Raw genomic sequence first — 57671 nt, 5'->3', positions numbered from 1 at the left:
GGTGTCCCGGCTGTAATAGAGGGCCCCATAGAGGTCGGTGGAGCGGTCGTTGAAGGCCGGGAAGAGGAACCCCAGCTCGGGGGCGGACACCACCCAGTCGATGGGCAGGTGGCCGAAGCGGTTCTCGTTGGCCCGGTAGCTGAGGGCGGGCTTGGTCATCTTCACCGGGCAGACCGAGCAGAGGATGTAGGAAAAGGTCTCGCTCCCGGCGTCGGCCTGCTGTTCCCCGTCCCCGGAGCGGAAGGCCACGTCGTAGGCGTCCCGGGCCAGGAGGATGAGGTAGTTCCCCTCCATCTCCACCGTGTCGATGACCTTCTGGAACAGGGCTTGCACCGCCGCCTCGTCGGTCAGATTGGAGTCCCGCAGGGCCATCAGGAGCCGGTGCTCCTGGCTGTCCACCACCTGCTGGGTGGAAAAGACGATGTCGGCCAGGTTCTTCCCGATCCCCCCCGAGAGGGTCTTGCGGAGGGTGGACAGGATCATGGCGCTGTCATCCTCGCTCATCAGGCCCAGGGATTGGTCGAACTGGGAGACGATCTCCCTGTTTTCATTGACACAGCAGCCCCGGATGTGGGAAATGCTGTTCTTTTCCGGCTTGTACCGGCGGCGGAGCTCCGCCACTTCTTTTTCTGTCATGGTCTATCCGTCCTGTCTTGGAAAAGTGGGACGGCCCGCCAGAAAGGCGGGCCGCCGTGAGTTCTTATTATAGCACGGCCGCCGCCGGATTTCAAAGCAAACCCTCCGGCTGCACCCTTGTTTCAAAGCTGGACCATGTTTTGAGACAGCGTCCTGACAAATGGATGGGACCGGCTGGGAGTCTCTCTCCAGCCGGTCCCTTTTATTTACCCTCATATTTGGCGATATAGGCCAGGATTTCCTCCAGATTGGGCGTGGAAGCCGAGCAGCTGTGTCCCGAAATGGTAATGGATGAGGCTGCCGCCGCGTAGCGGAGCGCCTCTTCCATGGGCTTGTCTTTTAAAAGCCCATAGGCAAAGGCCCCGGAATAGGCATCCCCGGCCCCGAAGGTCTTGACCACCTTGGCCGGATAGATGCCGCCCTCCCATTTTCCCTGGGACGTGTAAATGACTGAGCCCCGCTTACCCCGCTTGATGGACACCAGCCTTACGCCCTTCTCTAAAAGCCTCCGGGCGGAGCGCTCGTCGTCTCCACTGCCCGTCAAAAAGAGCCGCTCCATCACGTCGAATTCCTCCCGGGTGCCCAGCACCATGTCGGCCCGCTCGGCAGCCAGGGTGTAGTAGAGGCTGGCCTCCTCCGGGCTGTCCCAGGTGCACTCCCGGAAATCCAGGTCGAGCGCCGTCACCGTGCCGTTCCGCCTGGCATATTCCATGGCCAGGAACACCGCCTCACGGGCCGGAGAGTGGGTCAGGGAGGTACCGGAGACAAGGAGCATCTTATGCCGGGCGATATAGGCCTCGTCCAGCTCGCCGCAGGTGATGTGGAGGTCGGCGCAGTCCTTGCGGTACATGAAGTAGCTGCACTGCTCGGGGGAGAGCAGCTCCCCCATGGTGACGCCGGAGCGCACCCCCGGCTCCGCCGTGGCGATATGGGAGGTGTCCACCCCCTTTTCCGCCAGATAGCGCACCACAAACCGGCCGAACTGGTCGTCGGAGACCTTGCCCACGTAGCCAACCTTCAGTCCCAGGTTGGCCATGGCCACGGCGGTGTTGGCCGGAGAGCCCCCCACGTATTTAGTAAAGGTGACGGCCTCCTCCATCGGTCCAAACTCGTTGGCGTAGAGGTCCACCGTGGCCCGTCCGAAGGCAGCCACATCCTCGGGCTTGCTCTGGTCAAAGTTCAAATACATGTACTCACCCCGCATTGTGTTCCAGCTCCTCCAGCAGGCCCACGGCCTCCCGGACAGAGGCGTCCCCATGGATAACGGCGTCCACCGCCCGGATGAGGGCCACCGGATTCCGATACTGGAATATAAACCGGCCGTAAGTGGCCCCCACGCCGCCGGCATCCAGCACGTCCCGGGTCATCTGGAGAAAGTCCCTGGCGCTGCGGCAGTTTTCCCCGCCGGCGATGGCCACCCGGGTGGGGGCAGCGGCCACCACCTTGGCAAAGCTCTCCGGGTCACCGGTATAATTGGTCTTGACGATGTCCACCCCCACCTCGGCCGCCACCCGGGCGGCGTAGGCCACGTTTTCCCACGCGTACTGCTGGGACTTGGGGATCCGGTTGCCCCGGGGGTAGATGTGGCTGATGAGGGGCATACCCACGGCGGCGGCCGCCTTGGCGTAGCGGGCCAGCATCTCCACCTGTCCGCGCTGGTTGTCGCCCCCCACGATACAGCCCACCGAGACGGCATCGGCCCCCATGCGCACCGCCTCCTCCACGTCGGCCAAAGGGATATCCTCGTCAAAATGGTAGACCCCGAAGCTGGTGCACTTGAGCACCAGGGGCACCTGTCCCGCGTATGGCCGGAAGCAGTGCTCCGCAATCCCCTTCTGCATGGTGACGGCGTTAGGTTTCCCCTCCACCATCAGCCGGATGGTCTCGTCGATGGTATCCAGCCCCGGCAGGACACCGCGGCCGATGGCGTGATCCACCGTCAGGCCGAAATAGCGGCCGTCTCCCTGGGGCATCAGCCTTTGGAGACGGACTTCTTTTCCAAACATGATTGTTCCCTCCAAACGGAATGAATATAACGGCCGCCGCGCCGGATCAGGTGAACAGATTGACAAAGAAGTTCACATACCCGGGGAAGGCGGTGGTAACGATGATGGCGATGAGGCCCACGAACATAAATGGAATGGCCTCCTTCACCGTCTCACCAAAGCTGGCATTGGCGATCTTGGAGCTGACAAAGATGCCCACGGCGAAGGGGGGCGTCAGAAAGCCCACGCACATGTTCACCAGCATGATGGTGCCGAAGTGGATAGCGGTGATGCCGTAGGTCTGTGCCACCGGCAGCAGCAGCGGGGTCATGATGAGAACGGTGGCGTTGATGTCCATGAACGTGCCCATAAAGAGGAAGAGCACGTTAAGCATAATCAGAAAAAGCACCTTGCTGGAGATGTTGCTGGTGATGGCATTGGAGAGGAAGTTGGAAATGCCGGTAAGGGTCATGGCCTTGCCCGCCACCGTGGAAAAGGCGTTCAGCAGACCGATGGTGGCGGTGGAGGCGCCGGCCACGGCGCAACACTGCCAGAGGGAAATCTTCACGTCGAACTTCTTGGTGGCCTTGACGATGACGAAGTAAAGGATGCCGTACACAGCGCTCAGGGCGCCCGCCTCGGTGACGGTGCAGATGCCTCCGTAGATACAGCCGTAGATAATGATGGGCATCAGAAGAGCGGGAAAGGCCTTCAGTGTGTTGCGGCCGATCTCGGAGGCGTGCTGTCCCAGAGAGGCGGAGATCTTCTCCGGCTTCTTCTCCAGCCGTCCCACACGGAAATAGTTGATGACGAAGTAGCCCACGGCAAAGATGAAGGCGGGGCCGATGGTAGCCATCCACACCTCCGAGATTTTAGCCCCCGACACCAGGGCGAACATGATGCCCGGTACACTGGGCGGGATCAGGATACCCAGGAAACAGGTGGCGGCCAGCAGGGCGGAGATATAGCCCCTGGGGTAGTTGTCCTTCTCCATCTCTGGAGCCATGATCTTGCCAATGGCGCTGATGGTGGCCATGGCCGAGCCAGTGAGGACGCCGAAGGCCATGCAGGCGCAGGTGGTGATGATGCCGGTGGCTCCCCGGACCCGGCCCACCAAGGACTTGATCCAGTTGATGAGCATCCGGGAGATGCCGCTGTACTCCATGAGACAGCCGGCAAAAATGTAGAAGGGGATGGCCAGCAGGGCGAAGGAGTCGATGCCGGAGAAGGAGTACTGGGCCACCGTCACCACGGATTTTCCGCTGAAGGCCAGCACCAGCAGAGAGGACAGTCCCAGGGCGTAGGACACCGGCATCTTGAAAAGCATGGCCACGACCATAAAGGAGATGATAAACAGCAACAGAGCCGCAAGGGGAGACATCGAATCACTCCATTTCTATACCAAGTCGCCTCAGCCGTTTTCCGCCGTCCGGGCGGGCGCGGAAAGGCAGACCACCAAGTGGTGGACACAGTGGAACACGCCGAGCACGTTCCCCACAAAGACGGGCAGGTAGATCAGCCCCATGGGGATGCGCATGGTGGGGGAGGTCTGGGTGGAAGCCCAGATCACCATCATATAGTCCCAGAATATCTTGCTGAATACCACCAGGAAGAGGGTGGTGCTGACAATGGAGACCACCTCCAGCACTTTCAGCGCCACATCCTTGCGCTTGAGCTTGGACTTTTCGATGACCTGCTGGCACACGTCGATCTCGATATGGCCCCCCTCGTTGAGGGCGTAGGCGGAGCCCACGTAGGTCAACCAGATGAAAAGATAACGGGCCAGTTCCTCCGACCAGGCAGTGGAGATGAAGAGCAGGTAGCGGCACACCACCTCGATGAAGATGGCACCTACCAGCGCCACGGTGAAGGCCGCCATGAGGAAGGTCTCGATGGACACCAGGCCGCGGTTGAGCCCGTGAAAGGCTCGGACAAAGCCGGAATCAGACGTCATAGGGCATTTCCTCCCTTGCGTAAAATGGTTGAAGAAAGGCCCCGGGACCGGAGGCGGACAGGGCGGCCTCCGGTCCCCGGGGTGCGTACGGATCTTTTACTTTCCGGACAGGGTCTTATAGTCCCCGGAGATAATGGGGTCCATAATGTCGGCGCCGTATTTGTCGTAGGACTCGTCCCAAATCTCCTGATAAATCTTCTCCAGCTGGGCCTGCATGTCGGCGGAAGGCTTGGAGACCTCCCACTGGCCGTCGTCCACGCCATTCTGGGTCATGGCGTCTGTCTCGTTGCGGAAGTACTCGGTAAACTCGTCGGAGGCAATCTGGGCGCACTCCGCAAAGATGGCCTGGTCCTCCGCGCTGAGCTTGTCCCAGAAGGACTGGCCGGAGAGGAAGCAGCCGCCGGAATAGCAGTAGTTGATCTCGGTGATGTGGGTGATAACGTCGGTGATACCCTGGTTAGTGTAGTTGAACACGGCGTTGTCCAGCCCGTCCACAGTGCCGGTCTGGAGGGCAGAGAGCACCTCGGAGCCGGAAATCATGACGGGGAGGGCGCCGCACTTCTCATAGAAGCTGACAATGGACTCCACGGAGGGGGTGCGAATCTTCAGTCCGGCCAGATCGCTCATCTCCACGATGGGCCGTTTCATGTTGCCCACCTGGCGGAAACCATTGCAATAAGAGGAAATACGGATAAGGCCGTTCTCCGCCATGACCCGGGCCAGCTGATCTGCGATCCATCCGTTATTGTAGTAGGCGTCGGCCTCCTCATAGTCGTGGACCAGACCGGGCAGCCAGGCAAAGCCCAGCGCGCCGTCCAATACGCCATCCATGGACATATCGTCGCTCATAAGCATATCCAGGGTGCCCATCTGGAGCATCTGGGCCATATCGGCGGCATTTCCCAGGGAGGCGGCGGCGATGACGTCGGCCTGGTAGCGGCCTTCAGTCTTTTCGCTGATGAGTTCGGCAAAGCGGTCCACATAGGGGGCCCGGGCGCCGGTGACGTCGGCGGTAACAGTAAAAACGATGGGCTGGACCGTCTCGCCGCCTCCGGCGGCGGACTGGGCGGGAGCGGAGGGATCGGCGGTCTGACCGCCCCCGCCGCATCCGGCCAGAAGACCGGCGCACAGGGCCATTGCCAGGACCAGGGACAGGGTCTTTTTACTCGTTTTCATAATGCTCTCTCCTTTTTTGAATTCCAATATGTGATATCCGACCTTGGATTTTGCGCGCGTTTATTGCCCCAGCAGTTTTTTGATCACGGCGATCTTAGCCGTATCCTCCAGCAGCTCGGCCAGATCAAAGCACTCTTTCATAGTCCTGCCCAGGGTGATCATCCCGTGAGCCTCCAACAGATAGGCGAAGACCGGCGTCCCCTCACTCACCGCCTGGGCCACGTACTGGGCCAGCTGCTCCGAGCCGGGCAGCGCCTCTGGGATAACGGGCACCCGCCCCAGTTTGAGCTTGGCCGAGTCGGTATACAGCGGCATACGCTCCGCTTCCATGGATTGAATGGTGGAAAAGCAGGGATGGGCATGAATAACGGCGTGGACCTCCGGGCGGTTGCGGTAGACCCCTATGTGGAACCCCGTCTCCTTGGAGGGCTTTCGCTTTGGGTCCCCCTCCAGCACACGCCCCTCCAGATCGCACAGCAAAAGATGCTCGCCCCGCACGTCCCGCAGGGAGTCGTTGCTGGCGGTGATCAGGACATTGTCCCCGCAGCGGATGCTCACGTTTCCCCCCGCGGCGGACACCAGCTTTCTGTCGTACACCAGCTTGGTATAGTAGAGCAGTTCTTCCGTCTCCCGCGGAAAGTCTCGTTCCCAGGTATTGCTCACGTTTCTTCCTCCTCTCCGCCCCAGCGGCAGAGCATCTTCTCTAAAGCCTGGTCACTGCCCACGCTCCCGCCCTTGAGGGCGAACTCCCGGCCTGCCAGATCCCCGTCGTCGATGACCCCCTCGGCGATACCCGGTTCCGGCTTTCCGCTCAGGGAGATCCGGCGGATGTCCATGGCCCGGAAGATCCGCTGGGCTGTCTCTCCGCCGATGACCACCAACCGCTGGAAGTCCAGCGCCCCGCAGACAGCGGGGGCACAGGCGCCAAAGGCCTCCATGATGGCTTCACTGGTGCCCGGCTTTCCGGACCAGCGCTCCACGCAGGGCGCCAGAAGGACGTTTCCATCTCCGTCGGCCCCGATCATCTCGTCCACAGTCCGAGCTACCGCGCCGGTGTCTCCGTCCCGCAGGGCATCCACATCCAGACGGACCACCTTCAGCCCCCGCCGGGCCGAGTAGGCGATCTGTCTCCGGGCCGTCTCATAGGCCGAGGCACAGAAGCACACCGAGCGGATGTCCCGGCGCACCGCCGGGCGTGGGTGGGGCGGGCCGTACAGGTAGGAGGCCAGAGCGTCGGCCAGTCCCAGGGACCCGGTCCAGAACACCTTGGGATAGTGGGGCTGGAGCGTCTCGATGATATGTAGGGTATCCTCCGCGGTAACTGCGTCGAAGACGATGATCCGGTTCCCCGCCTCCACCGCCCGTCCAACAGCCTCCAGCAGATCTCCCCCTTTCACCGCGTCCAGGTCCACCAGGGCCACGGACAAGGCTGTGTCCTGTCCCAGGATTTCTGGGATGTAGGACCGGGTGGGAGGAAAGATGGGATCCTTGGCGTAAAGAGACTTGGTAAGGATCTGCCCCTCGCAGTACTGGTGTCCATAAAGGGTAAAGGTCCCCAGGTCCGGGGCGTTGTCGATGAGGAAGCACAGATAACCGGGCATGGCCTCCAACATCCCCTCCAGCTCAAAGGCGTCCCGCCCCCGGAAGCCGGTGCCGATTTTCTTCATGTAGAGCCGTTCCGGCCCTCCGGCCAGCCTCCTGCATAACTCATAATGCCGTCGCTTGGCTTCCGCTCCCGTCACATTGCGGGAGGAGAGATTGACCGAGACGATGCGGCCCTCCACCGGTTGGAACGCGCCGTCCTCCCCGGTAAAGATGGTCAAGGCCTGTCCCCGGTCGGTAAAATAGCCCCCTGAATCTGCCGCCCCGGTCAAGTCATCTGTGATGGCCATCACGTCCACACCGCTCACCTCATTTGTTCAATAGAACACAATATTGCTTGTTTGTTTCTTTCTATGTTTGAATGCTATCATTATCGACCCGTTTCGTCAAGGCTTTTAGCCATAATTAGCATCATATCCAAACTTTCCCTCTTCGTTTTGTTCAATGTGCACTGTCCAATCAAACATTATGTTTATTAAAACAAAAAAGGCGCGGACAGGCATTTGCCTGTCCGCGCCTTTTTTGTTTTAACTCTACGGCCCTACACGACCCGGAGGTCGATCCCCATGTCGGTGACGATGCTCCGCCACTCCTTACTGATTCCGGAATCGGTGATGAGAATGTCAATATTGCTGGTCTCCGTAACAAAAGACGGCTTCACCACCCCAAATTTGCTGGAGTCCAGCAGCAGGATCCGGGTGGCCGAGGAGTCGATGTCCGCCCGCTTCATCTCCACCTCGTGGGAATGGATGCAGGTTACCCCCAGCGTCTGGTGGAACCCGGATGCGGCCAGGAACGCCTTATTGGCCCTGTGTCCCCGGATAAAGTCCGGGCTTTCGTTGGAGATAAACATCTCGTCTTCGGGATAGTAATAACCGCCGGAGAAGATGATGTTCACCCCCATCCGCCGCCGCAGCTCCGTGAGAATTCCAAAATTGTAGCACAGCACTGAGATATTCTCGTTTTCCGGCACATACCGGGCCAGCCGTCCCACCGTGGTGCCGCTGTCCATGATGAGCATATCCTGGGACTCAATGAGGGTAGCGGCATACTGGGCGATGCGCTCTTTCTGTTCGCTGTTTTTGATCTGCTCGAAGCGGATGTCATAGGGCTCGCCGCCGCGCCCTGTATCCTGGCGGCCCTTGCGGAGCGTGGCCGAGCCGTAACTGCGCTCCAGCTCGTTGGTCTTCTTCAGCAGTTCCAGATCCCGGCGGATGGTCATCTCCGACACGTCGAAGGTCTCGGCCAGCTCCCTGACCGACATGGTGCCGTTTTGTTTGAGCAGCTCCAGGATCCCCAGAGCCCTGTTCTGCTTGCTCCGCATGCTCCACCCCTCTTCTCCGGCAAGGCCGGCACGTTCTTTTTCTTTAGTATAGTCCGATTTCGAACAACAATCAACAAAAATTTTGTTCTCTTGAACAGTTCTGTCCAATGTGCTCCTCTGTCCCTTTCCCCTCCCTCCATGGTTTGCCCTTTTCTTCTAAAGAATAACTTCCTGCAAAACACCCCAGGGAATTCTGTCCATCGCTCTGTATTGAAGAGCTCGGCACCGCCGCCGCCTGGCCCCCTCCCTGATTCTGTCCGCCATCCCAAGCATCCGGTTTATCTCCTGCTAAAAGCAGAGGGGGAGCGGCCAAAGCCGCTCCCCCTCTGCTCTTTCCATTCCCCGCCTGCCCCTCAGGGCAGGGCCGCCGTCAGGCCGCCGAAGGTGACGGACCGGATCTGGGCCGTGTCGAAAAAGACCTGCCCGCCATCCTCGTCCTTCGCCTCGAAGGCGATGGCGCACTGGCCGTCCTCCCCGCCGTAGCCGCCGTGCCACTCGGTCTCCAGCACTGTGCCGTCCTCCAGGTTGAGGACGGGGGTCAGTCCGGCCTCGTAAACCACGTGGGCGGTGTCCATGCTGTCGTCGAAGTAGAAGGTCAGCCCCAGGGCGGACAGCCGCAGCTGGACGGGGTGGAGGGTCACGCCCTCCACCTCCAGCGTCCCCTCCAGGTCCACGCGGACAGCGGAGCCTCCATCCGCCCGGAAGGTCAGGGAGAAGGGCTCCTCCGAGAGCACCCGGTCCACGGCGTAGGTGACCTCCATCTCCAGATAGGGCAGGTCCTCCACCGTCAAGGGGCAGTCCCGCCAGTACCAGAGCACCGCGCTGCTGCCGTCGGAGAGCTTGATGCCCTGGCCCCCCGCGTACTCGTACCGCTCCCCGGTGCGCCGGTCGGTGAGGGCCTCTACGCTGACCGAGGTGCATACCCGGTCCCCCGACCGCACCCGGCCGGAGGAGGACACCGCCACCCGCAGCCCGCCGTCGTCGGTCATCAGCGCCCCCCGGAGGGCGAAGCCGGGGAATTCCTCCCCCAGCGCCCCGCCCAGGGGCACGTTCAAATTCTGGGCCTCGATGGCGGCGGCCAGGGTCTCCTGGACCTCCTTCTCCCAGTGGTTGGTCGCAAAGGGCTCCCCCGCCCAGGCCCCCGCCAGGGGGGACAGGTCGGCGGGCTTTTTCTCCCGGAGCTGGTAGAAACCGTCGGGCTCCCGGAGCTGGACGGCCACCCCGTCGGCCTCAAAGGTCATGGTCCTGCCCAGCAGGCTCTCCCGGCTGCCGGGGGAGCGGGTCTCGAAGCAGAAATACACCTTCTTGGGGTCCTGGACGGGGCTGCTGGCGCTGCCGCTGGAGCCCAGGAAGGTCTTTCCGTCCACGGTCAGCGTGGCATGAATGCTGTTGGTCCGCAGGGAGGCCTCCGGGTCGATGTCCCCCCCGTCCGCCCGGCTGAGGGCCAGCAAGAGCATGGCCCCGTTGTCGTCCACCACCACGTCCTCCAGGGTCAGGGTGTAGTCCCCCGCCGTCTGGCTCACCCCCACGGTGGTGACGGCGTTCTGGGGCAGCTCCGAGCGGAAAAAGTACCGCCAGGCCCCCGAGATGCCCGCCGCCGCAGCAGCCAGCAGCAGGACCCCAGCCAGGCAGGCCGCCAGCAGGGCGGCACGGGGCAGCGGGTGGGGTTGGGGGCGGCTCCCCGCCTCTATGGCCTCCTCCACCGCCCCGGCGATGTCGTACTCCGGGGTCTCCACCCGGGAGAGGGCGGCAAAGATGCGGGCCTCTTCCTCATTGCGTTTCATAAGTCCCCTCCTGTTCCGTCAGGGCCCTGGCCAGCTTGGCCCTGGCCCGCTCATATCGTTTGCGCAGCGTGGCGGCGGGGATGCGGTAGATCTCCTCCAGCTCGCTGTATGGCCGCTCCTCCATCACCCGGCCGAACACCAGCGCCCGCTCCCGGGCGGTCAGGGTTTGCAGGGCCCGGCGCAGCTCGGGGCCGATGTAGTCCCGGCCCCCGAAGGCGGGAGGGGGCAGCGGGCGGAGTCTCCGCGCCCGCAGCAGGTCCACGCAGGTGGTGTAGGCCAGCCGGTAGAGCCAGGCGGAGAGGCTCGTCCCCGCCCGGAACCGCTCCCGGCCCTCCCAGGCCTTCAGGAAGGCGGTCTGCACCGCGTCCTGGGCCTCTTCATAATTGCAGAGGATGTGGTGGCAGTAGCGCAGCAGGGGTTGCCCGTATTGGGCCACGGCGGCGCTGAATTCCTCCCGGGTGGCAATGCCCTGGGCTTCCATCCGCTCATCTCCTTTCCTGAAAACCGGTTTTCACATATTATAACGGACTTGCCCCCCGTTTTGTGACAGGCCCGGCGAAATTTTTACCCGGGGCCGATAGCCAGGCCATTCCGCCGGTGCTATAATGGCGGTATCTGCCATATGAGAAAGGACGTAGCGCCATGGACAACGCCAGACTGCGGCGGGTCACCGCCCGCATGAAAGAGGCGGGGCTGGACCAGATCTTGGTCACCGCCACCACCTCCCTCTTCTACCTTACCGGCCACTGGGTGGAGCCCCACGAGCGGATGATCGCCCTCCTGCTGGACGCCGGCGGCTCCGCCGTCCTCTTCGGCAACGAGATTTTCGGCCTCACCTCCCAGCCGGGTCTCCCCTTCGTCGCCCACAAGGACGGCGACGACCCGGTGGCCCAGCTGGCCCAGGCCGTGAAGCCGGGAAAGCTGGGCATCGACAAATTCTGGTACAGCAAATTTTTGATCGGTCTCATGATCCACCGCCCCGACGTGGTCCCCGTCCACGGCTCCGACCCGGTGGACGTGACCCGGATGACCAAGGACGACCAAGAGCGGGCCGCCATGCGCCACTCCTCCGCCATGAACGACCAGGTGGTTGCCGCCGCCATCGCCGCCCTCCGGCCCGGGGTACGGGAAAACGAGCTGGCCGCGTTGGTGAACCGGGAGTTCCTGGCCCGGGGAGCCGACTGTGAGGGAACCCAGCTCGTCTGCTTCGGCCCCAACGGGGCCGACCCCCACCACAGCGGGGACGCCACGGTGCTGAAGCCCGGCGACAGCGTCATCTTCGACATCTTCACCCCCATCTCCCGGTACTGGTGCGACATGACCCGGACGGTCTTTTACCAGGAGGTCAGCGACAGACAGCGGCAGGTCTACGAGCTGGTGCGCCGGGCCAACGAAGCCGCCGAGGCCGCCGCCCGCCCCGGCGTGCCCCTGTCCGAGCTGGACGGCATCGCCCGGAAGGTCATCACCGACGGGGGTTTCGGCCCCTATTTCACCCACCGGCTGGGCCACGGCTGCGGCATCGACTGCCACGAGCCCCCCGACGTGTCCGGGGCCTCCGACGCGGTGTGCGCCCCCGGCATGGTCTTTTCCGTAGAGCCGGGGATCTACCTGCCCGGGGAGTTCGGGGTGCGCATCGAGGACCTGGTGATGGTCACCGAGGACGGGTGCGAGGTGCTCAATAAGTACCCCAAGGAGCTGCAGGTCATCGGCTGATAGCCCCCCAAAAGCCTTCCCCTCGGGGGAAGGTGGCAGCCCGAAGGGCTGACGGATGAGGGGAACTTCGGACACGGGAAAGGCCCTGCCAGAGGATAGGTTCCCCTCATCGGTCTCGCTACGCTCGACAGCTTCAACGACTTCGCTTGCATTAAGTGGCCCTAAGCTACCGCTAAGGGCCACTAAACCCCAGGGGAAGCCGCCCAAAAAGCCTTCCCCTCGGGGGAAGGTGGCAGCCCGAAGGGCTGACGAATGAGGGGAACTGGGGAAAAGCAAAAGGCCCTGCGAAACGATAAGTTCCCCTCATCAGTCTCGCTGCGCTCGACAGCTTCCCCCAGGGGAAGCCAAAGCCCCGGCGGTCAATGACCGCCGGGGCTTTTATGATTAGGTCAATTTTACTATAATTTTGTCATACATTTTGCGCTACAATCGTCCTACAGACTTAAGCCACATTTTGTAATAGACTTAACACAACAAGTCGTATTGTGGGTGGTACCGTGAGGCGAAAATTTAAAATTCCTCAGGTGCCATCCACTACGGTAAAAAGCGTCCGTTTTCCCAACGATGTAATGGAACAGGTAGAGACCGCAATCAAGGGAACAGGCTGTACATTCTCCGCCTTTGTCGTGGAGGCCACACGGGTGGCCCTGGAGGATTTATGCGAAGAAAACAATACTTCCTGCTCGGGTGCGGAGTTTTCCCGGAATCTCTGACCACAAAGATTTCCGTCGCCGCCGCGGAGTGTGCCGTCTTTCTGGTGGACAGACAAATCCCGCCCATCATCACCGACCTGCCCCTCTACGGCGTCCCCGTCGAAAATTGGATCTTCCCCCCGCAGCGGAGCATCTCACGGGATTACTGGCAGCGGTTCGACCGGGACGAGGCCTACTTTGACAGCCTGCTCCGCCCCGGGGACGAGGTCCACGCCTTCGCCTACGTCCGGGACCCCTCCCACCGGGACGTCCTGATGGAACTGGATGAATTCTGCGACGTCAAGGAAGCACGGCTCCGCCTTCATCTTTTTTGATGGGGGCGGACAATTTTTTGCCCCGCCGGGCGCGGGAGCCCAGGGGCCGCTGTCCACAGCGGCCCGCCCCCGTTTCCACATTTAGCAACATCGTCAAAAAATAAACACTATATCTTGTGTTTTTCCTCTTGCGGATTTCCTACAAATGGTGTATACTTTCCCTACTTCACCACAAGATAATACCAGAGAGGGGAACCAAAATGAAGATCATCAAGAGGAGCGGCACCGAGGTCGCTTTTGACGCCGCCAAGATCGCCGCCGCCATCGCCAAGGCCAACGCCGCCACCACCGGCGCACGGGAGCTGACCCCCGGCCAGATCACCGACATGTCCGCCCGGGTGGAGCAGACCGCCGCCCAGATGGGCCGCACCCTGTCCGTGGAGGAGATCCAGGAGTTGGTGGAGACCGAGCTGATGAAGGAGGGGGCCTACGAGACGGCCAAGCGGTACATCCGCTACCGCTACACCCGCTCCCTGGCCCGGGCCGCCAACACCACCGACGAGCAGATTTTGACCCTCATCGAGTCCAACAACGAGGAGGTCATGCAGGAGAACTCCAACAAGGACCCCAAGGTCAACGCCGTCCAGCGGGACTACATGGCGGGCGAGGTCTCCAAGGACATCTCCCGCCGGGTCCTCCTGCCCCAGGATATCGTGGAGGCCCACGAGGCCGGCATCATCCACTTTCACGACATGGACTACTTCGCCCAGCACATGCACAACTGCGACCTGGTGAACCTGGAGGACATGCTGCAGAACGGCACCGTCATCTCGGGCACCATGATCGAGAAGCCCCACTCCTTCTCCACCGCCTGCAACATCGCCACCCAGATCATCGCCCAGGTGGCCTCCAACCAGTACGGCGGGCAGTCCATCTCCCTGGCCCACCTGGCCCCCTTCGTGGACGTGTCCCGCCAGAAGATCCGCCGGGACGTCACCGAGGAGTGCCGCCTTCTGAACAACGGCACTGTGGACGAGGCGGTGGTCTCCCAGATCGTGGAAAAGCGCCTGCGGGAGGAGATCCGCAAGGGCGTCCAGACCATCCAGTACCAGGTGGTCACCCTCATGACCACCAACGGCCAGGCCCCTTTCATCACCGTGCTCATGTACCTGGGCGAGGCCCGGAACGAGCAGGAGAAAAAGGATCTCGCGGTCATCATCGAAGAGACCCTCAAGCAGCGCTATGAGGGGGTCAAGAACGAGGTGGGCGTTTTCGTCACCCCCGCCTTCCCCAAGCTCATCTACGTCCTGGAGGAGGACAACATCCACGCCGATTCCCCCTACTGGTACCTCACCCAGCTCTCCGCCAAGTGCACCGCCAAGCGGCTGGTGCCCGACTATATCTCCGAGAAGATCATGCTCCGGGACAAGGTGGATAAAAACGGCGAGGGCCACTGCTACACCTGCATGGGCTGCCGCTCCTTCCTCACCCCCTACGTGGACCCGGAGACCGGCAAGCCCAAGTATTACGGCCGCTTCAACCAGGGCGTTGTGACCCTGAATCTGGTGGACGTGGCCCTCTCCTCCGGCGGGGACATGGAGCGGTTCTGGTCCGTCTTTGACGAGCGGCTGGACCTGTGCTACCGGGCCCTCATGTGCCGCCACAACCGGCTGAAGGGCACCCTCTCCGACGCCGCCCCCATCCTCTGGCAGTACGGCGCCATCGCCCGGCTGAAAAAGGGGGAGCCCATCGACAAGCTCCTCTACAACGGCTACTCCACCATCTCCCTGGGCTACGCCGGACTCTATGAGTGCGTGAAGTATATGACCGGCAAGTCCCACACCGAGGAGGGGGGCACCGACTTCGCCCTGGAGGTCATGCGTTACCTCAACAAGGCCACCGCCGCCTGGAAGGCCCAGGAGCACATGGACTTCTCCCTCTACGGCACCCCCCTGGAGTCCACCACCTACCGTTTCGCCAAGTGCCTCCAGAAGCGGTTCGGGGTGATCCCCGGGGTAACCGACAAGGCGTATATTACCAACAGCTATCACGTCCACGTCACCGAGCCCATCGACGCCTTCGATAAGCTGGCCTTTGAGGCCCAGTTCCAGACCCTCTCCCCCGGCGGGGCCATCAGCTACGTGGAGGTTCCCAACATGCAGGACAACCTCCCCGCCGTCCTCTCCGTCATCCAGTTCATCTACGACCACATCATGTACGCCGAGCTGAACACCAAGTCCGACTACTGCCAGGTCTGCGGCTTCGACGGTGAGATCCAGATCGTGGAGGACGACGGCAAGCTGGTCTGGGAGTGCCCCCACTGCCACAACCGGGACCAGGACAAGATGAACGTGGCCCGGCGCACCTGCGGCTATATCGGCACCCAGTTCTGGAACCAGGGAAGGACGCAAGAGATCAAGGAGCGGGTGCTCCATCTGTAAAAAATCATTTTTCCCGCCGCTCTGCCGTTCCGTTAACTCACGCTAAGCTCGCTTCGCTCGCCAAGCGTGAGTAAATGGAACCAGGGCCGGACCCAGGAGATCAAGGAGCGGGTCCTGCATCTGTAAAGGGCCTCCCGCCTCTGCCCACGTTCCCCTCATCCGCCCCAGTTTGCGAACTGGGGCACCTTCCCCCAGGGGAAGGTCTCCTCCTGCGGAAGGCTTTCCTGGAGGTTTAGTGGCCCTTAGCGGTAGCTTAGGGCCACTTAATGCAAGCGAAGTCGTTGAAGCTGGCTGGCCAAAGGCCAGACTGATGAGGGGACCCCCCCTACACCCTTTTTTGTGAGGTCATTGCATGAATTACGGCAACATCAAGCGCCGGGACATCGCCGACGGCATCGGCGTCCGGGTGACCCTCTTCGTCTCGGGCTGCACCCACCACTGTAAGAACTGCTTCCAGGCCGAGACCTGGGACTTCGCCTTCGGCCAACCCTTCACCGAGGACACCCAGCGCCAGCTTTTGGAGGATTTGTCCCCCAGCTTCATTGACGGGCTCACCCTCCTGGGCGGAGAGCCCTTCGAGCCGGACAACCAGCGCGCCCTGACCCCCTTCCTCCACCGGGTGCGGGAGGCCTGCCCCCACAAGACCATCTGGGCCTACTCCGGCTACACCCTGGAGGAGCTCACCGGCCAGGTCCCCTCCCGCTGCCGCTGCGAGGTCACCGACGAGATGCTCTCTCTGGTGGACGTGCTGGTGGATGGAAAATTTGTGGAGGAGCTCAAGGATATCACCCTCCGCTTCCGGGGCTCGTCCAACCAGCGGCTCATCGACCTGAACGCCACCCGGAGGGCCGGGACCATCGTCCTCTGGGAGGGATAAAACCAACGCGCGGGCGGATGAATTCCGCCCGCGCGTTGGTTTTATCTGACCGCAAATGCCTGGCTCTATTTGGCGCGGCTCTCCATGTCGGACGGCAAGGTTTGCATGAGGGCAAAGAAATGTTCCGGCTTCCCGGTGCTGAAATACTCATACCAAGCCTCCAGGGTGTCTGACCGAAAAACGCCTAAGTGTCCGATGATTTGCTTTGCCCACAGCAAAGCACCGGCGGAGCCAGCGGTAATCAGGTTGTGATCCGCCACAGAAAGTTGATCCACATAAAAGCTCCGCCCCCCATAACCGGGGGCCGCCATTTCAAGAAATCCCGGCCCGTTGCTGGTATGGGGGCGCCGGTCCAGCAACCCCGCTCCGGCAAGCGCGGCGGTGGCCCCGCAGATGGCGCACACCGTGGCGCCCGCGGAGAGAAGCTGAGCCGCTTTTTCGATGATCGCGCCATGCTTCGGATCACTCCACTCGGCCGCTCCCGGCAGCAGCAGCACGCTTGTCTCGTTCACGATCATCTCTTCGATCAGGCAGTCGGGCGTGACCGTCAGCCCGCCCATGGTGCGGACCGGCTCCTTTGAGCGGCTCACTGTTTTGAGGATCACCCGCCGGGCGTCCTTTTTGAAAAACCGGCCGGAATTCAATTCCGCGGTGACATACCCCAGCTCCCAGTCCGCTAACGTGTCCAGAATGTAAACATAGATGGTAAGCATACAGTTCCTCCATTTTTATTCTTTGATTGATTTACCTGCGGTTTCATTGTACGATATCATTGTTGACAACAGCATGGCCACAATTCAATTTGAAAGGCGGTTGTCAAATGAAAATCGACAGGCTCGTCAGCATTATTATGCTCCTTCTCAATCAGGGACGGATCGGCGCGGTGGAGCTGGCGGAACGGTTTGAGGTCTCGCCCCGCACCATCTACCGTGACATAGACGCCATCAATATGGCGGGGATCCCTGTCCGCTCCACAACCGGCGTGGGCGGCGGCTTTGAGATCATGCCGGAATATAAGCTGGACAAAAAGGTGTTTTCCGCCGCTGACCTTTCCGCTCTCCTGATGGGGCTTTCCAGCCTTTCCAACATCGTGCGGAGGGATGAGCTGGTACACGCCCTCGCCAAAATCAAGAGCTTTATCCCCGCCGACCGGGCGAAGGACATCGAATTGCGGGCGGATCAAATACGGATCGATCTAAGTCCGTGGATGGGCAGCCCGGTGATACCCTCCTATTTGGAAACGATCCAGGCGGCTTTGCGGGAAAACAGGCTGCTGACCTTTGACTATATCGCCCATCACGGAAACAAGACCGCGCAAACCGTCGAGCCCTATCAGCTGGTATGGAAAAGCAGTCATTGGTATTTTCAAGGCTACTGCCATCAAAGGAATGATTACCGCTTATTCAGGCTCTCCCGCATCTCAAACCTGCGGCTGCGGGAGGAAACCTTCGCGCCCCGTGGGTATCAAAAACCGATTTTGGACTTTGCGGAGACTTGGGAGGCGATACAAATAAAAATCAAGCTCCGAATCCATAAATCCGTGATGGACCGTGTGCTTGATTATTGCGCCTATGAGAATTTTTCGCCGGACGGGGACGAGCATTACATCGTCAGCTTCCCCTTCTTAGAGAACGACTACTACTACGACATTCTTATGGGCTTTGGGCCCCGATGCGAGTGTCTGGAGCCGGCGCCCGTCCGCGCGGAAATGAAACGCAGAATACATGATATGGCCGCCCGATACAAAAACTAGAACCAAATCACCCGCATCTGACCTGCGTTTCCCATGCGATTCCGGTTTTCCGGCGGTTTTTCTCCCAGGCGGAGACTTTTCCCTCTTTCTTTTGACATTTCCGCCGCAAACGGGTACAATAGGCGTGTATCACTTATGGAAGGAGCCAAACACGATGTTGTTTTCCGATAACGCCCGTTTTTCCTATGCCAACCCCCAGCTGATCGAGACCATCTGCCAGCTGCGCTTCCCCACCATCCTGTCCATCGGCAGCACCGAGCCCGCCCAGTTCCAGGAGACCATCCGGGCTGATTTCCCCAAGTACGTGGCCCGGCAGGAGCAGCAGCCACCCCGGGTGGTGAACAACAAGCTGGAGCAGCAGCCCCCCATCACCAACTATAACTTTATCTCTACCGACGGGCTGTGGAAGATCAACCTGACCAGCACCTTCATCGCCCTATCCACCCTCCGGTACACCCGCTGGGAGGAGTTCGCCCAGAAGCTGGACAAGACCCTGGCCCTTTTCATCCAGATCTACCAGCCCGCCTTTTTCGAGCGCATCGGCCTGCGCTACGTCAACGCCTTCTCCCGCAAGCGGCTTGGCCTGGAGGGGGAGCTGTGGGACGACCTCATCAACGCCCCCTTCATCGGCGTTCTCTCGGAGCCCGACATCGAGGAGGGCGCCGTCACCAAAAACGCCCTGGACGTGGAGATGAGCCTGGGGGAGAACCGCCGCATGAAGCTCCACGCCGGGCCCGGCCTCCTCAACGGGGGCAAGCAGGACCCCGAGCCCAAGTTCATCCTGGACGGCGATTTCTCCGTGATGGACAAGCAGATCCCCGCCGACCGCATCGCCGAGGACCTGAACGGCCTCCATGACTACGCCGTACGGCTGTTCAACTCCGCCGTCACCCAGGAGCTTCGGGACGCCATGGGCCCCACGCCCCTGGACTGACCGGACTCCTTTCCCCATCAAACAAAAAGCGCGCTGAGAAACTTCTCAGCGCGCTTTCCTTATCCCTCAAAATCGGGTATCTTTTTCTTTCGCCGGGCCGGTCCGCCCCGCTGGGCCAGCTGGCGTTTTTCGATCCGCTCCGCCGCGAAGCGGGCGGCCTTGGAGCCCGGGCGGGCCGGGCGGCTCTTGGTCCGCTCCGTGCCCGCCAGCCGGACGGTGTGGGTGGGCCGCCCGCAGATCTTGCACCCCAGCATGGACTCCACCACGTCCCCTGCCCGGTCGGCGGGGACCGCCACCACGGAGTAGTCGGGCAGGATGTGGATCTTCCCCACCTCCCTGCCCGAGAGGCCGGACCGCTCGGTGATGGCCCCCACCAGGTGCTTGGTCTCCACCCCGTTGGCCGAACCGATGTCCACCACCACTTCGGTGTAGGCCGTGGGGCCCCCCTTGACCCCCGTCCGGTCCGCCTCCCGGCGGCTCTGCCGGTTTACCTGGCTGTGGATGTCCGCGGGGAGGTCCCGCTGGGGAAAGCAGAGGCTCAGGGCGGCGGCGGCCACCTGCCGGGGAGAAAAGCCCCGCTCCTCCAGCGCCTCCACCATGCCCTCGCAGCTCTGGTCAGGGCCGGCCTCCAGCAGGGCCGCCATGGCCTCCACGTTCCCCTGCTCCTCCCGGGCCCGGATCTCCTCCCGGGTGGGCAGTTGGTCCTGGCGGATCTCAGCCTTCACCGCCCGGGCCAGATCCCGCACCGCGTACATCTGCCGCTTTCCGGAAAAGAGGGTGATGGCGCTGCCCGACTTCCCCGCCCGGGCCGTCCGGCCGATGCGGTGGACATAGTACTCGGTGCTCATGGGGATATCATAGTTGATGACGTAATCCACGTCGCTGACGTCGATGCCCCGGGCGGCCACGTCGGTGGCGATGAGGATGGCCACCCGGCCTCGCTTGAACTCGTTCATCACCCGGGTGCGCTGGACCTGCTTCAGATCCCCGTGGATGCTCTCGGCGGAGAAGCCCCGGCCGTTCAAATACTCCCCCAGCTCATCCACCATGTGCTTGGTGTTGCAGAAGATCAGCGCCCGCCGGGGCCGGTGGAACCGCAGCAGCAGGTCCAGCGCCTCCTTCTTCTGGCTGATGGGGGTCTCCACGCAGCTTTGGTCGATGCGCTCGATGGTGACCTGGCTCTTGTCGATCTCCACCATCTGGGGGTTCTTTTGGAAGGTCTTGGCCAGCTCCAGGATGGCGGGGGGCATGGTGGCGGAGAACAGGACAGTCTGCCGCTCCGGGGGCGTCTCCCTCAAAATGGTCTCGATGTCCTCCTTGAAGCCCATGTTGAGCATCTCGTCGGCCTCGTCCAGGATGACCATCCTCAGGTTTTTCAGCTTGATGGTCTTGCGGCGCATATGGTCCATCACCCGCCCCGGGGTGCCCACCACCACGTTGCACCGCCGTAGCTGGATGAACTGCCGCTCCATGTTGGCCCCGCCGTAGACCTCCGCCAGCCGGATGCCTGGCAGGAACCGAGCCAGCTTCCGCAGCTCCTCCCCCGCCTGCTGGGCCAGCTCCCGGGTGGGGCAGAGGATCAACGCCTGGATGGTGGGCTTCTCCTCGGCGGTGTCGATGGCCTCCAGGGCGGGGATGCCGAAGGCGGCCGTCTTGCCCGTGCCCGTCTGGGACTTGGCGATGACGTCCGCCCCGGCCCGGATCAGGGGGATCACCTGGGCCTGGATGGGGGTGGCGGCGTCAAAGCCCATGGCCTCCACGGCCTTTTCGATGCGGGGATCAAGCTCGAGCTGGGAAAACTGCGTTTGTGTCATCTGGTACCCTCAATTCTTTCCAAGTTTCGTTCCAAAAGAAAAAACGAGGATAAACTCCTCGTTTCAGTCAAAACCGATATGCCGTCATTTATTCTCAAACAGTATAGCACCTCCCGCCGCCCTGTGTCAAACCCTTCTTTTCCCCCTCCCTTTTTAGGATAAGGGTTGCTTTTTGGCAGGGTAAACTGCTTTTCGTCAAAACAGTCCAAAAGAATCCCCGCGCTTTTTCGGCGCGGGGATTTTCAATTAATGCGCCTTATGCCAATAAGGCGTACTGGAACTAAACCCTATAAAACTGCATAGGTAAATACATTTAAATCTACGATTTCTTTACCACCCCAGTTTTTCTCTTGAACAGTATTGGGTTCTTTTAAAAAACCATTTTTTGTTAGTGCTTTTTCAGAAAATACATTTTCAGGCATAACAAATGCTTTCAACTTTTGAATGCCCAAATCATTACAAAGGTAATCCATTATAAGCCTTACTGCATCAGTCGCAATCCCTCTATGCCAATACGATTCGTTTATGCGGTAGCCAATCGTTATTTGGTTCATTCTTTTTTTATAATTAAACAGTTCTGCAAGCCCTATGAGCTTATTGGGTTCATCACACAGATAAATGCCTGCAATAATCAGTTTCTTTTTATCGAAATCTCTCCCGCCCAAGTTTCTAATTGCAGCAAGCAAATTGCCTCTGCTCTTTTTATACAGGAATGGAGGTACATATTGATAGACGTTAGGATTATTCGTAATTTCCATAAGGTCGTCCACATCATCTTCAACCATTTTCCTGATGATAATATGGTCATTTCTCAGGTATGGAAATGTTTCAAACAGCTCTGCCATTATATTACCGCCTTCGTTCGTCTTATCTGCCTAATACGACCTACCCTGTTTTCCATTTTATCATATGAACCGGTTCCTCTCAATGCTGTTTGGTGAGATCGGCGGACATTTTACCAGCAACGCTTATCTGAAAAAGGGACGCTCCCCCTCCCTTGACAAAAGTCCGAATTCGTACTATACTGTCTCCTCGCGGCAAGTACGAAATCAGACTATTCAGCAGGAGGATGTCCGATGGAACATCAGGCACAGTATAGCGACCTGCTCCAGCTCAGCAAGGAGCTGGACCACATCTACCATGAGGTCTCCCTCAAAATGGGGCTGTCGGACAGCGGCTTTTCCCTCCTGTACGCCCTGTGCGAGCGGGGGGTGCCCACCGCCCCCTCCGAACTCTACGCCGAGTGGTCCCTCTCCAAGCAGACGGGCCACTCCGCCCTGCTGGCCCTGGAGAGACGGGGGCTGGTGGCCCTCTCCCCCGACCCCAGGGACGGGCGGGGCAAGCTGGTGGCCCTGACCCCCGCCGGGGCGGTCTACGTCAAACAGACCATCCAGCCCCTTATGGCGGCGGAGCGGTCGTCCTTCGCCCGCCTGACGGGGGAGGAGCAGAACCAGCTGGTGGCTCTGACGGAAAAATCCGTGATACTATTGAAGGAGGAACTCTCGGGCCTGCTTTCCGGGCCCGCTGGAACACAGTTATGACCATCCAATTATCCGATCACTTCAGCTTTCACAAGCTCTTTCGCTTCACTCTGCCCTCCATCGTCATGATGATCGTCACCTCCATCTACTCGGTGGTGGACGGCCTCTTCGTCTCCAATCTGGTGGGGGACAACGCTCTGGCGGCGGTGAACATCATCTTCCCCCTAACCATGATCGTGGGGGCCTTCGGCTTCATGCTTGGCACCGGCGGCAGCGCCGAGGTGGCCCGGGCCATGGGCATGGGGGAGCCGGACAAGGCCCGGCAGTACTTCACCACCCTGATCCTCACCGTGGTGGCGGGAGGCGCCCTCCTCTCCGCTTTATGCATCCTCTTCATCCGCCCCCTCTCCATCCTGCTGGGGGCCAGCCAGGTGCTTCTGGCCGACTGCGTCTCCTACGGCACCATCATGCTGGCGGGCAGCGTGCCCTTCATGCTCCAGACCAGCTTCCAGAGCTTCCTGGTGGCGGCGGAGCGGCCCAAGATGGGCCTGACCCTCTCCCTGGCGGCGGGGGTGACCAACATGGTCCTGGACTACCTCTTCATCTACGTGCTGGGCTGGGGGGTGGCGGGGGCCGCCCTGGCCACCGTGTGCGGCTATCTGGTGGGTGGGGTCATCCCCCTGGTGTACTTCCTCCTGCCCAACAAGAGCCCCCTGCGGCTGGTAAAGACCCGCCTCTACCCCCGGATGCTGCTGAAAAGCTGCGCCAACGGCTCCTCGGAGCTGATGACCAACGTCTCCTCCTCCCTGGTGACCGTCCTCTACAACCACCAGCTCATGGCCCTGGTGGGGGAGGCCGGTGTGGCGGCCCTCTCCGTGATGATGTATATCAACTTCGTCTTTTCCGCCGCCTTCATCGGCTTTTCCATGGGGGCCGCCCCCATCTTCAGCTACCAGTACGGCGCGGGCAACGAGGGGGAGCTAAAAAGCCTCTTCCGCAAATGCCTCACCGTCACCGGCGTCCTCTCCCTGGCCATGGCCCTCTCCGCCCAGCTCTTCGTGGGGCCCCTGGCGGGGGTCTTCGTGGGCTACAACCCGGCGCTGAAAGAGCTGACCATCGGCGGCTTCCGCATTTTCGCCCTGTGCTTCCTCTTCTCCGGGCTCAATATTTTCGGCTCCTCCTTCTTTACCGCCCTGGGGGACGGCGCGGCCTCCGCCGCCATCGCCTTCCTGCGGACCCTGGTCTTTCAGTGCGGCGCCATCCTGCTCCTCCCCGTTTTCTTCGGCCTCACCGGGGTCTGGGCCGCCACCGCCGCGGCCGAGACCCTGGCGGCGGGGATCACCATTTTGTTCCTCCACCTGCGCAAAAAACGTTACCGCTACCTGTGACCGGCGGCGGGCCTTGGGAAGTTTTTCTTTTCTTCCGGGCCGCTTGGGGGTATAATACGGTTAATATTTTGTTTGGGAGGATTTCTCCATGAAAGAGCACCTCAACTATACCATGCTGTGCGATTTCTATGAGCTGACCATGGGCAACGGCTACTTCGAGACCGGCCTGGCCGACCAGATCTGCTACTTCGACGTCTTCTTCCGCAACGTCCCCGACGAGGGGGGCTTCGCCATCGCCGCCGGATTGGAGCAGGTCATCGACTACGTGGAAAATCTGGCCTTCGACGACGAGGACATCCAATACCTCCGGGGCAAAAACTGCTTCAGCGAGGCCTTTCTCACCTACCTGAAGGATTTCCGCTTCACCGGCGACATCTGGGCCGTGCCCGAGGGGACCCCCATCTTCCCCAGGGAGCCCATCCTCACCGTCCGGGCCCCCGCCATCCAGGCCCAGTTCATCGAGACCTTTCTGCTCCTGACCCTCAACCACCAATCCCTAATCGCCACCAAGACCAACCGCATCGTCCGGGCCGCCCAGGGCCGCCCGGTCAGCGAGTTCGGCTCCCGCCGGGCCCAGGGGCCGGACGCCGCCCTCCTGGGGGCCCGGGCCTCCTACATCGCGGGCTGCTCCGGCACCGCCTGCACCCTGGCCGACGAGCTCTACGGCTCCCCCGCCGGGGGCACCATGGCCCACTCCTGGGTCCAGATGTTCCCCGACGAGCTCACCGCCTTCCGCACTTACTGCCAGCTCTATCCCCACAACGCCACCCTGCTGGTGGACACCTACAACGTCCTGGGCTCCGGCGTGCCCAACGCCATCAAGGCCTTCAAAGAAGTGCTCCTCCCCCAGGGCATCACCTCCTGCGGCATCCGGCTGGACTCCGGGGACCTGGCCTACCTGTCCCGGAAGGCCAGGAAGATGCTGGACGACGCCGGGCTCACCGGCTGCAGGATCTTCGCCTCCAACGCCCTGGACGAGTACATCATCCGGGACCTCTTCCTCCAGGGGGCCCAGATCGACGCCTTCGGCGTGGGGGAACGGCTCATCACCTCCCGCTCGGAGCCCGTCTTTGGCGGGGTGTACAAGCTGGCCGCCGTGGAGGACAAGGACGGGAACATCATCCCCAAGATCAAGATCTCCGAAAACCCCGCCAAAATCACCACCCCCCACTTCAAAAAGGTCTACCGCCTCTTCGACAACGAGGGGGGCAAGGCCTTCGCCGACCTGGTCACCCTCCACGACGAGACGGTGGACGCGTCCAAGCCCCTGGAGCTCTTCGACCCCGACGCCACCTGGAAGCGCAAGACCTTCACCAACTTCACCGCCCAGGAGCTGCTGGTGCCCATCTTCCAGGGGGGCCGGCTGGTCTATCCCCGCCCCTCCATCCAGGAAATCCGGGCCTACTGCGCCCGGCAGATCGAGCTGCAGTGGGACGAGGTCAAGCGCTTTGAAAACCCCCACAACTACTACGTGGACCTGTCCCAGAAGCTCTGGGACATCAAGCAGGAGCTGCTGGAAGAGCAGGGCTGAGCCGGCGGCGGTAAAAGGAAATCAAAAGAGCGGGCCGTCCCTTCGGGACGGCCCGCTCTTTTTGTCTGTCTTTCTCCCGCACCCGGGAGTTGAAGCGGGGCCCGTTCTTAAAAAGTGATGCCCCAGCTCTCCACCTTCAAATCATGGAGGGAAGCCAGGTCGGAGGCGGCTACGGAGGTGACGCCCTCCCTGGCGGTGACGGTCCGGGTCAGCTCGGTGACCATGTCCCCCTCCACCACGGCGGTGTCCCCGCCGATGGTCAGGGTGTACAGGCTCCTGCCGTCCTTCTCCACCTCGATCTGGTCGGGGCGCTCGGCGCTCCAGGTCACCTCACAGCCCAGGGCCTCGGCCAGGCTGCGGACGGGCAGCATCAGCTCCTCGTCCTCCACGTAGGGGACCGCGGGCAGCTCCAGCTTTTCGCCGTTGACCGCCACGTCGTCCACGCCGTTCAGGCTCAGCCAGCCGGCGTAGTCATAGGGGAACACCATCACCTTGGAAGGGGTGGTCTGGGCGGGCATGCTCATGGCCACCATGCTGTACCAGGCCAGGACCTTGGCGCCGGGCTTGATGCTGTCCAGCCCCACCGCATCCTTGGTCTGGTAGGAGAACAGCTCGGTGTCCTCGTTCATGTGGAGCACGATGCTTCCGTTGGTAAGGGCGGAGACCGTGCCGTCCTCTTTCCTGCTCACCCGCTGGACCTCCAGGTAGGTGGGCACGTGGAAATCCTGGGGGATATTGCACACGATGACCATGGCGGAGGTCTGGGGCGGCAGGCTCCTGGTCATGGCGGGAGAGGCCCAGGCGTAGATCGTGTCGCTCTCCTTCACATCCTCCAGGCTCCGGCTCTCCCCGGTGACGGCGTCCACAACGGCGGTCTTTTCGGAGACGTGGAGGACCACATCCCCTTTCTCGTCGCCCCGGGCCAGCAGCAGGCCGTTTTCCAGCACAGAGGTAACGGTGCCGTACAGCTCCACGGGATCAAGCGTCCGCTGCTGGGGCAGCTGGAAACCGGGGGCCCCGCCGCCGATGACCATATCCTGCTCCCCGCCCTCCGCCAGGGGCGCCCCAGGGTCCGCCGCCAGGGCGGGCACGGCCAGCAGGACGGCGGCCAGGGCGCCGCAGGCAAAACGTTTCATATTCATATCAAACAACTCCTTTGATCTCTGCCCGGATACGGGCCTTTTGACCGGTTAGACGGCGCGGCCGGGAAGAAGTTCCCTCCCCCGCGCCCTTTATTCCTCGGGCAGCGGCCGCCGCCGGTGCTCCAGGGGCCCCCACTCGGGGAGGGGCAGGCGCTGCATGGCGCCGAACACCCGGTCCTTGAGCCCCGGGTATTTGTGCTCCAGCTCCGCCACCAGCTCCTTCACCTCCTGGCGCCTGGTATAGCCGTCGGCGGGGCAGGGGTTGTGGACCACGGGCAGGCCGTTGCGCTTCGCCGCCCCCCGGACCATCCCCTCCCCGCAGTAGAGGAGGGGCCGGATCTGGGTGATGCCGGTGCGGGTCAGCTCGGTGACCGGCTGGAAGCAGGACAGCCGCCCCTCGTAAAAGAGGGAGAGAAAGAAGGTCTCCACCGCGTCGTCGAAGTGGTGGCCCAGGGCGATCTTGTGGATGCCCTTTTCCACCAGGGCGTTATGGAGGGCCCCCCGGCGCATCTTGGCGCACATGGAGCAGGGGTTCTTCTCCCGGCGCAGGTCAAAGATGATGTGGCTCACCTCGCTGGGGATGAGGGTGAAGGGCACGCCGATGGACGCGCAGTAGTCGGCCACCGGGCCGAAGTCCATCCCCTCCCCGCCGTCCACCGCCCCCATGTCCAGGGTGACGGCCTCCACGGTAAAGGGCTTGGGGTAGAACTTGGACAGCTTGGCCAGGGCGGTCAGGGTCACCAGGGAGTCTTTCCCCCCCGAGACCCCCACCGCCACGGTGTCCCCGGCCTGGATCATGTCGTAATCCTCCACGCACCGCCGGACCAAAGAGAGTATTTTCTCCATAAAACGCCTCCGAAAAATTGAAAATCGAAATCGAGAATAAGCGAGATACAGCGAGGAAAAAGCCGTATACAAGAGCTTTCAACTTTCTAAATTAAAAAATCCAAAAAAGCCGTTGACACCCGGCAACCACCGTATTATAATACAAAACGCTCCAACCGTCCAGGTTTGGGGCACTTTCTTCGTGAAAAGGCTCGTTTTGAGCAGTTAGAATTGGAGGTTTCACCATGTCCACTTTTATGGCAAACAAGGGCAACATCGTCCGCAAGTGGTATATCCTCGATGCGGCCGGCAAGCCCCTGGGCAAGACCGCTGTCATCGCCGCTGACCTGCTGCGGGGCAAGCGCAAGCCCGAGTACACTCCCCACGCCGACTGCGGCGACTTCGTCATCATCCTCAACGCCGAGAAGGCCGTCCTCACCGGCAAGAAGCCCGAGCAGAAGTTCTACCGTCACCACACCGGCTGGGTCGGCGGCCTGAAGGAGATCAATTACCGCCTGCTGATGCAGAAGGATCCCGAGCTGGCCATGAAGCTGGCCGTGCGCGGCATGATGCCCCGCAACACTGTCACCAAGGACTCCCTCTCCCGGCTGCACATCAGCCGCGGCGGCGAGCACAAGTACGCCGCCCAGAAGCCCGAGCCCTGGACGATGGACTAAGTAGGAGGTAACTAGAATTATGTATAAGAGCAAGAAGCCTTATCTGTACGGCACCGGCCGTCGGAAGTCCTCCGTGGCCCGGGTGCACCTGTTCCCCAACGGCACCGGCGCCATCACCATCAACGGCCGTGACATCGACGAGTATTTCGGCCTGGACACCCTGAAGCTCATTGTCCGTCAGCCCCTGGTCACCACCGACCTGGTGGGCAAGGTGGACATCGAGGCCACCGTCACCGGCGGCGGCGTCACCGGCCAGGCCGGCGCCATCCGTCACGGCATCGCCCGCGCCCTGCTGGAGGTCAACCCCGAGTACCGCGCCGCCCTCAAGGCCGCCGGCTTCCTCACCCGTGACCCCCGTATGAAGGAGCGCAAGAAGTACGGCCTGAAGGCCGCCCGTCGGGCTCCCCAGTTCAGCAAGCGCTGATTTTTCCCCATCCATACGAAGTACCGCCTTTCGGGGCGGTACTTCTTTTTTGCGCCGCCCCTGCGGGAGCCTTTTGTCCAATGCCCCTGGCCCCCTCCTATCTGCCGGGCGTCAAGCGCAAACGCCGTCAAAAATCAGAAAAAGCCCCTCCACCCCGGGCACTTTTTCTCCAAATTGCCCAAATGTCCAATTTTTCATTGACAGCCGAACCACGGGGTGCTAGTATAAATCCCAACAAGAAAACCCGGGTCACGGGGTAGGAATCGAGGCGGGCTGGCATGGCGTACTGTTATGGAATGATGATGCGGATGATGGACATGGCTATGATGCCGATGCCCACGATGCCTTGCGCCTCCGCACCCGGAAGCATTCGATAACGGTCGGCCGTCTCAGGCTGTATTGGGAATCGAAGAGTGGGAAGCGGCGACGCTTCCCACTCTTTTTGTTTTGTTTTGAGGAAATGAGGGATGACCATGATCAAGCTGGTTCACGTCAGCAAGACCTTTGGCGACGGCGAAACCGGAGTCCACGCCGTGCGGGACGTTTCCCTGGAGATCGCTCCGGGAGAGATCTTCGGCATCATCGGCTACTCCGGCGCGGGCAAGTCCACCCTGGTGCGGTGCATCAACCTGCTGGAGCGGCCCACCGACGGCACCGTGACGGTGGACGGCCAGGAGCTGACACGAATGCCGGAGCGGGACCTGCGGGCGGTACGGAAGAAGATCGGCATGATCTTCCAGCACTTCAACCTGATGCCCTCCCGTACCGTGGCCCAGAACGTGGCCTTCCCCCTCAAGGGGGTGGACAAGGCGGAGACCGACCGCAAGGTAAAGGAGCTTTTGGAGCTGGTGGGCCTGCCCGACAAGGCGGACGCTTATCCCTCCCAGCTCTCCGGCGGCCAGAAGCAGCGGGTGGCCATTGCCCGGGCATTGGCCAGCGGCCCCAAGGTCCTCCTGTGCGACGAGGCCACCTCCGCTCTGGACCCGCAGACCACCCGCTCCATTCTCCGCCTGATCCAGGACATCAATCAAAAGACGGGCATCACCGTGGTCATCATCACCCACGAGATGGCGGTGGTCAAGGACATCTGCCGGCGGGTGGCCGTCATGGACGGCGGCCGTGTGGTGGAGGAGGGGGACGTGTTCTCCATCTTCTCCTCCCCCAGAGAGGCCGTGACCCGCTCCTTCATCTCCACCACCTCCAATCTGAGCAAGGTGGAGGAGCTGATGGAGGCCGGCTCCCCCATCGTGGACCTCTCCCCCGGCCAGCTTTTGGTGCGGATGACCTATATCCAGAAAAGCGCGTCCGAGGCCATCATCTCCGACCTCTCCCGCCGGTTCGGGGTGGACATCAACATCATTTACAGCAATCTGGAGGTCATCGAGGACGCCCCCCTGGGCGGGCTGGTGGCCGTCCTGGGCGGCGACCGGGCCCAGGAGGCGCTGGAATACTGGACGTCGAAAAATGTACGGGCGGAGGTGCTGAAACGTGGCTGAGCTTTTATATTCCATCATCCCCAACGTAGTGGACCGGTCCGACCAGCTCTGGCAGGCCTTTGTCCAGACCATCCAGATGGTGGGCATCTCCGGCGCCATCTCTCTTCTCTTCGGCATCCCTCTCGGCGTTCTTCTCTTCACCACCAGGACCGGCGGCATCCTGCAAAACCGCCCTCTCCACTTTCTTTTGAGCAAATTCTGCGACGTGTTCCGCTCCATCCCCTTCATTCTCCTGGCCATCCTGCTGCTGGGCCTCTCCCGGCTTATCATGCACACCGCCATCGGGGTCCGGGGGGCCATCATTCCCCTCCTCTTCGGCACCGTCCCCTACCTGGCCCGCCAGGTGGAGGGGGCCCTGGCCGAGGTGCCGGACGGCCTCATCGAGGCGGCCCAGTCCATGGGCTGCTCCCCCTGGGAGATCGTCACCCGGGTCTATTTGAAGGAGGGCATCCCCGGCATCGCCCGGGGCGTCACCATCACCCTCATCTCCCTCATCAACTTCACCGCCATCGCTGGCACCATCGGGGCCGGCGGCCTGGGCAATTTCGCCCTCATGTACGGCCACAGCAAGAACCTGCCCGACATCACCGTGGTGGTCATCCTCATCATCATCGTGCTGGTGAGCCTGGTCCAGGCCGCCGGCAACTACGTCGTCAACCGCTCCACCCACTGACCTACTTTCTTTTGGAAAATAGAACGACACTTAATCTTGTGAAACAAGATTTTAGTGGAGTCCATCCCCTTTAGGGGGGAAAGTAGGCAAAGAAAACTTCCATAAAAGGGCTATACACCGCGCCCTTGTAGGGGCGGATATCATCCGCCCGCACCCCTCGACACCCCACCCATTCAAAAGGATTTATATTTAGGAGGAAACAGACATGAACAAGAACAAATTTCTGACCCTGGGGCTCTCCGCCGCCCTCACCCTTTCCCTGGCCGCCTGCGGCGGCGGGAACACCACCGAGAGCAAGACCCCCGAGTCCGCCGCCCCCAGCGCCGCCGCGGAATCCGCCCCCGCCGCCGACCTCACCATCGTCAAGGTGGGCGTGGTGGGCGCCAACAACGAGCAGTGGGACACCGTCAACGAGCTGCTGGCCAAGGACAACATCAAGTGCGAGATGGTGGAGTTCTCCGAGTACAAGCTTCCCAACGAGGCCCTGAACGCTGGGGAGATCGACCTGAACGCCTTCCAGCACAAGGCCTACCTCAACAAGGAGATCGCCGACCTGGGCTATGACCTCTCCGTCCTGGGCGACACCATCATCGCCCCCCTGTCCCTCTACTCCGACAAGATCACCTCTGTGGAGGAGCTCAAGGAAAACGACAAGATCGCCGTCCCCAGCGACCCCACCAACGAGGGCCGCTGCTTCAAGATCCTGGAGACCGCCGGGCTCATCGAGGTGGACCCCGAGGCGGGTTACACCCCTGAGCTCAAGGACATCACCGCCAACCCCCTGAACCTGGAATTCGTGGAGGTGGAGGCCGCCAACACCGCCAGCCTCCTGCCCGACGTCACCGCCGCCTTCATCAACGGCGCCCACGCCGTGGACAACGGTCTGAACGTGAAGGACGCCATTTACACCGAGCAGGTCCAGCCCGGCAGCGACAACCCCTACATCAACATCATCGCCGTCCGCACCGCCGACCTGGAGAACGAGACCTACCAGAAGGTCCTGGCCGCCTACCAGTCCGCCGAGACCGCCGCCGCCATCGAGGAGATCTTCCAGGGCACCTACCTGCCCGCGTTCGAGTACTAAGCAACCCAAGGGGCGGGCCGCGCACGGCCCGCCCCTTTCCCATCACCCCCGCGGGCGGACACCATCCCCCATCGTATAAACGGCTGCCCTCCGCCCGCAATTCCCCGCCGTAGGGGCGGATAGCATCTGCTCCCACCATTGATAAAGGAGGTCATTTCTATGGGATTTTGGGAAGAAGCCCAGGCCCTATCCCCTTACCTCTCCGCCCTGCGGGAGGAGTTCCACCGCCACCCGGAGGTGAGCCGCCAGGAGTTCTGGACGGCGGAGCGCATCGAAACCGAGCTGGACACCATCGGCATCACCGACCACCGCCGGGTGGATGAAACCGGCGTTTACGCCGTCTTTCATGGGGAGCAGCCCGGGGACCGGGTCATCACCCTGCGCTGCGACATCGACGCCCTGGCCATCCAGGACGAGAAGCGGGAGGTCCCCTACTGCTCCCAGATCCCGGGCCGGATGCACGCCTGCGGCCACGACGCCCACACCGCCGGGCTGCTGGGGGGCGCCAAGCTCCTCTTCGCCCACAAAGCTGAGTTCGGCGGCGAGGTCCGCCTCTTCTTCCAGCAGGCCGAGGAGATCGGCTACGGCGGCCGGGTCTTCGTCAAGGAAGGCCTGCTCGCCGGCTCCGGCCGGGTCTTCGGGGTCCATATGGCCTCCGACCTGGCGGTGGGCACCGTGGGGGTGAAACCGGGGCCCAACAACGCCTCGGTGGACCACTTCACCATCACCGTCACCGGCAAGGCCGCCCACGTCTCCACCCCCCACCTGGGAGTGGACGCCCTCTACATCGCCAGCCAGATCGTGGTGGCCCTCCAAGCCCTGGTGACCCGCCGCACCTCCCCGGTGGAGCCCCTCCTCATCGGGGTGGGGATGCTCCACTCGGGCACCGCTTACAACATCGTGGCGGAGGAAGCGGTGCTGGAGGGCACCATCCGGGCCTGCTCGGTGGAGACCCGGGCCCAGGCCAAGGCGGAGCTGGACGCCCTGTGCGAAGAGACCGCCAGGCTCTACGGCGGCACGGCGGCGGTTGTCTGGGAGGACTTCGCCTCCCCCCTCATCAACGACCCCGGGGCCTGCCGGGAGGTGGGTGCGGTGGTGACTGACCTCTTGGGCCCCCAGGCTCTCGTCACTGACCGCCCCCTCTCCCTGGGGGGGGACGACTTCGCCGAGTTTCTCCTCACCGTCCCCGGCTGCTACGCCTACGTGGGCAGTGCCAGCCCGGACAAGCCGGACACCCAGCGGGCCCACCACAACAACCGCTTCGATATCGACGAGGGGGCGCTGGCTGTTACGGCGGCGCTCCATGCGGAGTACGCCACCCGGTACTTGACCGGGAAAATCGGGTAACGTACCGTATTCCGTTTCGTATTACCTGCTTGCACCTCGGAAGGTGCGTAAATCTGGGGGACATTTCTTTTCGGTCTTAGGGAAGGGTGACCTGGCCGGCATAGCCGGCCAGCCTGCGCTAAAAATGCGCCACCGGCGCATTTTCTTAACGCTGCGGCCCCAGCCCCCCAAAGAAAAGTCTTTTAGTGCAAACCTGCTCGCAGTTTCCCTTTTCAGTAGGAGGTCTACTGCCCAAAGCTAGGGGGAAAAGCACGGGAGCGTCTGTGCGACCCGTGGTCCCTCTCGTGCCGCTCGGCCGCTGACATGGGCTTGACACAGCCTAGTCTTTTAGCCTTCCCCTTGGGGGAAGGTGGCAGCCCGAAGGGCTGACGGATGAGGGGAACTGGGGAAAACACGAAAGGCTCTGCTAGAGCGATAAGTCCCCCTCATCAGTCTGCTTCGCAGACAGCTTCCCCCAGGGGAAGCCTTTATAAACGAACCCCGGGGCCGCTACGAAGTGCGGCCCCGGGGTTTTCTCACGCTCTTGTGAACAGCTTGGGGAGGTTTCCAAGGGTGGGGGTCCAGGGGGAGATTTGTTGGCCCTTAGCGAGGTACGAACTTAGGGCCAGCTAATGCAGCGAAGCTGTTGAGTCGAAACCGCAACGTTAAAAAAACTTGCCAGGGGCAAGTTTTTAGCGTAGGCCGCCCGGCACAGCCGGGCGGGTCTCTCTTTCAGGTGCTTTTCTGTGGGGTGGCTGGGGGGAGGTCTTTTCCAGAAAAGACCTCCCCCCAGATTTCTCCTGCCTCCCAGAAGGCGGGCAAACACGTTGCTTTTTATGGAAAAACGGTGTAAAATACCTTGACTGACCACAAACTACTTTTTTATACCAGAAAGGAAGGATTCCTCATGAGCTATCCCTTTGCCGATTACAAAGAGAGCGCCGACTATATCCGTTCCCAGATCGGTACCTTCACCCCCGACGTGGCCATGGTCCTGGGCTCCGGCCTGGGCTTCCTGGGCGACATCGTGGAAAACCCCATCGTGATCTCCTACCACGACATCCCCCACTTCAAGGTCTCCACCGCCCCCGGCCACAAGGGCCAGCTGGTCCTGGGCACCCTGGCGGGCCAGAAGGTGGCCGTGATGCAGGGCCGGATGCACCACTACGAGGGCTACTCCTACGAGGACGTATCCTACGCCGTCCGGGTCCTGCGGCTGCTGGGCTGCTCCACCCTGGTGGTCACCAACGCTGCCGGGTGCGTCAACACCGCCTGGAACGCCGGCGAGGTGATGCTCATCACCGACCAGATCAAGTTCTTCATGGAGTCCCCCCTCCGGGGCGAGAACCTCCCCGAGTTCGGCACCCGCTTCCCCGACATGTCCAAGATGTACACCCCCGCCCTCCAGGACATCGCCCGGGCCAGCGCCAAGGAGTTGGGCCTCACCCTGCGGGAGGGCGTCTACTGCTACTTCCCCGGCCCCCAGTTCGAGACCCCCGCTGAGGTCCGGGCCGTCCGGGTCCTGGGGGGCGACGCCTGCGGCATGTCCACCGCCCCGGAGGCCACCGCCGCCGTCCACGCCGGGATGAAGCTGCTGGGCTTCACCCTCCTGACCAACATGGCTGCCGGCATCCTGGACCAGCCCCTCTCCGGCGAGGAGGTCAACGAGGCCGCCGAGGCCGCGAAGGACACCTTCTCCAAGCTGGTGCTCTCCTGCCTGGAAAAGATGTAACTTCCTTTTTCCCGAGAGAAAAAGGAAGCAAAAAGAGCTTTCATAACCCCTTTGTTCGGCAGGTCTCCGGTCCTCCCGCCCCTCCTCGGAAAGGAAGGCAGATACGATGATCACCATCTTCAACCGGGCCGAGGTGGCCCTCACCCGGGACCCCCGGCGTCAGGCGGACATCCGCTCCGCCCTGGCCGGGGCGGGGATCGACTACGTCCTCAAGACCGCCGACCCCTATGGGCACACCTATGACCGGGCCAGGGTCGGCACCTTCGGTATGATGGGAGACCACCTGTGCGAGTACCGGTTTTATGTCAATCGCAAGGACTTGGAACTGGCCCGCCATATCCTGGCCGCGCTGTAACGGCTGAAAGGAAGAACGCAATGGCAATCTTATTCAAAAACGTCACCGCCGTCCTGATGGACGACGCCCACACCGTGCTGGACCACGCTTTCGTGGCGGTGGACGGTGGAAAGATTTCCTCCGTGGGCGCCGCCCGGCCGGAGGGGACCTTCGACCGGGAAATCGACGGCCGGGGGGGCATCCTCATGCCCGGCCTGGTGAACGCCCACACCCACGTCCCCATGACCGCCATGCGGGGCTACGGCGACGGCAACAACCTCCAGGACTGGCTGAACGACTTCATCTTCCCCGTAGAGGCCAAGTGGGACGACCGGGCCGTCAGGGCCTGCGCCCAGCTGGGACTCATGGAGATGATAGCCTCGGGCACCACCTGCATCGCCGACATGTATATGCGCACCGGCGTCATCGCCCAGGCGGTGGCCGACGCGGGGCTCTCCGCGAATCTCTGCTGCGGCGGGGTCTTTTTCGGGGAGACGTTCTCCCCCGACGCCTGCGGCGACTGCAAAAACCAGGAGGAGCTCTTCCGGGCGTGGCACGGCTATGATAACGGCCGCATCCGGGTGGACGCCTCCATCCACGGCGAGTACACCTCCCAGCCCGGCCTGTGGGAGTGGACGGCGGACTTCGCCAAGGCCCACGGCCTGGGGATGCACGTGCACATCTCCGAGACCAAGCGGGAGCACGCCGAGTGCAAGGCCCGCTGGGGCGCCTCCCCCATCCGGACCCTGGACAAGTACGGCGTGTGGGACGTCCGCGCCATCGCCGCCCACTGCGTGTGGACTGAGCCCGAGGATTGGGCCCTCATGGCCGAAAAAGGGGTCAGCGCCATCCACAACCCGGTGTCCAACCTGAAGCTGGGCTCCGGGGTGGCCCCTGTCCCCGCCCTGATGAAGGCGGGGGTCAACGTGGCCCTGGGCACCGACGGGGTGTCCTCCAACAACTCCACCGACATGTTCGGCGACATGAAGATCGCCGCCATCCTCCAAAACGGCGTCCACTGCGACCCCCTGGCCCTGAACGCCTGGGACGCGGTGGAGATGGCCACCGTCCACGGGGCCAGGGCTCTGGGCCGGGACACCGGGCGCATCGCCGCCGGCTGTGACGCCGACCTCATCCTCCTGGACCCGGACGCGCCCAACCTCATCCCCTGCCACGACGCGGCCAACAATCTGGCCTACGCCGCCCACGGCGCCGACGTGAAGCTGAATATGTGCCGGGGCAAGGTCATATATGAAAACGGGGCCTTCCTCACCATCGACGCCGACCAGGTGCGCCGGGAGGTGCTGGACTACGCCGTTCCCACCCTGTTCGGGAAGTAAAATTAAGCCCGGAAAGACTTGGGAAATTAGGAAAACCCCGGAAAGGCTGTGGCAAACTTGTCAGAATCCCAGAAAAAAAGCACCTTCTTCGGCGGCGCGGCCATCTTGGCGGCCAGCGCCATCGCCGTGAAGATCATCGGCGCCATCTACCGCATCCCCCTGGGCAACATCCTCCCCGACGAGGTGATGGGGGACTACAACAGCGCCTACAACATCTATAACTTCTTCCTCACCATCTCCACCGCCGGCCTGCCGGTGGCGCTGTCCAAAACCATCTCGGAGGCCAATGCCCTGGGCCGGAAAAATCAGGTCGACAAGACCTTCCGGGTGGCCTTCCTCACCTTCCTCACCATGGGCCTCATCAGCTTTTTCTGCATGACGGTGCTGGCCGCGCCCATGGCGGAGATCGTCATTTCCAATCCCAAGGCGGTCTACTGCGTGATGGCCCTGGCCCCCTCGGTGCTGTGCGTGTGCGTCATGTCGGCCTTCCGGGGCTATTTCCAGGGACACTTCGACATGCGGCCCACCGGCATCTCCCAGGTCATCGAAGCCGGGTTCAAGCTGGTGGTGGGCCTGGCCCTGGCCGTCCTGTTCATGAAGACCCTGGGGGAGAATTTCGGCTCCGTGGGCGCCATCATCGGCGTCTCCTGCGGCAGCGTGGTGGCCCTGATCTATATTCTCTTCCTCTTTTTCCGCGCCCATCGGGGGCGGCAGGTTCGGGGGACCGACCGGCCCGAGGCGTCGGGCCGCATCCTCTCCAACCTTCTGAAGCTGGCCGTCCCCATCACCCTGGGCTCGGCCGCCACGTCCCTGGTGACCCTCATCGACACCAAGTTGGTCATGAGCCAGCTCACCGATATCTTCCACAGGGTGGACGGCCTGATCCTGAACGCCGACGGCACCGGCGCCGCCCTGGATGCCGCCCGGGGGCTCTACGGCATCTACTCCAAGACCATGTCCATCTACAACCTGCCCTTCTCCATGATGGTGCCCCTGACGGCCTGCATCATCCCCGCCGTCTCCGCCGCCCTGGCCAGGCGGGACCGGCGGGAGGCCCAGAAGGTCAGCGAGTCCGCCCTTCGGGTGGGCCTGCTCCTGGCTCTGCCCATGGGCATGGGCCTCTTCGCCCTGGGCGGGCCCATCATGGGCCTGCTGTTCCCCGCCATCGACGTGTCCATCGCCGGGCCGCTCCTCTCCGTGCTGGGGCTGGCCTCCATCTTTGTGGCCCTCCAGCTCTTGTGCAACTCCATCCTCCAGGCCAACGGCATGGTGAACCTGCCCATCCTGGCGGTGATCATCGGCGGGGTGGTGAAGATCCTGGTGAACTACACCCTGGTGGGCAACCCGGACATCCGCATCAACGGCGCCCCGGTGGGCACCCTGTGCTGTTTCATCGTCATCTCCGCGTTGGAGATCTTCATGATCCGCCGGGCCATCCCCTCCCCCCCCAGCTTCCTGCGTGCCTTCGTCAAGCCCTTTATCCCCTCCGCCGTCATGGCTTTGGCGGCCTGGGGGAGCTACGGCCTGCTCACTAATTTCCTCCATCTTGGCAACTCCCTGGCCACTCTGGGGGCCATCTTTGTGGGCGTGGTGGTATACCTGGTTCTGGTGCTGGTCCTGCGCGTCATCTCCAAAGATGACCTGGCCCTCATGCCCAAAGGGGATAAAATCGCGAAAATCCTCCATATCCAGTGATTAATTTGCGAAAAGACCTTGCAGTAAGGGGTAAAATATGATAGATTTTGTTAGGAAAGAATCTTACGGCCTCAAGGACTTGGAAGAAATCGTCTCCCTCCTCCGCGCGCCGGGGGGCTGCCCCTGGGACGGGGAGCAGACCCACGAGTCCCTCCGCAGGGGTCTGCTGGAGGAGAGCTATGAGGTTGTGGAGGCCATCGACGAGGCCAGTCCCGAGCATCTGAAAGAGGAGCTGGGGGACGTCCTCCTCCAGGTGGTCTTTCACGCGGACATCGAAAAGGACGCGGGCCGCTTTACCCTGGACGACGTGGCCGACGGCATCTGCAAGAAGCTCATTTTCCGCCACCCCCACGTGTTCGGCGACACCGCCGTCACCGGCTCCGACGAGGTGCTGGTGAACTGGGAAGAGCTCAAGCGGGAGGAGAAGGGACAGCAGACCTATACCGACACCCTCACCGCCGTGGCCCGTTCTCTGCCCGCCCTGTGGCGGGCGGAGAAGGTGCAGAAAAAGGCGAAAAAGGCCGGCTTTGACTGGCCCGACGCCTCCGGCGCGGTGGACAAGCTGTCCGAGGAGCTGGAGGAGCTGAAAGAGGCCATGGCCCAGGGCACCAACATCGAAGAGGAGCTGGGGGACCTGCTCTTCGCCGCCGTCAACGTCTCCCGTTTTGTGAAGGCCGATCCCGAGGAGGCCCTCACCGCCGCCACCGACAAATTCATTTCCCGCTTCCGCAAGGTGGAGGCCTTTGCCGCCCAGGAGGGCAGGGATATGGCCCAGATGGGCCTTTCCGAGCTGGACCAGCTCTGGGAGAGAGCGAAACGGACTTAACGGCTTTACGCCTTAAGTATATTTGGCGGTCCGCCGCCGAGAAAAAACAGGAGGAAACGAACATGAATAAAGCTGAACTCATCAACGCCGCCGCCGAGAAGGCCGGCCTGTCCAAGAAGGATACCGAGGCCGCTGTCAATGCCGCCATTGAGGCCATTGCCGACTGCCTGGCTTCCGGCGACAAGGTGCAGCTGGTCGGCTTTGGCGCCTTCGAGGTGAAGTGCCGCGCCGCCCGCATCGGCCGTAACCCCAAGACCAAGGAGCAGATCAACATCCCCGCCTCCAAGGTCCCCGTCTTTAAGCCCGGCAAGGCTCTGAAGGACGCCGTGGCGAAATAAGTTCGCTTGCATATCGAACCGGCCCCGGGGTGACCCGGGGCCGGTTTTTTAATATTCCCGAAAGAGCCGGGGGATAAAGTAGTTTTTCTACGTCTTTTACTCTGCCCACACCTTTTTGCTTTTCTCCCCGGCGAATTTTGTGGTACAATAACGGTAAAAACGAGGTGATTCTATGCGCTTGGACAAATGGCTGAAAAATTCCCGGCTCATCAAGCGGCGCACCGTGGCCAACGAGGCCTGCGACGCCGGCCGGGTCACCGCCAACGGCCGCCCGGTGAAGGCCTCCTACGAGGTCAAGCCCGGCGACCTGTTGGAGCTGAAGTTCGGGGAGCGGACCGTGAAGGTGAAGGTCCTCTCCACCCCCGAGATCGTGGGGAAGGCGGATGCGGTGGCCCTCTACGAGGAAGTGCGGTAAAAAAAGCCTGTGTGATGAAATCACACAGGCTTTTTTATGGATCGATCCGCCCCTGTTACCCCTCTTGTCCCTTTCCGGTCAGCTCAAGGGCCTCTTTCCCGGTCATGTGGTCCACCTGCATTTCCAGCACGCAGAGGGCTCCCCACCCCCGGTCGATGACCCCTTCCCGGTGGGCGTCGGTATCCTCCGGGGCATATTTGACGGCCAGCTTTTCCACGGCCGCCCGCTTTTCCGGCCCCTCTTCCATCACCCTGAGCTGTCCGAATACGATGACGCTTCTGAAATAGGTGGTGTATTCCGCCGGGACGATCTGGTCCTGGTCCACGACGCAGAAAGAGGCCTTCGGGTTTCTTTGGAGGGCGTCCAGCTTGTGGCCGCTTTTGGCGCAGTGGAAATAGAGCTTCCCGCCGTCATACACGTAGCTGATGGGCACGGCATAGGGATAGCCGTCGTCCCCCGACAGGGCCAGCACGCCGGACAGGGCCCGGTCCAGGACGGCGGCGGCCTCCTCCCGGGATAGGGCCTGGTTTTTTCTGCGCATTTCCCGAAACATAAAGCACCCTTTTCCTTTCTTTTACACCATCAGCGAACAGACCAGCTCGGTGTACTTCCCCGTATCCTCCACCGGCAGCCCGGCGATGATAAGGGCCTGGTCGTAGAGCAGCTCGGCGTACTTCTTCGCCTTCTCCGGGTCCTGCCCCACGGCCTGGGCCAGAGCCCCATACACGGGGGAGTCGGCGTTGAGCTCCAGCACCCGCTGGGCCTTGATGGCGCCCTCTCCCGCCTCCATGCGCTGGAAGTACTTCTCCATCTCCAGGGACACCCCGCCCTCCGCGGTCATGCACACGGGGGCGGATTTCAGCGCCTTGGAAAGGCGCACGTCAAAGACCTTGTCCCCCAAGGCCTCCTTCACGAAGTCCAGCACCGGCTTGTTGGCCTCGGCCTTCTTCTCGTTCTCCGCCTTCTCCTCCTCGCTCTCGGGGAGGGCGTCGGCGGCCCCGGCGTCCTTGAAGGGCTTCTCGCCGTATGCGCCAAGGGTCTGGGCCACGAACTCGTCCACCTCGTCGGTGAAATAGAGGATCTCATACCCCCGGTCCAGCACCCGCTCGCCCTGGGGCAGGCCCTTGGCCTTGTCCAGGCTCTCGGCGGAGAGATAGAAGATGGACTGCTGGTCCTCCTTCATCCGCTCCTGGTACCCGGCCAGGGCGGTCAGCTCCTCCCCGGCGGAGGAGGGGAAGAGCAGCAGGTCTTGAAGCAGGTCCTTGTGGGCGCCGTAGTCGCTGACGGCCCCGTACTTGAGCTGCCGGGAAAAGGCCTTCCAGAACTTGAGGTAGGTCTCCTTCTCCTCCTTCTGGAGCTTCATCAGCTCCGCCTTCACCTTTTTCTCCACGGTGCTGGCGATGATGCGCAGGGCCCGGGTGTGCTGCAGGGTCTCCCGGGAGATGTTCAGCGGCAGATCGGGGGAGTCCACGATGCCCTTGACAAAGCTGAAATAGTCGGGCACCACGTCGGGGCACTTGTCCATGATGAGCACCCCGGAGGAGTAGAGCTGAAGCCCCTTCTCATAGTCCTTGCTGTAATAGTCGAAGGGGGCGTGGGCAGGGATGAAGAGGAGGGCCTTGTACTCCATCTGGCCCTCGGCGGCGATGTGGATCACCGCCAGAGGGTCCTCCCAGTCCCCGAACTTCTCCTTGTAGAACTGGTTGTACTCCTCCCGCGTCACCTGGCTCTTGGGCCGCTGCCACAGGGGCACCATGGAGTTGAGGGTCTCCACCTCGGTGTAGCTCTCGTACTCAGGCTTGTAGTCCTCCGGCGCGTCGGCGGGCTTCTCCTTCTGGCGGGACTTGGTCATCTCCATGCGGATGGGGGTGTGGACATAGTCGGAATACTTCTTCACAAGGCCCTGGAGGCGGTACTGCTCCAAGTACTGGCCGTAGTCCTCCTCCTCGGTGTCCGCCTTGATGTGGAGGATCACCTCGCTGCCCACGTCCGCCTTCTCGCAGGGCTCCACGGTGTAGCCGTCGGCGCCGTTGGACTTCCACTCCCAGGCCTCGTCGGAGCCGTAGGCCCTGGAGCGCACCGTCACGGCGTCGGCCACCATAAAGGCGGAGTAGAAGCCCACGCCGAACTGGCCGATGATATCCACCCCCTCGGCGGCCTCCCCCTTGTCCATCTCCTGCTTGAACTGGAAGGAGCCGCTGCGGGCGATGGTGCCCAGGTTTTTCTCCAGCTCCTCCTTGGTCATGCCGATGCCGTTGTCGGTGATGGTGAGGGTGCGGCTGTCCCTGTCGGGGGTGATCACGATCTGGAAATCCGACCGGTTCAGCCCCACCTTGTCGTCGGTGAGGGCCTTGTAGGCCAGCTTGTCCACCGCGTCGCTGGCGTTGGAGATGAGCTCCCGGAGGAAGATCTCCTTGTGGGTGTAGATGGAGTTGATCATCAGATCGAGCAGCCGCTTGGATTCCGCCTTGAATTGCTTCTTCGCCATGGGTGATTCCTCCTATATGAAAGTAAATTTATAAAAACATAGCGTTAGCACTCTTTTCTCCAGAGTGCTAACGCTATGATAGTCCTTCGTGTCATAAATTTCAAGGGGGTTCCCAAAAAGTTTACAATTTCACGTGCCTTTGTACAAAGCGTCGTCCAGGGGACAGACGTATTCCAGCGTCCGCTCCGGGGTATAGCGGTAGACCTCAAACCGCAGGGTGCCGTCGGGAGCGGCGAAGCCGGCCCAAATGCAGTCGTGGTACTCATCCTGAAGATTGCCTATGTTCCCCATATACTCGGAGGCCTGACAACCCAAGGTTTCATTCACGTCCAGGTACACCAGTTCCCCGCCCTTGAGGTCGTAGATGCCGATGCCTCTCGCCTTCCCCTGGAGGTAGACCACGATTTCCGGGTCGCCCCCGCCGTCCAGGTCGTGTTCCTCCGTCATGGTGGGCACCTCCAGCCTGACCTGGGGCGTCCCGGTGTCGTCCGGGGCGGTGTAGCGGATCAGGGTGCTCCCCGGCACGATGCTGACCTCCTCCCGGGTCCAATTCCCAATCATCTCCCCGCTCCGGTGGACGTCCACCGCCAGGGCCTTCACGGTGTCGTACTGGTTTAGGCCGCCGTCGATGTCCAGCCACTCCCAGCTTTTGAAGCCCAGGGCCCGGTCCCCCGCCGTCACCAGCAGGTTGGCCCAGAGGGCCCCGTGGATGCGCAGCTCGCTGTCCACGTAGGCCCCGCCGGCGATAATGTGGGGCGCCCGCTCCGGCGGGTCCGCGGTGAAGACCGCCCCCACCTCGTAGACCCTGGCGTCCAGCTCGGGACGGGCCTGGACCTCCCGGAAGCCGGTGAGGGTCCAGGAGACGGTGACACCCCCCTCGTCCGGGAACATCTCGTCCAGGTTGGGGAACATCTGATCCAGATAGGCCTCCACCCCCTCCCGATAGGCGGCGTAGGCGGCCTCGTCGATCTCCCCGGCCGGGACGTCGTGCTGGGTGCGGACGCGCCGGTAGAGGGCCTCGTCCTCCACCCACACCCGGCCGCTGGGCAGGTGGCCCCCGCCGAAAATCTCCACGATGTTTTCCTCCAGGCTGGTGAAGAGGTGGACGGCGTCGTCCCCGGACCAGGCGCTCTGGCCCTTCTCTCCCAGGTAAAAGTCCAGAGTCCACACCACGTCGCTGTCCGAGCCGTTCATCGTCAGCCCGTCGTGGTCCAAGGGATGCTCCAGGGCGGAGCGCACGAGGCCCGCCAGCTCCTCTTCCGTGGGGGCGTTCTCCTCCGCCCCGGTCCAGGAGATGTGGCCGATGTCCTCCGCCTTCAGCCCCGTCAAAAGCTGGGCCAGGGTCTCCCCCTCCTCCATGGTGAAGGACTGGATGAGATACCGTCCCTCCTCCGCCCGGAGGGTGAGCACAGACCGGCTCCCGTCCTCCCTGGGCCGGGTCCACAGCCGGGCCCCGTTTTCGTCCCAAACCCCGCCTACGCAGGGAAAGGCGCCGGGGCCGAAGTCGCTGGTGAAGGTGTAATAGGCGCCGTAGTCCTCCAGATAGAATACCCCGTCGGTGTTCGTCAGCTCCGCCGTGGTGATTCCGGCGTAGCGCCGCAGGGTGTCGTCCACCGAGGAGCGTAGGATGCGGTGGGTGGGAACGGGCAGGTCGGTGACCCGGACCTCCTCCGTCCCCAGGTCCTCCCGCCACGGGAACCCCGGCAGGGCCGCCAGGGCGGCGAACTCCTGGGCGTCGGCCTCCCCCAGGGTGCCGTCACCGGGAAAGTAGCGCAGGAATTCCTGGAAGTTCAAATCCTCCGGGCGGTCGTAATAGCTGGTAAAGAAGCCGCTCACCGCCGTGGCGTAGGTTCCGTCCTCCCGCTCCTCCAGGGGGGAGAAAGCCTCGTTGACCCGATCGATCTCCTCCTGGGTCAGGGGCGTGCCCCCGCGATTGGCGGGCGGGGCAGTCTCCTCCGCCGGGGCGGCCTTGCACCCGGCCAGCAGGGCCAGGGCGCAGATCAGCGCAAGCACTCTTTTTTTCATCATTCATCCACTCCTCTGCCCACAGTGTAACAGAATTTTCCGTTCCAGTCCTTGCGGGGAGTTTACGATTCGGTGACGAGTGGTAACGATTGCGCTTTCGGGCAAAATCTCTTATAATGTACCTGATAGAATGGAGGAAAAAGAATGCTGTTACATCTTCTGGCCGTGGGCGACGTGGTGGGCGATCCCGGCCTTGACTGCCTGGCCCGGCACCTGCGCACCCTGAAAAAGCTGAAGGCCGTGGATTTCACCGTGGTCAACGGGGAAAACGCCTCCGGCGTGGGCATCACCCCCCGGCAGGCCCAGGACATCTTCGACGCGGGGGCCGACGTCATCACCCTGGGCAACCACACCTGGAACCGGCTCCAGATCGCCGACTTTCTGGAGGAAAACCGGTATATCCTCCGCCCCGCCAACTACACCAACCGGGTCCCTGGCCGGGGCTTCGGCGTTTTTGACGGCCCCAGGGGCCTGCGGATCGGGGTGCTAAACCTCATCGGCCGATGTGAGATGGACTCCAACTTCGACAACCCCTTCACCGTGGCCGACGCCGCCCTGAAGGCCATGGACACTGACCTTGTGGTGGTGGACTTCCACGCCGAGGCCACCAGCGAGAAGGGGGCCATGGGCTACTATCTGGACGGCCGGGTCCAGGCGGTGTGGGGCACCCACACCCACGTGCCCACCGCCGACACCCAGATCCTTCCACAGGGGACGGGCTTCGTCACCGACCTGGGTATGACCGGCCCCGCCCGCTCCGTGCTGGGCATCCGCCCGGATCAGGCCGTCAACCGCTTCCTGGGCGGCCTTCCCGTCCGGTACGAGGCCGCGGGCGGCGCCTGCAAGCTGGAGAGCGTCCTCTTCACCATCGACAGCGAGCGTAAGGTCTGCGTCGGGGCGGAGCGGGTGGATATCCACGGGTGAGGGGGGTGCCTTTCATAAAAGGTTTTCCGCCCCGGAGGCGGCACCTTCCGGGGGGCGTTTCGACGTGCTCCCCCAAGCCCCCCGCTCAACGGCCAGCCAAGGGGGGCCCCGAGAACCCGAGGAACCCCCGTCACCTTACTCCGTAACGGGGCCGGGGTTCGCAGGTCTTAGGCTTCCCCTGGGGGAAGCTGTCTGCGAAGCAGACTGATGAGGGGAACTTAACGTTTCGCAGAGCCTTTCGTGTTTTCCCCAGTTCCCCTCATCCGTCAGCCTGACCGGCTGCCACCTTCCCCCGAGGTGAAGGCCAAAGGCCACACTGTATCAAGAAACTGTCAGTGGCCGAGCGGCGCTAGGGGAACCACGGGTCGCACAGACGCTCCCGTGCTTTTCCCCCTGTCAACGGGCAGTAAACCTTCTACTAGGAAGGGAATCTGCGAGCAGGTTAGCACCCAAGATTTTTCTTTGGGGGTCTGGGGGAGGTTTCTTTTCCTCGGAAAAAGAAACCTCCCCCAGATTTACGCACGTCCCGACGAGCAATCAGTTATCAACCAAACGGGTATTTCACCCATTGACCAGAAAGAAGGTGCCCCATGCTTCATATCCTCCACGCCGCCGACCTCCACCTGGACGCCCCCTTCGCCGCCCTGACGGCGGAGCAGGCCCGCCAGAGGCGGGCGGAACAGCGGCTTTTATTGGACGCTCTGGCCGACACCGCCATTGAGCGGGGGGCCGATTTAGTACTGCTCTCCGGCGACCTGCTGGACTCGGGCCAGACCTACCGGGAGACCGCCCAGGCCCTGGCCTCCGCCCTGGGCCGCGTCCCCGCGCCGGTGCTTATCGCCCCCGGCAACCACGATTTCTACACTCCCTCCTCCCTCTACGCCGCCGCCTTCTGGCCCAAAAACGTCCTCATTTTTAAAGAGAGCCGCCTCCAGTCGGTGGACCTGCCCGCCTGCACCGTCTACGGCGCCGCCTTCACCGCCCCCTTCCGGGACGACTCCCCCCTGGCGGGCTTCCACGCCCCCCAGGGGGACAAGCCCGCCGTCATGGTCCTCCACGGCGACGTGGAGGGCACGGGCCGCTACTGCCCCATCCGCCGGGAGGACATCGCCGCCAGCGGCCTTACTTATCTGGCCCTGGGCCACATCCACGCCTGCTCCGGCCTGCAAAAGGAGGGGTCTGTCTCCTGGGCCTACCCCGGCTGTTCCGAGGGCCGGGGCTTCGACGAGCTGGGGGACAAGGGGGCGCTGTGGGTCACCATCGACGGCGGTGGGGTCACGGCGGATTTCCTCCCCCTGGCCCGCCGCCGGTATGAGATCCTCCAATGTGACCTGACGGGGAAGGACCCCGCCCAGGCGGTGGCCGGCGTCCTCGCCCCCGGCAGCCGGGAGGACATCTGCCGCCTCCTCCTCACCGGGGAGGCCCACGGCGTGGACCTGCCCGCCCTCACCGCCGCCGCCCAAGGCCTTCGCTGGGCCGTGACGGTGCGGGACCACACTCGGGTGCCCCAGGACCTCTGGGGCCGGGAGGGAGAGGACAGCCTCACCGGTCTCTTCCTCCGGGACATGCGCCGCCGCATCGACTCCGCCGGGGACGACGGGGAGCGGGCCACCCTGGAAAAAGCCGTCCGCTTCGGCCTGGCGGCGCTGGAAAACGGGGAGGATACGCCGTGAAGCTGAAAAAACTGACCGCCACCTTCGGCAAGCTGGAAAAGGCCGTATTGACGCCGGGAGAGGGCTTCACCCTGGTGGAGGCCCCCAACGAGGGGGGCAAATCCACCTGGGCCGCCTTCCTGCGGGCCATGTTCTACGGCTTTCCCCCCCGGGACCGGGACAAGGTGGGCTATATCGCCGAGAAAAACCGCTACCAGCCCTGGTCGGGCGCGGCCATGGAGGGCACCATTGAGCTGACCTATCAGGGCCGGGACCTGACCCTCCGGCGGGGCCCCAAGGGGGCCGCCCCCTGGGGGGCCTTCTCCGCCGTGTGGACCGCCACCCAGGAGCCCGTGGGCTTCCTGACAGCGGAGAACTGCGGGGAGGTCCTGCTGGGGGTCTCCCGGGAGGTCTTTGAGCGCACCGCCTTCCTGGGCCAGGGGAACGCCGCCCTGGACGCCAGCCCCGATCTGGAAAAGCGGGTGGCGGCTCTCGCCACCTCCGGGGAGGAGGACGTCTCCTTCTCCCAGGTGGAGCGCCGCTTGAGGGACTGGCTCAACCGCCGCCGCTCCAACAGCCGCAACGGCCTCATCCCCAAGCTGGAGGAGGAGCTGGACGGGCTGGAGGCCCGGCAGGCCCAGCAGGAGGGCCTGCTCCGCCGGGCCCAGGCCGCCCGGCAGGAGAAGGAGGCTCTTGAGGCCCAAAAGGCCGGGCTGGAGGCCCAGCTCCAGGCCCACTCCGCCGCCCGGCAGGCCCAGCAGAGCCAGCGCCGGGCCCAGGCCCAGGCCGACGTGGAGACGGCCCGGACCCAGCTGGAGGCCGCCCAGGCCGCCGCGGGTACCCTCCCCCCCGCCGAAGAGCTGCGCCAGGCCCAGGGGGAGCTGAGCTACGCCAACACCCTGTCCGCCAACCTTCGGCTGGCGGAAAAGGCCATCCTCCCCACCCGCCAGGCGGCGGAAGAGGCCGAGGGGGCGGCCCAGGCCGACCCTTGCTTCGGCGGCATGGACGCCGCCCAGGCCGCCGCCAAAGCCCAGGCCGACCACGACGAGGCGGCGCGGCTCTTGAAAAAAGGGGCCGGCCCGCTGACCCTGCTGGGTGCACCGGCAGGGGCCGTTCTGGGAACCGTGCTGGCCCGGGGCATGAACGGGGTCTCTTTCTCCCTGCCCATCCTGATTTTAGGGGCGCTCATCGGCTGGGCCCTGGTGGCTCTGCCCCTATTCCTGCTCCAGAAAGCCAAAGCGAAGCGGGCCGGGGCCATTCTGGCCCGCTATGACGCCCAGAGCCCGAAGGAGATCATACAGCGGGCCGCCGCCTACGGGGAAAAGGCCGCCGCCGCCCTGGAGGCCCGGCGGAACGCCCAGGCCGCGGAGGCGGAACGGGACAAGCTCTCCGCCCAAAAGCTGGAGCTGACGGGCCGGCTCCTCTGCCTGGTCCACCCCTTCGCCCCCGAGGTCACCGACCTCTTCGGGGTGTCCGCCGCCCTCTCCCGCGCCCTCCAGCAGGGGGAGGCCCTCCGGCTGGCCCAGGCCAGGCTGGAGGCCGCCCGGCAGGTCCTCTCCGCTCTGCCAGAGCCGGAGGAGGCCGGCCCCGCCGCCCCGGCCGTCCTCCCCCAGGGGGACCCCGGCGAACTGGCCGCCCGCCTCTCCGCCGTGAGCGGAGAGCTGGCCCGGGCCAGCGATGACGCCGCCCGCCTGGCGGGGGAGCTGCGCTCCCTGGGCGACCCGGCGGAGCTGGAGGCCCGCAGAAGCGCCCTTCTGGAGGAGCTGGAGCTGCGCCGTGGGGAGTATGACGCCATCAGCGCCGCCCTGGAAAGCCTGACGGCGGCGGACAGCCTGCTGCGGGAGCGGTTCTCCCCCGCCGTCAACCAGCGCGCCGGGGCCTATCTGGCCGCCCTCACCGGCGGGAAATACGACACCGCCGCCCTCACCCGGCAGTTCCAAGCCCTGGCCCGGGAGGCGGGCCAGACCGCCCCCAGGCCCGACCTGGTCCTCTCCGGCGGCACCGCCCAGCAGCTCTACCTGGCGGTGCGGCTGGCCATGTGCGACCTGGTGCTGCCCCAGGAGAACGCCTGCCCCATCCTTTTGGACGACGCTCTGGACGCCTTCGACGACGCCCGGGCCAAGCTGGCGCTGGAGTGCCTTTTGGACGTGGCGGCACGGCGGCAGGTAGTGCTGTTTACCTGCCATGGGCGGGAAAAGGCCATGCTGGCGGGGACGGGGGCGGCTATTCTCCCCGCGCCATAGTGCCTGCCGCACCAACAAATCTGAAAAGGGAGTGCTTTTTGTGTCTCGCCGCCGATGGATTCCCCTTTGGATTGCCGGGGGGCTTCTTTTGTCCCTGCTTTTTCTGGCCTTCCACACCCTGCAGCTCTATCAAATGGTAGGCCACTCCATGGACCCCACCATTCCCGCAAACTCCGTTTTCCTCACCTGGCCCATTTTCCGCACGCCCGCCCAGGGCGACATCGTGGTCCTGCGAGATCCCGCCTTTATGGATGAGCCTATGGTCAAGCGGGTCATTGCCACCGGCGGCCAGCATGTGACGGTAGATATCGCCGCCAACACCGTCACCATAGACGGCCGCATCCTAGATGAACCTTACCTCCTGGAACCTATGGCAGACATCGGTTCTCCATTCATGACCGCACTGGATGTGACGGTGCCGGAAGGCTTCATCTACGTCATGGGCGACAACCGCAACCACTCCTCGGACAGCCGGGATGAGCGGTTGGGGCCTGTAAGCGAGGATTGCATTCTGGGAAAGGTCCTGCTCTCTACTCTCCCATCTCAGAAAGCCGATGCCGCTCCTTAGGGTGCAGTCTTCTCAAATTTATACAGATGATATCCCTGTTCAAAAAGCCACCCGCACCCGCGGCCATGTCGAAGGGAGCGGAAGACACGCCGTATCAGAGCGGCACTTGTCCCGTCCCTTTGTAATATGTTTTCAACCGTACAACTACTTGATGATTCCCGGCGCCTTCCTCGCGCACGAAATAAATTCTGCGTTGCACATAGGAGCGAATAGCCCTCAGGGCTGTTCGCTCCTCTTCTTTTGAACGCAAAGCTTTTGTGTCAGCACGCCGTTTTTTGTCTATTTTCGACAATTATCAACAGTTTATTTGGGGGGTTTGTTTATTGACTTCACGAAAAAATACGAATAAAATATAAATACACCTAAGATATATTTATAATATATTTAGATGCTCAAAGGAGAAGGAAGCGATATGGAAGACAGAAGCCTTGAGATCATCTCTTACTATAAAAACCAGCCCTACCAGACCCAAGCCCAGAGGACCTACGATATGCTGCTCGAAATGATCGCTTTGGACGCGCTCTCGGAAAAGAGTGTATATACAGAGCTGCAGCTGACCCAGATGCTTCAGATCGGGCGCACTCCCCTGCGTGACGCGCTAAGGCTTCTGGAATTTGATTCCATCATTGAGACCATCCCTCGTTTGGGAATTCAAATTCGCGAGGTCCGTATTGATGACTATTTCCTCCAAACGGAGGTTCGAACCACGTTGGAAATCGTTGTCATCCAACGGGCCTGCCGGATGATTTCCAAGGACCTTCAGGAGCGGCTGGCGCGGATGAATGCCGATTTTTCCTCCGCGGCCAGCAGTGGTGACGGACGAGCTCTTTACCGCATTGACCGCGGGATACATGCCCTCATTGATGAATCCTGCAAAAATCCCTATGCGGTTCACGCCCTGGCGCCGCTGCGCTTTTTTGAGCAGCGGGTCCATTACCTGTTGGGCCGCATCTATCCTAATATGAACGACATATTGAACCATGAACATATCTGCTATGTGAACGAAATTGTTGCCGGGAATGCCGATTCTGCGTGCAGCCATTTTAAAAACATGATAGAGAGCACCTTAAACCTTGTTAAACTCCAAGTCGACGCGCACATGGGAATGCCCTTTTCCGGCGGCGCCAAATAGGGCCAGCAAAATCCAATATAAAGGAGGAGCATGCCGATTCACAGAAACCTTCTGATACGGTGAGGCCCTTAAACGCCCCAGCCATGTCCGATATAAGGGGGGATGTGATGACAAAGGAAGCGATACCATTCTGTCGACCCTGGCTTGAAAGCAGAAAGAAAAAGGAGAATAAACATGAAAAAGAATATGAAAAAACTGACCTCTTTGCTTCTGGCTCTTTCCATGACTGCCGCTCTGGCCGCCTGTGGAAGCGGCTCCACTTCCACAACGCCCACCCCCGCAGGGGACGCCAACACGGATGCCCCTAAGACCAGCGGCGAGACCCTCACCCTGCGGATGGGCAATCAGCAGGCCGCCGACTCTGTGGCCACGCGGCTGGACCAAGAGATGTGCGACCGCATCGCCGAAGCTACCGATGGCCGCATCACGGTGCAGCTCTATTCCGACAGTGCCCTGGGAGACTATCTTAACCAGTTTGACGAGCTGATGGTAGGTTCCTTGGATATTGCCCACATCACGGCCTCCGAGGCCTATGACTCCCGCACCTCCGCCACGATGATCCCCTATCTGGCTTTCGACTATGAGACACTGCTGAGCTTGTATGCGGACGGTTCCTTCCTCCGCGAGGAACTGGACGATGCGCTCAACAGCGTGGGCATCCACCTGGGCGGCGTGTTCTGCGAGGGCTTCAACGGCATTGGCGTCATGCAGACCCTGGAAAATGCCAACGTGCCCGGAGCGGAAAAGGGCTGTATCATTCGCTCTCCTATGTTGGATGTATACCAGCTTGAGATGATGGATCTGGGCTTCCGCATTTCCTCCATGCCTTACTCCGACACTTACTCCGCCATGCAGACCGGCGTTGTGGCCGGCCTGGCCGGCGGCACCGCCCAGATCAACTACCTCAGCTTCCGGGATATTATCACCGACTATTACGAGTACCGCTACAACCAGGAGGCTACCATGATCCTCATCAGCCAGAAGACCTGGGACAAGATTTCTGCCGAGGATCAGGCTATCATTACCGAGATCATCGACGACATCTGCGTCAAGGCCGCAGAGGAGGCCGAGAGCGCCTGTAACGATGCCATGGACAAGCTGGCCGCCGGGGGTATCAATGTCCACACCTTCACCGACGAGGAATTGGCGGCCTTTGCCGAGAGCTGCCGCGCCAACGTGTGGCCCGAGCTGGGGAAGAACTATCCTGACGGCTGGATCGACCAGCTTCTGGAGGCTGTGTCCTAAGCCTCGCTCCTTTCCCGCTTCCAACCGATATGTTATCTCTTGGTGCTGTGCCGAAAGTCCTCGGCACAGCACCATCTGAGAAAGAGAGGGTATCATCTTGGGCATTTTGCGAAAAATTGATGGATTTATAGAGAAAGTGGAGGGCTGGATCCTTATTATCACCGGCACCGCCGTGGGTGTGATGATTCTGGCCAACGCCATTTTCCGTTTTCTGCGAGTGGACTGGTTCGGCTCCGAGGAGCTGACCATGTTTGTGGCCTTCTGGCTGTACTTTGTGGGTGCCGCCTGCGCGTCTCGTGACGATACACATATCAGCGCGGATATGGTATCCTTGTTTACCAGCAAACCCAAGGTTCGCGCCACAGTGAATCTGATCAAGACCATCATTGGCCTGGCCATCTGCGCCGTATTCACCGTCTGGTGCTTCAACTATGTTGCCTGGCAGGCCTCCATGGGCGCCAAGTCCTCGGTGTACAAGCTGCCTGTCATCATCAGCACCATTCCCATTCTGTTCAGCTTTGTAATGTGGACGCTCTATCTCATTCGGGACATTGTGAGAAATGTCAAGACCATTCGGAGCGCCGGCGCCGCAGCTAAAACGGAAGGGGGCAACTAAGCCATGCTGGTCATTCCTGCACTGTTAGTCCTGATTGTCGTCATGGTCATCGGTGTTCCCGTTCCGCTGGCCTTCCTGTTGTCCTCAGTGGTGATTGCCGCTGGTACCGGCGTCAACCCTCAGATGCTGCTCATCAACGGCTACAACAAGATCAACTCGGTCTTGCTGCTCACGATCCCGCTGTTCGTACTGGCGGGCTCGCTGATGAACAACGGCGGTCTGGGAGAAAAGCTGGTCGACTCGGTCTCCAAATCTAAGCTCGGCAAATCCAAGAGCAGCCTGGGTGTGGTCACGGTGGTTGCCTGCGCCGTATTTGGCGCAGTCTCCGGTTCCTCCTCCGCTACCGTGTCCTGCATTGGCTCCATCATGGCGCCCCGGCTGCGGGAGAACGGATACCCCGATGGCCTGATTGGCGCCTTGGTGGCCTCCTCCGGCGTGCTGGGCATCCTGATTCCTCCCAGCATGATCATGATCCTTTTCGCTTGGGCGGCCAATGTCTCTGTTCTGGGCTGCTTTGTGGCCACCGTTCTCCCAGGTATTCTGCTGGTCATCCTGCTGAGCATCACCCAGGTGGCCCTCTACAAGCGCGGCGGCAACAAGGGCAGCGTTACGGATTCTATTATCGAGCACGCCAAGCAGCAGGAGGCCCTCAAGGCTCAGGCCGCTGCCGAAAAGGCGGCCAAGGCAGAGAGCAAGGGCAAAAAGAAACACGGCGAGAGCGCCATCCCCGCCCTGCTGATGCCTGTCATCATCCTGGGCAGCATTTATGGAGGGTTCCTGACCGCCACCGAGGCAGCCGCCCTTTCGGTCGTCTACGCCATCCCCATTGGTATCTTCTACTATAAGAAGATTAATTGGGCGACTTACCGCACCGCCATGATCGACGCGGGCAAGACCGCTGGCGTCATCATGTGCATGATGCTCTCGGTTCAGATCTTGAGCCGGCTGTATATCACGGAGAATCTGCCCGATCTGATTCTGGGCGTTTTGACCTCCATCTCCAGCAACAAGATTGTCATTCTGATGATGATCAACGTCTTTATGGTTATTATGGGTATGCTTATGGACGACTGTTCCAACACCACCCTGCTTACCCCCATCCTGCTGCCCATTATGGGAACCCTTGGAATCAGCGTATTCCACTTTGCCGCCATCCTGGGGGTCAACATCGGCATGGGCAACATTACCCCGCCCACTGCGCCGCTGCTCTACCTGTCCGGCCGCATCACCGGCGCCGAGGTGAAGAATATGCTTAAGCCCACGATCATTCTGATTCTGTGCGCCTGGCTGCCGACTCTTATCGTCACTACCTACTTCCCCGGCTTTTCTGAGTTCCTGCCCCGCATCCTCGGCTATATGTCCTGAGGTCCCAAGGAGGTCAAAAAAATGAAAGAGGTCCATACGATCTTCAACCACGCCCTGGCCCCGATCACGCCGGGCCCCTCCAGTTCCAACACCTGCGGCCCGGTCCGGATCGGCCTGGTTTGCCAGCAGATCCTGGGTGAAATCCCGGCCAAGGCCGTGGTTGAATACTACACCAAGGGAGCCTTCCCCAACACGCTGTATGGGATGCGCAGCGATATTGCCTTCATCAACGGCCTGCTGGGTAAGGAGCAGAATGTTCCGGGCTTTACCGATGCTTACGCCAATGCCAAAGCGGCGGGAATGGAGGTCTCCTTTGCCGAAGTGGATGACTTGACCGTTGGGGGCATGGAGACGGTGCGCATCCGCATGACCGCCCATGATGGCTCCCAGCTCGTGGTGATTGGTGAGTCCATCGGCGGCGGGGCATTCCTGATCCACTACATCGACGACTGCACCATGGATATTCAGGGAACGAACCATGAACTTCTGGTTTTTCTCAAGTCACCTTCTGAGGAGGCGGCCCAGGCCCTCGCCCAGGCGTTGACCCCCCAGATAAAGAAGCTGAACGACATTCGCTGTGTCACCGGCGCGCACTATTCCATTGTTAACGCGAAATCCGCAGAGCCTTACGGCAAAGAGCTTTTGAATGCCCTGTCGGCCCGCGATGACGTTGCCCGGGTGCGGGTGGTCTCTCCGATCCACCCCATCATCAACGACATCACCCGCAAACCGCCTTTTGAATCCCCGGATGGGCTGGTCGCTTATTGTGCCGCCCACCACTGCTCTCCCGCTAAGGCTGCCATCGACTATGAGATGGCGGTCAGCGGCTGGAGCGAGGAGGAGGTCCGCCGCTATGGCGATATGCTTATTGGGATCATGAAGGACTCCCGCGCCGGCGGATTCCGCTCCGACCTGTCCTTTGAGGGACTGGTGAGCCCTAAGGCCTCCAAGTTCCGGGGCGTGATAGGCTCTGGGAACATGCCCTCGCTGGGGCTTCTGGACGACGCCATCCCAAGCGCCCTTGGCATTATGGAGCACAGCAATGCCTCTGGCAAAATAGTCTGCGTCCCCACCGGCGGCTCCTCTGGAATCGTCCCCGGCCTGCTCCTCTCCGCCGCTGAGCGGATGGAGGCCTCTTCCGAGGCGCTGTATGAAGCTCTGATGTGCGCCGGGTTGATCGGCGTTCTGATGATGGTGGACGGCAACGAGTTTGCCGGCGGGACCCACGGCTGTCAGGCTGAGATCGCCTGCGGCACGGCTATGGCGGCGGGCGGCCTGGTCCAACTCATGGGCGGGTCAGCGCAGCAGGCCTGTGACGCCGCCGCCATGAGCCTGCAATGCTTCCTGGGCCTCATCTGCGACCCGGTCGCCGGCCTGGTTCAGGTTCCCTGCCTGGCCCGAAATATTGCCGGGGTATCCGTGGCTGCCGCATCGGCCGAGGCCGTCTGCGCAGGCTTTGAGGTGGTGATCCCCCTGGATGAGATGAGCCGGATCATGGTCCGGGTGGGAAATGACATCACCCAAGAGCTGGGCATGTGCTGCAGCGGCTGCTGCATCACCCCCACCGGCCAGCGGCTTGCCAAAGCCTACAACCCGGCCTGTAAGGGGAAATAAGTTCCATTCATTGTATTACGACCGTACGGCGGCAGACGGCCCTTACGGACCTCTGCCGCCAACCGGTTTAGAAATGAGGAAATCTTATGGAAAAAGAACTCGTTACGCTTCCTGGCAGGGAGCCCTCCCTCTGCTATTCCCCGGCCATGCGATATGGCGATACGTTGTACGTGTCCGGTCAGGTGGGGGAGGATACGTCCGGTCACGTTCCCACAGACATCGAAGGTCAGACCGAATTGGCCATCCAGAACGCCAAGAAGTTGATTGAGGCCGCGGGGAGTTCCCTGGACAAGGTGCTTATGTGTCAGTGCTTCCTTCAAAAAGAGGCCGACTTTGGGGGGATGAACGCCGCCTACGCCAAATTCTTTGGCGGCAAGCACAATATTGCCCCAGCCCGATTTACGGTGATCGCGCCGCCTCTGGACCGGAAATACCTGGTGGAAATCGCTATGATTGTTGGTCTGTAAGCAGCAGCTTTTGGCCGAAGCCCAGTGGAACTTGAGTCCACGCGGGAGGATGGAGTTCATGCAGCTCAATACTATCATAAACAGTTTATTTTTTGCCTTTGCCTGCGTTGGAGCGATCGATTACCTGTTGGACAACCGGTTTGGCCTGGGCATCGAATTTGAGCGGGGAATCAACTGTACAGGAAAGCTCATCATATGCATGGTGGGATTTATGACGTTGGCCCCGGTAATCGGACGAGTCCTGTCCCCTTTGGCCACGCCCTTCTTTGTGTCCATCGGAGCCGACCCATCCGTTATGGCGGGTATGCTTCTGGCCAACGACTCCGGCGGGGCCGTCCTGGCCATGGAGCTGGCCTTGGATCAGCAGGCGGGTGCCTTCAATGGATATGTGGTAGCCTCTATGCTGGGGGGCACCGTCATGTGCATCATTCCCATGACTATGCTCAATACAGATAAGCGCGTCCGTCCCGCGGCAATCTACGGCCTTGTAATTGGCCTGTTCTGCGTTCCTTTTGGAAGCATGGTTGGCGGTCTGGCGGCCGGCTTTTCCGTAAATATGCTGTGGCACAACCTAGTCCCGGTGATAGGCCTGACGTTTGTTCTCTTTGTTTCGCTGCTCCTGTTTCAGCGGTGGATCATAAAACCCTTCCAGTTTTTCGGAAAGCTGCTGGTGGGAGTCAGCCTCACGGGCCTGCTCCTAACAGCGGCCCATGAGACCCTGGGCCTTACCCTGGTAGAGGGGATGCAGCCCTTTTCCGAGGTGATTCCCATCATTGGGAATATCGCGCTGATCCTCTGCGGCGTATTTCCTCTGCTGGCTGTGGTGACACGCCTGCTGCGCGGGGTCATCCATCGCTGCGCCTCAGCGCTGAAAATTGGGGAGCAGGATACGCTCAGCTTTCTGGTCACCGCCGTGAATCTCTTTCCCACCTTTGAACATTTAAACCATATGAGCCTCAAGGGCGTCATGATGAATATCGCCTTTATGGTGGGCGCAAATTGTATCATTGGGGACCATTTCGCCTTCACCTTTCAGATGGCGCCAAATATGGTTGGCCCCATGCTCATCGCCAAGTCTATCACCGGCGGCCTTGCCCTCGTGGTTTCGGCAGCATTGGCCCCCCGCCTCTTGGGAAAGGAACAGCGGCATTCAGAGGATGCCCCCTTTGATGCGCCAGAGAGCTCCGGCCGGCAGACGGCAACCGGTTAAGTGGGCTATTTTCCCTGGTCGTTTCAAAGAAATGATCCCGGAGGGAGAATCAAAATCCCCCTCCGGGCAGTTTATTTTCAGTCCCGCTTAACAGGCAGAGCAAGCCTTAGCGGGACTGGCTGTATGGGTGCGAAGCTGCACCGTTGAGAAGGTTCGGGGGGCCATTCTTTTTGAAAAGAATGGCCCCCCGAACTTACCGCCTTTCAGAAGGTGCCTAACACACGTTGCATTTCCCCCGATTTTGGTCTATAATAAATCCACTTGAATTTTGGAGCTGATACCGTGTTCAAAAAGCCGCCCGCACCCGCCTCTGACGAGCCGGAGGAGAAGGGTTCCTTCAAGCTGGACCTCTATTTCTGGACCCAGGCCCTTGTAATGGCCCTGGTCTTTCTCATCCTGACCTTTACCCTGGTGGGGCGGGTCATTTCCGTGGAC

55 protein-coding genes (2 of these 55 running past the window's edge) are annotated in these 57671 nt (G+C 61.8%); 35 read left to right on the top strand and 20 right to left on the bottom strand.

The features are described from left to right. From AAEU42_RS03685 to AAEU42_RS03635, 11 genes are all read right to left on the bottom strand, one after another. Nucleotides 1–636 carry the 5' portion of a DUF4317 domain-containing protein gene (locus tag AAEU42_RS03685; protein WP_342232178.1) on the bottom strand. Its footprint begins 495 nt before the window's first position, so the window shows 636 of its 1131 coding nt (coding positions 1–636); the start codon lies at nt 634–636; the stop codon falls past the left edge of the window. 202 nt (nt 637–838) lie between these two features. Then, entirely contained in the window at nt 839–1840 is a 1002-nt protein-coding gene (gene iolC, locus AAEU42_RS03680; protein ID WP_342232177.1) for a 5-dehydro-2-deoxygluconokinase, read from the bottom strand. Beyond that, a complete protein-coding gene (locus AAEU42_RS03675) occupies nt 1830–2642 on the bottom strand; it encodes a class I fructose-bisphosphate aldolase (protein ID WP_342232176.1) in 813 nt (270 codons plus the stop codon). Before AAEU42_RS03675 ends, iolC begins: the two co-directional genes overlap by 11 nt. 46 nt (nt 2643–2688) lie before the next feature. After that, a complete protein-coding gene (locus AAEU42_RS03670) occupies nt 2689–3981 on the bottom strand; it encodes a TRAP transporter large permease (protein ID WP_342232175.1) in 1293 nt (430 codons plus the stop codon). A 51-nt stretch (nt 3982–4032) separates the two neighbouring features. Further along, on the bottom strand, nt 4033–4575 hold the full coding sequence (locus tag AAEU42_RS03665; protein WP_342232174.1) for a TRAP transporter small permease: 543 nt from the start codon (nt 4573–4575) through the stop codon (nt 4033–4035). Nucleotides 4576–4671: 96 nt separating this feature from the next. Next, on the bottom strand, nt 4672–5751 hold the full coding sequence (locus AAEU42_RS03660; protein ID WP_342232173.1) for a TRAP transporter substrate-binding protein: 1080 nt from the start codon (nt 5749–5751) through the stop codon (nt 4672–4674). 60 nt (nt 5752–5811) lie between these two features. Beyond that, nucleotides 5812–6414, bottom strand: coding sequence for a class II aldolase/adducin family protein (locus tag AAEU42_RS03655; protein WP_342232172.1), 603 nt, complete (start codon nt 6412–6414; stop codon nt 5812–5814). Next, nucleotides 6411–7661 (bottom strand): four-carbon acid sugar kinase family protein, encoded by a 1251-nt coding sequence (locus AAEU42_RS03650; RefSeq protein ID WP_342232171.1) that lies wholly within the window; start codon nt 7659–7661, stop codon nt 6411–6413. Before AAEU42_RS03650 ends, AAEU42_RS03655 begins: the two co-directional genes overlap by 4 nt. A 233-nt stretch (nt 7662–7894) precedes the next feature. Continuing rightward, a complete protein-coding gene (locus tag AAEU42_RS03645; protein WP_342232170.1) occupies nt 7895–8677 on the bottom strand; it encodes a DeoR/GlpR family DNA-binding transcription regulator in 783 nt (260 codons plus the stop codon). A gap of 353 nt (nt 8678–9030) precedes the next feature. Continuing rightward, a complete protein-coding gene (locus AAEU42_RS03640; RefSeq protein ID WP_342232169.1) occupies nt 9031–10461 on the bottom strand; it encodes a DUF4179 domain-containing protein in 1431 nt (476 codons plus the stop codon). Continuing rightward, on the bottom strand, nt 10448–10942 hold the full coding sequence (locus AAEU42_RS03635; RefSeq protein ID WP_342232168.1) for an RNA polymerase sigma factor: 495 nt from the start codon (nt 10940–10942) through the stop codon (nt 10448–10450). Before AAEU42_RS03635 ends, AAEU42_RS03640 begins: the two co-directional genes overlap by 14 nt. A gap of 161 nt (nt 10943–11103) precedes the next feature. Between AAEU42_RS03635 and AAEU42_RS03630 the strand changes: the two genes are divergently transcribed. The 5 genes from AAEU42_RS03630 (at nt 11104) to nrdG (ending at nt 16459) form a co-directional block, all read left to right on the top strand. Next, nucleotides 11104–12174, top strand: a complete 1071-nt coding sequence (locus AAEU42_RS03630; RefSeq protein WP_342232167.1) for a M24 family metallopeptidase — start codon at nt 11104–11106, stop codon at nt 12172–12174. Nucleotides 12175–12659: 485 nt separating this feature from the next. After that, nucleotides 12660–12887, top strand: a complete 228-nt coding sequence (locus AAEU42_RS03625) for a YlcI/YnfO family protein (protein ID WP_342232166.1) — start codon at nt 12660–12662, stop codon at nt 12885–12887. Next, complete coding sequence (locus AAEU42_RS03620) at nt 12833–13201, top strand: hypothetical protein (protein ID WP_342232356.1); 369 nt, start codon at nt 12833–12835, stop codon at nt 13199–13201. Before AAEU42_RS03625 ends, AAEU42_RS03620 begins: the two co-directional genes overlap by 55 nt. 200 nt (nt 13202–13401) lie before the next feature. Beyond that, nucleotides 13402–15582, top strand: coding sequence for an anaerobic ribonucleoside-triphosphate reductase (nrdD, locus tag AAEU42_RS03615; RefSeq protein WP_342232165.1), 2181 nt, complete (start codon nt 13402–13404; stop codon nt 15580–15582). 352 nt (nt 15583–15934) lie between these two features. Beyond that, on the top strand, nt 15935–16459 hold the full coding sequence (gene nrdG, locus AAEU42_RS03610) for an anaerobic ribonucleoside-triphosphate reductase activating protein (RefSeq protein ID WP_342232164.1): 525 nt from the start codon (nt 15935–15937) through the stop codon (nt 16457–16459). A 65-nt stretch (nt 16460–16524) separates the two neighbouring features. Here nrdG and AAEU42_RS03605 read toward each other — a convergent pair whose 3' ends face one another. Further along, nucleotides 16525–17172, bottom strand: a complete 648-nt coding sequence (locus AAEU42_RS03605; protein WP_342232163.1) for a DJ-1/PfpI family protein — start codon at nt 17170–17172, stop codon at nt 16525–16527. Nucleotides 17173–17279: 107 nt separating this feature from the next. Between AAEU42_RS03605 and AAEU42_RS03600 the strand changes: the two genes are divergently transcribed. Beyond that, complete coding sequence (locus AAEU42_RS03600) at nt 17280–18212, top strand: helix-turn-helix transcriptional regulator (RefSeq protein WP_342232352.1); 933 nt, start codon at nt 17280–17282, stop codon at nt 18210–18212. Between the two features lie 154 nt (nt 18213–18366). After that, nucleotides 18367–19146, top strand: a complete 780-nt coding sequence (locus AAEU42_RS03595) for a TIGR04255 family protein (protein ID WP_342232162.1) — start codon at nt 18367–18369, stop codon at nt 19144–19146. A gap of 59 nt (nt 19147–19205) precedes the next feature. On the opposite strand, the gene AAEU42_RS03590 is transcribed toward AAEU42_RS03595, so the two are convergent. Further along, a complete protein-coding gene (locus tag AAEU42_RS03590) occupies nt 19206–20960 on the bottom strand; it encodes a DEAD/DEAH box helicase (RefSeq protein WP_342232161.1) in 1755 nt (584 codons plus the stop codon). Nucleotides 20961–21247: 287 nt separating this feature from the next. Next, nucleotides 21248–21805, bottom strand: coding sequence for a GNAT family N-acetyltransferase (locus AAEU42_RS03585; RefSeq protein WP_342232160.1), 558 nt, complete (start codon nt 21803–21805; stop codon nt 21248–21250). A gap of 231 nt (nt 21806–22036) precedes the next feature. Between AAEU42_RS03585 and AAEU42_RS03580 the strand changes: the two genes are divergently transcribed. The 3 genes from AAEU42_RS03580 (at nt 22037) to AAEU42_RS03570 (ending at nt 25360) form a co-directional block, all read left to right on the top strand. Further along, nucleotides 22037–22501, top strand: coding sequence for a MarR family winged helix-turn-helix transcriptional regulator (locus AAEU42_RS03580; RefSeq protein WP_342232159.1), 465 nt, complete (start codon nt 22037–22039; stop codon nt 22499–22501). Then, a complete protein-coding gene (locus AAEU42_RS03575; RefSeq protein WP_342232158.1) occupies nt 22498–23829 on the top strand; it encodes an MATE family efflux transporter in 1332 nt (443 codons plus the stop codon). The genes AAEU42_RS03580 and AAEU42_RS03575 overlap by 4 nt, the downstream gene beginning before the upstream one ends. Before the next feature lie 88 nt (nt 23830–23917). Then, nucleotides 23918–25360: a nicotinate phosphoribosyltransferase gene (locus AAEU42_RS03570; protein WP_342232157.1), complete on the top strand. Its 1443-nt coding sequence runs from the start codon at nt 23918–23920 to the stop codon at nt 25358–25360. A gap of 107 nt (nt 25361–25467) precedes the next feature. On the opposite strand, the gene AAEU42_RS03565 is transcribed toward AAEU42_RS03570, so the two are convergent. Together AAEU42_RS03565 and AAEU42_RS03560 are read right to left on the bottom strand one after the other, a co-directional pair. Next, on the bottom strand, nt 25468–26502 hold the full coding sequence (locus AAEU42_RS03565; protein WP_342232156.1) for a stalk domain-containing protein: 1035 nt from the start codon (nt 26500–26502) through the stop codon (nt 25468–25470). Nucleotides 26503–26592: 90 nt separating this feature from the next. Beyond that, entirely contained in the window at nt 26593–27348 is a 756-nt protein-coding gene (locus tag AAEU42_RS03560; protein WP_342232155.1) for a tRNA lysidine(34) synthetase, read from the bottom strand. Between the two features lie 224 nt (nt 27349–27572). On the opposite strand from AAEU42_RS03560, the gene rplM reads away from it, so the two are divergent. Further along, a complete protein-coding gene (rplM, locus tag AAEU42_RS03555) occupies nt 27573–28004 on the top strand; it encodes a 50S ribosomal protein L13 (protein ID WP_342232154.1) in 432 nt (143 codons plus the stop codon). A gap of 19 nt (nt 28005–28023) precedes the next feature. Then, entirely contained in the window at nt 28024–28428 is a 405-nt protein-coding gene (rpsI, locus tag AAEU42_RS03550; RefSeq protein ID WP_342232153.1) for a 30S ribosomal protein S9, read from the top strand. Between the two features lie 289 nt (nt 28429–28717). On the opposite strand, the gene AAEU42_RS03545 is transcribed toward rpsI, so the two are convergent. Continuing rightward, nucleotides 28718–28909: a hypothetical protein gene (locus tag AAEU42_RS03545; RefSeq protein WP_342232152.1), complete on the bottom strand. Its 192-nt coding sequence runs from the start codon at nt 28907–28909 to the stop codon at nt 28718–28720. Between AAEU42_RS03545 and AAEU42_RS03540 the strand changes: the two genes are divergently transcribed. From AAEU42_RS03540 to AAEU42_RS03490, 11 genes are all read left to right on the top strand, one after another. Continuing rightward, nucleotides 28902–29924, top strand: coding sequence for a methionine ABC transporter ATP-binding protein (locus tag AAEU42_RS03540; RefSeq protein ID WP_342232151.1), 1023 nt, complete (start codon nt 28902–28904; stop codon nt 29922–29924). The genes AAEU42_RS03545 and AAEU42_RS03540 overlap by 8 nt on opposite strands. Beyond that, a complete protein-coding gene (locus AAEU42_RS03535) occupies nt 29917–30597 on the top strand; it encodes a methionine ABC transporter permease (RefSeq protein WP_342232150.1) in 681 nt (226 codons plus the stop codon). The genes AAEU42_RS03540 and AAEU42_RS03535 overlap by 8 nt, the downstream gene beginning before the upstream one ends. 205 nt (nt 30598–30802) lie before the next feature. Continuing rightward, entirely contained in the window at nt 30803–31681 is an 879-nt protein-coding gene (locus AAEU42_RS03530) for a MetQ/NlpA family ABC transporter substrate-binding protein (RefSeq protein ID WP_342232149.1), read from the top strand. A 159-nt stretch (nt 31682–31840) separates the two neighbouring features. Then, complete coding sequence (locus tag AAEU42_RS03525; RefSeq protein WP_342232148.1) at nt 31841–33028, top strand: M20 metallopeptidase family protein; 1188 nt, start codon at nt 31841–31843, stop codon at nt 33026–33028. A gap of 886 nt (nt 33029–33914) precedes the next feature. Then, nucleotides 33915–34739, top strand: coding sequence for a purine-nucleoside phosphorylase (locus tag AAEU42_RS03520; protein ID WP_342232147.1), 825 nt, complete (start codon nt 33915–33917; stop codon nt 34737–34739). A gap of 106 nt (nt 34740–34845) precedes the next feature. Further along, the gene (locus AAEU42_RS03515) at nt 34846–35094 is read left to right on the top strand and encodes a hypothetical protein (protein ID WP_342232146.1); all 249 of its coding nucleotides are present in this window, start codon (nt 34846–34848) and stop codon (nt 35092–35094) included. A 20-nt stretch (nt 35095–35114) separates the two neighbouring features. After that, nucleotides 35115–36413, top strand: a complete 1299-nt coding sequence (locus tag AAEU42_RS03510; protein WP_342232145.1) for an amidohydrolase family protein — start codon at nt 35115–35117, stop codon at nt 36411–36413. 48 nt (nt 36414–36461) lie between these two features. Beyond that, nucleotides 36462–38108 carry a putative polysaccharide biosynthesis protein gene (locus tag AAEU42_RS03505; protein WP_342232144.1) on the top strand — a complete coding sequence of 549 codons (1647 nt, stop codon included), beginning with the start codon at nt 36462–36464 and terminating at the stop codon, nt 38106–38108. 37 nt (nt 38109–38145) lie between these two features. Then, nucleotides 38146–38934: a nucleoside triphosphate pyrophosphohydrolase gene (gene mazG, locus AAEU42_RS03500; RefSeq protein ID WP_342232143.1), complete on the top strand. Its 789-nt coding sequence runs from the start codon at nt 38146–38148 to the stop codon at nt 38932–38934. A 20-nt stretch (nt 38935–38954) separates the two neighbouring features. Then, nucleotides 38955–39272, top strand: a complete 318-nt coding sequence (locus AAEU42_RS03495) for an HU family DNA-binding protein (protein WP_342232351.1) — start codon at nt 38955–38957, stop codon at nt 39270–39272. A 172-nt stretch (nt 39273–39444) separates the two neighbouring features. Continuing rightward, nucleotides 39445–39687, top strand: a complete 243-nt coding sequence (locus AAEU42_RS03490; RefSeq protein WP_342232142.1) for an RNA-binding S4 domain-containing protein — start codon at nt 39445–39447, stop codon at nt 39685–39687. Nucleotides 39688–39742: 55 nt separating this feature from the next. Here the strand turns inward: AAEU42_RS03490 and AAEU42_RS03485 are convergent, their stop codons facing one another. From AAEU42_RS03485 to AAEU42_RS03475, 3 genes are all read right to left on the bottom strand, one after another. Continuing rightward, complete coding sequence (locus AAEU42_RS03485; protein ID WP_342232141.1) at nt 39743–40240, bottom strand: pyridoxamine 5'-phosphate oxidase family protein; 498 nt, start codon at nt 40238–40240, stop codon at nt 39743–39745. Between the two features lie 21 nt (nt 40241–40261). After that, the gene (gene htpG, locus AAEU42_RS03480; protein WP_342232140.1) at nt 40262–42175 is read right to left on the bottom strand and encodes a molecular chaperone HtpG; all 1914 of its coding nucleotides are present in this window, start codon (nt 42173–42175) and stop codon (nt 40262–40264) included. A 129-nt stretch (nt 42176–42304) separates the two neighbouring features. Further along, on the bottom strand, nt 42305–44203 hold the full coding sequence (locus AAEU42_RS03475) for a hypothetical protein (RefSeq protein WP_342232139.1): 1899 nt from the start codon (nt 44201–44203) through the stop codon (nt 42305–42307). A 141-nt stretch (nt 44204–44344) separates the two neighbouring features. On the opposite strand from AAEU42_RS03475, the gene AAEU42_RS03470 reads away from it, so the two are divergent. The 12 genes from AAEU42_RS03470 to lepB (AAEU42_RS03415) all read left to right on the top strand — a co-directional run. Next, entirely contained in the window at nt 44345–45124 is a 780-nt protein-coding gene (locus AAEU42_RS03470) for a TIGR00282 family metallophosphoesterase (protein ID WP_342232138.1), read from the top strand. Between the two features lie 590 nt (nt 45125–45714). Further along, entirely contained in the window at nt 45715–46797 is a 1083-nt protein-coding gene (locus AAEU42_RS03465) for a metallophosphoesterase family protein (protein WP_342232137.1), read from the top strand. Next, nucleotides 46794–49019: an ATP-binding protein gene (locus AAEU42_RS03460; protein WP_342232136.1), complete on the top strand. Its 2226-nt coding sequence runs from the start codon at nt 46794–46796 to the stop codon at nt 49017–49019. The genes AAEU42_RS03465 and AAEU42_RS03460 overlap by 4 nt, the downstream gene beginning before the upstream one ends. An 88-nt stretch (nt 49020–49107) precedes the next feature. Further along, entirely contained in the window at nt 49108–49587 is a 480-nt protein-coding gene (lepB, locus tag AAEU42_RS03455; RefSeq protein ID WP_342232135.1) for a signal peptidase I, read from the top strand. 412 nt (nt 49588–49999) lie between these two features. Beyond that, the gene (locus tag AAEU42_RS03450) at nt 50000–50719 is read left to right on the top strand and encodes a GntR family transcriptional regulator (protein WP_342232134.1); all 720 of its coding nucleotides are present in this window, start codon (nt 50000–50002) and stop codon (nt 50717–50719) included. A 186-nt stretch (nt 50720–50905) separates the two neighbouring features. Beyond that, nucleotides 50906–51964, top strand: coding sequence for a TRAP transporter substrate-binding protein DctP (gene dctP / locus AAEU42_RS03445; RefSeq protein WP_342232133.1), 1059 nt, complete (start codon nt 50906–50908; stop codon nt 51962–51964). A gap of 136 nt (nt 51965–52100) precedes the next feature. After that, nucleotides 52101–52580: a TRAP transporter small permease gene (locus AAEU42_RS03440; protein WP_342232132.1), complete on the top strand. Its 480-nt coding sequence runs from the start codon at nt 52101–52103 to the stop codon at nt 52578–52580. A gap of 3 nt (nt 52581–52583) precedes the next feature. Continuing rightward, the gene (locus AAEU42_RS03435) at nt 52584–53945 is read left to right on the top strand and encodes a TRAP transporter large permease (protein WP_342232131.1); all 1362 of its coding nucleotides are present in this window, start codon (nt 52584–52586) and stop codon (nt 53943–53945) included. A gap of 21 nt (nt 53946–53966) precedes the next feature. Then, nucleotides 53967–55559: an L-serine ammonia-lyase, iron-sulfur-dependent, subunit alpha gene (locus AAEU42_RS03430; protein WP_342232130.1), complete on the top strand. Its 1593-nt coding sequence runs from the start codon at nt 53967–53969 to the stop codon at nt 55557–55559. Nucleotides 55560–55645: 86 nt separating this feature from the next. Continuing rightward, the gene (locus AAEU42_RS03425; RefSeq protein ID WP_342232129.1) at nt 55646–56026 is read left to right on the top strand and encodes a RidA family protein; all 381 of its coding nucleotides are present in this window, start codon (nt 55646–55648) and stop codon (nt 56024–56026) included. Between the two features lie 58 nt (nt 56027–56084). Further along, the gene (gene eutH, locus AAEU42_RS03420) at nt 56085–57236 is read left to right on the top strand and encodes an ethanolamine utilization protein EutH (RefSeq protein WP_342232128.1); all 1152 of its coding nucleotides are present in this window, start codon (nt 56085–56087) and stop codon (nt 57234–57236) included. 282 nt (nt 57237–57518) lie between these two features. Beyond that, nucleotides 57519–57671, top strand: the start of a protein-coding gene (gene lepB / locus AAEU42_RS03415; protein ID WP_342232127.1) for a signal peptidase I. The gene runs 435 nt beyond the window's last position; the window shows 153 of its 588 coding nt (coding positions 1–153); the start codon lies at nt 57519–57521; its stop codon lies off the right edge, out of view.

The sequence above is a fragment of the Pseudoflavonifractor phocaeensis genome (genome assembly GCF_038439875.1).
Classification (GTDB): Bacteria; Bacillota; Clostridia; order Oscillospirales; family Oscillospiraceae; genus Vermiculatibacterium.
This window is presented reverse-complemented; position numbering and strand designations above follow the sequence as displayed.

Excerpts from the sequence above, each read along its gene's own strand:
- AAEU42_RS03540 (WP_342232151.1), top strand. The coding sequence starts at position 28,902 with ATGATCAAGCTGGTTCACGTCAGCAAGACCTTTGGCGACGGCGAAACC.
- AAEU42_RS03620 (WP_342232356.1), top strand. The coding sequence starts at position 12,833 with ATGCGAAGAAAACAATACTTCCTGCTCGGGTGCGGAGTTTTCCCGGAA.
- AAEU42_RS03435 (WP_342232131.1), top strand. The coding sequence starts at position 52,584 with ATGCTGGTCATTCCTGCACTGTTAGTCCTGATTGTCGTCATGGTCATC.
- AAEU42_RS03600 (WP_342232352.1), top strand. The coding sequence starts at position 17,280 with ATGAAAATCGACAGGCTCGTCAGCATTATTATGCTCCTTCTCAATCAG.
- AAEU42_RS03570 (WP_342232157.1), top strand. The coding sequence starts at position 23,918 with ATGAAAGAGCACCTCAACTATACCATGCTGTGCGATTTCTATGAGCTG.
- AAEU42_RS03520 (WP_342232147.1), top strand. The coding sequence starts at position 33,915 with ATGAGCTATCCCTTTGCCGATTACAAAGAGAGCGCCGACTATATCCGT.
- AAEU42_RS03575 (WP_342232158.1), top strand. The coding sequence starts at position 22,498 with ATGACCATCCAATTATCCGATCACTTCAGCTTTCACAAGCTCTTTCGC.
- nrdG (WP_342232164.1), top strand. The coding sequence starts at position 15,935 with ATGAATTACGGCAACATCAAGCGCCGGGACATCGCCGACGGCATCGGC.
- htpG (WP_342232140.1), bottom strand. The coding sequence starts at position 42,175 with ATGGCGAAGAAGCAATTCAAGGCGGAATCCAAGCGGCTGCTCGATCTG.
- AAEU42_RS03660 (WP_342232173.1), bottom strand. The coding sequence starts at position 5,751 with ATGAAAACGAGTAAAAAGACCCTGTCCCTGGTCCTGGCAATGGCCCTG.
- rplM (WP_342232154.1), top strand. The coding sequence starts at position 27,573 with ATGTCCACTTTTATGGCAAACAAGGGCAACATCGTCCGCAAGTGGTAT.
- dctP (WP_342232133.1), top strand. The coding sequence starts at position 50,906 with ATGAAAAAACTGACCTCTTTGCTTCTGGCTCTTTCCATGACTGCCGCT.
- AAEU42_RS03530 (WP_342232149.1), top strand. The coding sequence starts at position 30,803 with ATGAACAAGAACAAATTTCTGACCCTGGGGCTCTCCGCCGCCCTCACC.
- AAEU42_RS03640 (WP_342232169.1), bottom strand. The coding sequence starts at position 10,461 with ATGAAACGCAATGAGGAAGAGGCCCGCATCTTTGCCGCCCTCTCCCGG.
- AAEU42_RS03510 (WP_342232145.1), top strand. The coding sequence starts at position 35,115 with ATGGCAATCTTATTCAAAAACGTCACCGCCGTCCTGATGGACGACGCC.
- AAEU42_RS03630 (WP_342232167.1), top strand. The coding sequence starts at position 11,104 with ATGGACAACGCCAGACTGCGGCGGGTCACCGCCCGCATGAAAGAGGCG.
- AAEU42_RS03470 (WP_342232138.1), top strand. The coding sequence starts at position 44,345 with ATGCTGTTACATCTTCTGGCCGTGGGCGACGTGGTGGGCGATCCCGGC.
- AAEU42_RS03430 (WP_342232130.1), top strand. The coding sequence starts at position 53,967 with ATGAAAGAGGTCCATACGATCTTCAACCACGCCCTGGCCCCGATCACG.
- AAEU42_RS03515 (WP_342232146.1), top strand. The coding sequence starts at position 34,846 with ATGATCACCATCTTCAACCGGGCCGAGGTGGCCCTCACCCGGGACCCC.
- AAEU42_RS03475 (WP_342232139.1), bottom strand. The coding sequence starts at position 44,203 with ATGATGAAAAAAAGAGTGCTTGCGCTGATCTGCGCCCTGGCCCTGCTG.
- AAEU42_RS03465 (WP_342232137.1), top strand. The coding sequence starts at position 45,715 with ATGCTTCATATCCTCCACGCCGCCGACCTCCACCTGGACGCCCCCTTC.
- mazG (WP_342232143.1), top strand. The coding sequence starts at position 38,146 with ATGATAGATTTTGTTAGGAAAGAATCTTACGGCCTCAAGGACTTGGAA.
- AAEU42_RS03560 (WP_342232155.1), bottom strand. The coding sequence starts at position 27,348 with ATGGAGAAAATACTCTCTTTGGTCCGGCGGTGCGTGGAGGATTACGAC.
- AAEU42_RS03665 (WP_342232174.1), bottom strand. The coding sequence starts at position 4,575 with ATGACGTCTGATTCCGGCTTTGTCCGAGCCTTTCACGGGCTCAACCGC.
- AAEU42_RS03450 (WP_342232134.1), top strand. The coding sequence starts at position 50,000 with ATGGAAGACAGAAGCCTTGAGATCATCTCTTACTATAAAAACCAGCCC.
- AAEU42_RS03590 (WP_342232161.1), bottom strand. The coding sequence starts at position 20,960 with ATGACACAAACGCAGTTTTCCCAGCTCGAGCTTGATCCCCGCATCGAA.
- AAEU42_RS03605 (WP_342232163.1), bottom strand. The coding sequence starts at position 17,172 with ATGCTTACCATCTATGTTTACATTCTGGACACGTTAGCGGACTGGGAG.
- eutH (WP_342232128.1), top strand. The coding sequence starts at position 56,085 with ATGCAGCTCAATACTATCATAAACAGTTTATTTTTTGCCTTTGCCTGC.
- AAEU42_RS03635 (WP_342232168.1), bottom strand. The coding sequence starts at position 10,942 with ATGGAAGCCCAGGGCATTGCCACCCGGGAGGAATTCAGCGCCGCCGTG.
- AAEU42_RS03485 (WP_342232141.1), bottom strand. The coding sequence starts at position 40,240 with ATGTTTCGGGAAATGCGCAGAAAAAACCAGGCCCTATCCCGGGAGGAG.
- AAEU42_RS03490 (WP_342232142.1), top strand. The coding sequence starts at position 39,445 with ATGCGCTTGGACAAATGGCTGAAAAATTCCCGGCTCATCAAGCGGCGC.
- iolC (WP_342232177.1), bottom strand. The coding sequence starts at position 1,840 with ATGCGGGGTGAGTACATGTATTTGAACTTTGACCAGAGCAAGCCCGAG.
- AAEU42_RS03595 (WP_342232162.1), top strand. The coding sequence starts at position 18,367 with ATGTTGTTTTCCGATAACGCCCGTTTTTCCTATGCCAACCCCCAGCTG.
- AAEU42_RS03580 (WP_342232159.1), top strand. The coding sequence starts at position 22,037 with ATGGAACATCAGGCACAGTATAGCGACCTGCTCCAGCTCAGCAAGGAG.
- AAEU42_RS03525 (WP_342232148.1), top strand. The coding sequence starts at position 31,841 with ATGGGATTTTGGGAAGAAGCCCAGGCCCTATCCCCTTACCTCTCCGCC.
- AAEU42_RS03675 (WP_342232176.1), bottom strand. The coding sequence starts at position 2,642 with ATGTTTGGAAAAGAAGTCCGTCTCCAAAGGCTGATGCCCCAGGGAGAC.
- AAEU42_RS03585 (WP_342232160.1), bottom strand. The coding sequence starts at position 21,805 with ATGGCAGAGCTGTTTGAAACATTTCCATACCTGAGAAATGACCATATT.
- AAEU42_RS03565 (WP_342232156.1), bottom strand. The coding sequence starts at position 26,502 with ATGAATATGAAACGTTTTGCCTGCGGCGCCCTGGCCGCCGTCCTGCTG.
- rpsI (WP_342232153.1), top strand. The coding sequence starts at position 28,024 with ATGTATAAGAGCAAGAAGCCTTATCTGTACGGCACCGGCCGTCGGAAG.
- AAEU42_RS03425 (WP_342232129.1), top strand. The coding sequence starts at position 55,646 with ATGGAAAAAGAACTCGTTACGCTTCCTGGCAGGGAGCCCTCCCTCTGC.
- AAEU42_RS03645 (WP_342232170.1), bottom strand. The coding sequence starts at position 8,677 with ATGCGGAGCAAGCAGAACAGGGCTCTGGGGATCCTGGAGCTGCTCAAA.
- nrdD (WP_342232165.1), top strand. The coding sequence starts at position 13,402 with ATGAAGATCATCAAGAGGAGCGGCACCGAGGTCGCTTTTGACGCCGCC.